This window comes from Pantoea sp. ICBG 985 (assembly GCF_002928365.1).
In the GTDB taxonomy this organism is placed as follows: Bacteria; Pseudomonadota; Gammaproteobacteria; order Enterobacterales; family Enterobacteriaceae; genus Pantoea; species Pantoea dispersa.
Genome location: NZ_POWM01000001.1, coordinates 1 through 55,927, shown reverse-complemented (window position 1 = coordinate 55,927; position 55,927 = coordinate 1). Strand labels below are relative to the sequence as shown.

The following is a 55,927-nucleotide window of genomic DNA, read 5'->3' as shown; positions in this document are numbered from 1 at the left end:
CGGCAACGCGGTGAGCAATGGCCGTCTGCTGCGCACCAGCGGCGGGCAGTATGTAATGGAAGTGGATAACGGCGGCGGTAACTACCAGTATTATAACGCCGCCGTCAGCGCGACCTCGGATGGCACCAGTAATGCCCTGAGCATCGTCGCGACCAGCGCCAGCAGCATTAATAGCTTCAGTGCGGTAAACAGCGTGACCGGCACCTCTTACATCACGCTCGATCCGGCCAATGTGGATGTGCGCTATACCGATGTCGATGGCAACAGCAGTAATGATGTGCTGAAACTCGACGCCGACGGCAATTACTACATGGATGTGCCGAACGGCAATCTGGATAAAACCGCCACCTTCGTGCGCAGTGACAGCAGCGGCAACCTGATGCTGAAAACCCTGCAGGGCGTGGGTGACGTGCAGATTTACTTCCAGGCGGCTTTGTCGTCAGTGACCGATGCCTCCACCAACTTTACGACGCTGCGCGTGGCCGAGACCGGTTCAGAGATCCGCCTGAAACATCCGGACGATCCGCTTGCCACGCTGGATCGCGCTATCGGGCAAATCGACAGTCAGCGCACCCGTCTGGGCGCCGTTGCTAACCGGCTGCTCTCGGCGCAAACGCTGCAGGGTAACGCCACCGCCGCGATTGCGGCATCGCGTTCCCGTATTGAGGATGCGGATTACGCCACAGAAGTCTCCAGCCTGTCGCGTCAGCAAATTCTGCAACAGGCCAGCAGCGCCCTGCTGGCGCAGGCTAATCAGCTGCCGCAGCAGGTGCTGAAGTTACTGAACGCCTGATAAAGGACGTCATCCGGCTTCAGATCAGGCAGAAGCATCACGCTGCTCACGCACAAATTCGGTGAGCGCCCGCAGCGCCGGCGGCACCAGCCGGTGTCCCGGATAGTAAAGGCAGAGCGCACCGAGAGGCACCTGCCAGCCGGGCAACAGGTGCACCAGTCGGCCCGCCTGCACATCCGCCGCAACCTGCTGTTCCGTCATGCAGGCAATGCCCAGCCCCGCCAGCGCCGCCTGGTGGATGGCGCTCATGTCGCTGGCCGCCATACGCGGCTCGCCCTGCAGCCGATAACGCTGCTGCTGCTGGCTCAGCTCCCAGCGGTAAACGCTGCCGTCCGCCATACGCATACACAGGGTTTGATGCTGATCGAGCGCCTCTGGCGTCTGCGGTGTGCCCGCGTGTGCGAGGTAGGCTGGCGCGGCCACCACAATCATGCGCATTTCCGGCGTCAGCCTGACGGCAATCATATCGCCCGGCACATCTTCTGCCAGCCGAATGCCGGCATCGAAGCCGTCGGCCACGATATCCACCCGCTCTTTCTGGCTGTAAATATCGACGCGAATGCGTGGATAGCGCTGCAGGAACGGCAGCAATATCGATGCGTACCATAGCGCGCTGCTCTCGGGCGGCACGTTGAGACGCAGCATGCCGGCCGGATCGCCCGGATCGCTGCCGGCTTCCTCAGCCGCGCTGCGGATCATCGCCAGCGCTGGCACAATTTTCTCGCTGAAACGCCGTCCGGCATCGGTCAGCGCGACGCTGCGCGTGGTGCGGTTGAAAAGCCGCACGCCCAGTCGTTTCTCCAGCGCGGCAACCGCATTGGTCACCGCCGAAGGCGACATCTCCAGCTCGCTGGCCGCCGCTTTAAAGGTGCCGCGCCGCGCGACCGCCAGCACAATTTCCAGTTCAGTCAGACCTGTCCGGTTCATCAATTATTCCGTTTCGCGCAATACCCTTTGCAGGCGGAGGCGGATTATCGCCGCCGATGGTGCGTGCTACTTTGCCGCCACGCAACATGCAAAGGAGCATAGCCATGCACATGATTGAACACATCTATATCAACGGCCAGTTTGTCACTCCTGACGGCGATGAATGGCTGGATATTATCAAACCTGCCGACGGCAGCGTAATCGGTAAAGCGCGTCTGGCCGATGCGCAGGATGCTGAACGCGCGATTGCGGCGGCAGCGGCGGCGTTTCCCGCCTTCGCCGCGACCACGGTGGAGCAGCGCATCACCCTGCTGGAACAGATGTACCATGCGGTTAACGGAGCCGAAAGCAAGCTGCGCGCGGCGATCCTTGAGGAGTACGGCGCGCCCACCGCACGCTCCGAGTGGATGAGCCGCTATCCGGCTGACGTGATTCTGCAGGTCATTGAAGAGCTGAAACGCTATCCGTTTGTACAACAGGCAGGCCGCGCGCAGGTGCAGATGCTGCCGCTCGGCGTTGCCGGCCTGATCACACCATGGAACAGCAACGCGGGCTTTATCTGCCATAAACTAGCCACCGCGATTGCCGCAGGCTGTACCGCCGTGATCAAACCCAGCGAGTTCAGCCTGTTGCAGACCCAGGTGATCACCAGGGCGCTGCACACCGCCGGTTTGCCTGCGGGGGTGTTTAATATCGTCACCGGACGTGGTGCCAGCGTCGGTGAAGCCCTGAGCCGCAGTCCGCAGGTGGCGAAAATCTCCTTCACCGGCTCGACCGCCACCGGCAAAGCAATTCTGCGCAGCGCCGCCGACACCTTTAAACGCGTCACGCTGGAGCTGGGCGGTAAATCACCGACGCTGATTTTGCCGGATGCCGATGCCGCGCAGGCAGCCGGGCTGGCGGTTCAGGCTGGCTTTATCAATAGCGGCCAGGCCTGTATTGCTGGCACGCGTATTCTGGTGCCGGAGCAGCGCAAGGCCGAGTTCGAACAGGCGCTGACGGCGGCAGTCGCTGCGGAGGTCTCCGGCGATCCTGCTGACGCGCGCACCACCATCGGGCCGATGGTCAACGAGAAACAGTGGCAGCGCGTGCAGCACTATATTGCGCTTGGCGAACAACAGGGCGCGCGCCTGCTGACCGGCGGCAGCGGCCGCCCGGACGGGCTGCACCACGGCTGGTATATCCGCCCGACGCTGTTCAGCGATGTCACCAATGAAATGCCGCTGGCGCGCGAAGAGATTTTTGGCCCGGTGCTGAGCATCCTGACCTACCGCGATGAAGCCGAAGCCATCGCCATGGCCAACGACAGCGATTACGGCCTGTCGGCACTGGTGATCGGTGCGGATGAACAGCATGCGCGCAACGTGGGAGAACAGCTGATCGCTGGCCGCGTGATGATCAACACGCTGGCTCACGAACCGCGCGCGCCGTTCGGCGGTTTCCGCCACTCCGGCATCGGCCGGGAAATGGGACAGGCGGGTATCAGCGCGTTTCTGGAACCGCGGGCGCTGATTGCTGGTTAAGGAAGATATGAACGCCGCAGTTGATCACACTGCGGCGCTCAATAAGAGATATCATTGAGCATCTGCCTGAATAAAAATCAGTTCATTCATCACATCCCCGTACCATGAGTTGTTCACTATGCGTGGGGATTTGAGATTTGCAGCCAGAGACGTCGCCCTTGCTGATCTTTGAACCCGGCCACCGCGCCGGTTTTTCGTGACTATCTACACTCATCGGCTTTCTAACAGCACTTACGTCTTAGCTCAATATTTATTGATACTGTACGCGCCCGCCCTTCGCCGGCGCTTATTTCGCCTCCTTTTGATAACGATCAATATATTACCTGAAGATGATCATTAGCATTCAACTCTTCACAAAACGGTACTGTCGCGCCTGTTGATTTAAATAAACACAAGCGTTACTCAATTATGCAACGCAGTCCTGGGCAATAAGCAACCTCTGCGAAACCTAAAAGACGATAGGACCTGGTTATGTCTGCAAGATGATTAACTAAAGGGATTATAATGAGGTTGAATTCTCTAACTTCACTAAGGTTTATTGCTGCCTTTGGCGTTTTTTTGCATCACTTTCATATGCTGAATGACTCAAAAAACCATATAATCAATTGGTTTAGTTCAATTCTTTTTGAAGGTTTTGTCGGAGTAACCTTTTTCTATGTCCTGTCTGGATTTATTATTTCCTATAGTCATAAACAGCATTGCAAAGCACGGGAATTTAAAGTCTCAGATTTCCTTTATAATCGTATAGCAAGATTATACCCGGTACATATCATAACCCTCTTTATTGCTATATATTTTTATATACCTTCATATAACTATGGTTTAATACATCTCGATCAGTTCGCCTACAACCTCTTTTTAGTACAAAGCTTGATTCCAGATCCACAGTATTTTTTTAGCTTTAACGGGGTATCGTGGAGCGTGTCAGCTGAGATGTTTTTCTATGTTGCCTTTATATTTCTGGTGACACTGAACAACAAGCAATTAATCATTTTTTTGGGATGATGTTAGCGCTGATTGTTTACCACATGATCGCTATCCCGGACACAGCTAAATACGTTGGATGGACTTATTACATCAACCCTGCATTTCGCGTAATTGATTTTATGGCCGGAATGCTACTATTTCGTTTATACGATACGGGTAAGTTAATTGTCAGAGATAAATTTGCCACCGCTATGGAGTTTGGATCGCTAATCATCCTGACAGCCGCGATGGCTTATGGCATGAAAAACGTTGGCATGAAGTACCGTTACGACCTGTTTTATCTCATACCGATGATGTTTATCGTCTACATTTTTTCTTATGGAAAGGGAGTAATTTCACGGGTCATAAGTTACAGGCCAGTAGTTTTTTTAGGTGAAGCCTCATTCTCGCTATATATGATACACCAGATTTGCATTTACGTGGCAAGCAATAATTATAAATATAATCTGGACAGCATGGCTTCGACATTTTTCTTCATGGCCTTCACGATGGGTATAACGATAGGAATAAGTTGCATACTTTATCGCTTCTATGAAAAACCCATTAATGACAGCCTTAGAAAATTAAGGTATAGAAATAGAAAATAAGAACATTTTAGCACGATGAGTTAAGGCTTAATTAACTATGTTAAACACATCCATATGATGATAAAATTACCCCTATAATGATGTATATTTTATGGGTGATATTTCATGAAATTGAAAAAAATTGCATTCCTTAAAACTTTAGGCGTGATGGGGTCTTTATGTGGGATTATTGCGACAGCATTCGCAATCTATGCTCACTACAACCCGACTGGCCCTTCCACTCAGAGACATGACAATATCATGGGAAGCTGGCTCTCTGACTATTCTTATACTGAAAAAGGAAATACCGTTAGGGTTAATGGCAAAACAACATTTTTTTCAAATGGAAAATATAACTTCCACGGTAATATATCCATTAACTCATCTGCTTCAGGAAAGGATATATTTATTGATTATCTTTCTGATGGTGCAGGATGCTGGGAACTATATGACAAGGAGTTAATTACATCTTTAAATAGTTTGAAAACAAGGCCTGTTAAGCTGGTATTTAATAACCTTGAAGTTGACCCAATTAAAATGTAAATGATTAACAATAAAAAATTACCAACTATTGAAGATGATATGGCCAATGGAAAAAACCAGGCTTATAAAATAACAAAGCATACAGAGGGTCAGCTGACGCTGGAAGTTATTAACGAAACTGGAAATAATTTTAAATTTACAATGAAAAAAGAAAATTCATTATGATGGTAATCTTAAGCCACCATCATCACCACCGAAATAAGCATCTGACTCAAATACTATTATAACGAGCTTATAAAATCCTAAATTTTTTGTTGATAGTCATAAATAGTGAATTCTCTTTCCCACTCAATACATCTATAATATTTGACACATTATTTTTAAATCTAACGCTTCGAGATATTTAAATAGAGATGAAGACATTACTCACATCGAGGTGTATTTATGATGTCACAGAGTGATAGAGCGGTTTAATTAAATAGTTAACGAGGGGGATTTATGGCCGGTATTGGCTATTCGGTAGGTAAGTCTATTGACGACTTTTTGATCGACGACTTGAACGGCGCAATGCTACACGCATGTATGGCCGTTGATGGTACTTCGAAAAAAACGCACCCGGAAATGTACCGACACCGCACGAGATTTATAACAACGTTGCGCGAAAACTACTCTATCCTCCGTCCAATGTCTTTTCCTGGTTTAGACATTGAGCAAATAAAGTGGCCTGTTAAGATCTCTGCGGACCAAAAGCCTGACGAATGGCCTGACACAGCTGAGGTAATTTATGGTGTCCACCGCTGTGCACATGGTCACGGTGACGATCTACCTGAGGGTTTCGAATTAATGCCTGATGTGCTCCACGGTGATACTAACAGCACAACTTTGATAGCCGCGCCAGGTAGTGTGCAAATTTCTGATAGGGTGATCTTTGGCTTGCTGGCAATTGCCGTACTTGCTCCAGTAAATCATGATTTGAGCACTAAGGACGGACACTGGTTATCGCTCAACCACACACAATTTATCATTAACGAATGGTGGGGTAAGCGGGATGAGTTTTTAGCCATAGCCGCACCGCATGATAAACAGCGCGTTAATTTGGATTTGGGTAACTGGTATTCACAGGTGAATTCAGAAACGCAGCTTTAAAAGGATTCTCTTATTATCTAACTGAGGAATGAACATGAAGAAGCTAACAACCGCCCTTCTATTGTGTCTGCTAGCGGCTAAGGCATCAGCCGTGCCAATTACATTGATACTGTCTGATGAATCAAATAACTCGTGATAAAACGTAGCTACATCAGACCTGACTGGTCGGATTGATGTTTTTAAGGTTTTGTTGTGTGGTGCCGGAAACAGGAGTCGAACCTGCGACCTTCGCATTACGAATGCGCTGCTCTACCAACTGAGCTATACCGGCATTGAGGCGGGAACTACGGGGAGTAAACATAGAAAAATCGGGGGGATGAGTCAAGATGGTGCCGGTTAAGTGCTGCGTTTTTCAGCATCACCCGGGCTGGTCTTACGATTTTGACGCGGAGAAACCGCCGCGAACAGCGCCCTCTCGCGCCAGGTACAAAAAAGGCGAGGCCGCAGCCTCGCCAAAAGGTGCTGGCCTCAATCGTAATAAGGAAGCTTACGATCGACACCGTTGATATTGACCAGCACAAAGCCCGTCGGCGTGGTTTTATTGGTCGGCGTACCTGCTGCCGTCGCGACGGTAAGCACGCCTTTCTCGTTAGCCCCAATACCCGCGACGCCATTGTGCAGGCCAAAGCGCGCCGCCGGTTTGAGGGTGCCCATTTTGGTGGTATCCGTCACCACCGAGAAGTCAGGCTGGAACAGCGAGCAGGAGCCAGCTTCAAAACGCGTCGGACCGGTAGTCTTCAGGTTAATCAGCGTGTCGCCGCTGTTGGCGCGCAGCTTCACCCACACCACGGCATACGTGGTGCCGACGCGGCTGTAGCGAATATCCAGCACCGCCGGCTGCCCCATATGGCAGGCGTCAGCCCATACCGTTTCCAGCCGCTGCAGGTTAATCCACGTTTTCCCTGTGCCCGCCAGATTGACCGGCGAAGCGGCCGTTCCGGTTGGCTGGGTGGCGTCGGCTTTACCAATCAGCTCCATCACCCACTGCTGATTCGCCGTCGGGAAGAACAGCTGGCCGAGGCGATACCAGTTATCAGTGTCGGTGTTGTTGGTGACTTTGTGGCCGCTGTAGTAGCCCGCGCGGAATGAGCCGGTGATCAGCGTGCCGTGATGCTCTTCACGGCGATAGCCGTAGTCAAAAGTCGACAGCCAGCGCGTGCCGGCCATATCGTTCGAGATTTTCGCCCCGGACTGCAGGCCAATCTGGCGCATGATGACGCGCGCATTATTGAGATTGAACGGCGTGCCGCAATCCTCAATGTTCAGCGTATCAATGCTCCAGGCACCGTCCGACAGATCGCCCGGATTACGCGTGTGCTCGATCCACACGTTGCGCATGATGCCCTGCGTCACGCGCGGCATGTACAGCGTGGCGTCGCCGTAGCCGGTCTGGAAGTTACAGTTGCAAACTTCGATAGCGGTTGAGTGGTCCCACTTGCCGTTTGGCGAGTTCGACCAGCCAATATCAAACACCCGGCCATAGGTCCACAGCGAGTAGATCTGGTCGAATTTACTGTCGAGCGTATCCAGCGCTTTAATCACCGTGCCGCCGCTGTTTTGCGCGCGGAAACAGTAAATATTTAACGTGGTGCCTTCGATGCAGGTGTTTTCGAAGAACGGCTGCACGTTGGTACACATCTCGGCGGTAATGGTACCTTTGTTGGTGGTGACGTCGGCCGATGCCTGACCGTGCCAGGTAATGCCTTTGATCGCGGTTCGCCGCGCCTTCACTTTGAACACCGTGTTGGCACTTTTGTCGGAGATGATGGTGGTGCGCGGCAGCGAACCCAGCTCCACGTCATCCCCCTGCAGGCCAAAAAAGGCGATCTCGGTGGCGCTGATGTCGATCGGGTTGATCAAAAATTTACCGCCTGGAAAACGCACCGGCAGGTCACGGATATTACCGCTGTAACCCTGCGTCCACGCCAGCATGCGGTTAAAGGCGTCGGTATCGTTGGCGTAACCGTCCCCTTTCGCGCCGAAGTGGTAGACGTTGACGTCGGCCGGATCGTTGATCACGCGTTTCCAGTAAAAGCCATTGCCGACCGCCAGCGTACCGCCGTCATCGGCGGCCGTGGTGGTGCCGATAAAGCCGGTGAAATCACCGCCGCCACGGAAGGTGGAGTCCGCGTTGTAGCGGCGCAGGAACGCCAGATCGCCGTTTTTGGCCGGCACAGTGGTACGCAGTTCAGCAAAAGAGTTAACTTCGATCATCTTAGCCTCCTCGGCATTTCAGGTTTGCAATACAAAGCGAGAGAACAGCGTCAGTGCGCCGCCGGGCGGCAGTGCTGGTCCCAGAGATCGTTGTGGTTGTTGATGGCGCGCACGGTGCGAATGTCCATGCGTTCGGCGTCATTGCCGTGGGTGTAAATCGGGGAAAATAACGAACAGGCGGAGTCGATAACGACGGGCGCCTCAGGGTTGGTGGTATTTCGACTGCTGCAGCTTGTCACGAGCAGCAGCGTCATCAAGATTACCGTTGCGGGTTTCCACACGTCTGGCCTCCTCACGCAGCTGTTGCTGCTGCTGATTAACTTCAACCGCCTGCGCGGCGGTCTTTTCGGCCTGCGCAACATCAGCTTTCGCCTGCTGCTGCACCTTGCCGATTTTTTTACCGCCGGCGTAGCTGGCAATCAGCGCGGCAATCACGCCGCCAATCGCCGCCAGCCAGTGCCAGCTGCCGGCAAGCTGAGAAAGAAGAAAGCTCATGGTTTGTCCTCCAGCGTTTTTCTCTGCTCCACCAGGTTCTTCTGACGCACGAACTGCGCCAGTACGCCCATCGCCACCATGAAGGCGCCGATCAGGCCGAGATAGTTGTGCGGCAGGATCTCTTTGATATCTGCCGGCAGCGCGTTCCATGCATCCAGCGCTGACGAGGGAAATGACTGCACCCAGGCGCTGAGCATTGAACCCAGCGATGCCAGCCACACCGACCAGGTTTTAAACAGCAGGCGCGCGTGTTTAACAAACTCCAGCGTGGTGAAGCGCTGCAGCAACAGCAGCAGGATGATGGCCGCCAGCACGGCGATAACGAACAACAGCCAGCGCATGTTCATAACAGCCCCCTGTAGATGTCATAGGTGCCCGTGCGCATCACTTCGGCATGACGCCGGGCGCGCCCCGCAGTTTGCCGCGCCCACAGGCTGTCGAGCATGGCGTTCGCCGCCGCGTCGAAATCGCGTTGCGTCACCGCGGTGAGCATGCCGCGAAACAGCGTCAGACCGTCGACGCCCATCTGGTAGGCCATGCTGATCAGCACATCGCTGCGCGCCTCATTGCATTGACTCAGTGCCTGCTGCACCAGCGCGCGCTGCTGCATCTCCTGCACCTTGCCCTCAACGATGCACTGCTTCCATACGTCGCCGACACGGCGCGGTACGCGGAAGATATAGTGGCTGAGCGACGCGCCTTTCGGCCCGATGCGAATACCGCCCGCAACGGTGGGAAACCCCTGCGTGTCGAGGTAAGGCGCTTCGCGGTATCCCTCTTCGAAATTCAAAATGGCAATGATTTGGCTCATAACGGTTCCTCTTTGACGGGCGCAACGGCATGAAAAGCTGCGCAAATAACCACAACACATAAACCCCGCTGATCGGTTTCGCCGGGCGGCAGGCAGCCGTTAAGCGCAACGCTCAAGCGCAACTAAACAGTGAGGAAAGGTGAAACGTTCCGTTCAGAACTGGAAAAACAGCAGAGAATTAACGCACGGCGTACAGATGAACGTGGGGCAAACAGCAGTTATCAAAGCTGGGGTTGTCGTTGCAGGGCCGCGTGGGTGCCAGTACTGCGCGGTCTACCCGGGAGCGGATTTCCCGCTGGCAGATGCGCTCGGCGGTGCGCAGAGTGATCTCATCACACTCCAGGCCCAGGGCACTGTCGATGCTGCGCTTCAGGCGGCTGAGCGGCTGACGCCGCCGGTGGCGACGGGTGCGCGCGTTTCCGCTAAAGACTGATTTGCCATATTGAATAATCGCCATAACTCCTCCTGTGAATGAGTCTTTGGCGATGGGGTGGTGAGCACGGCGATTCGGCACAGACCGGGACGTCCGTGGCCCCTCTGCAATCACCCGCAACTGGCTTGCCCGGCCGTAAAAAACGGCCAGGTATAAGCAGAGGAGAGTGAAAGCAGAGGACAACTGACGACGCTGCTAAGTGCGTATCCACCCCATCCCAAAATTCACTGACTTTGGGTGGGTTGTCTCGCGCTTGTGCAGCGCCTCAATTGTTTAAGAGCGGGCTCATCCGGGAGCAGAGATGTCGTCCATCTATGGTCAAATTATTAACAGGTTCTAATGCATTGGCAAACACTGACAGTTAATTTTTTATTTACCGACAGTTAAATTTTTGATTTCAGCCGGATTATTTTTTTGCCGGTTAACGCACTGCTGCTCAGCCCAGAATCTGATAGTCACGCGCCTGGCTCATGATGACGCGGGCAATCACCTGCAGCGACGCCGCTTCGTCCAGCGTCAGATACCAGGTCTCGTAGCGTTTATTGTCGGAGATCACCGCCACCTTCTTGTGCTGTAACTGCAGCCGCTTGAGGTAGAGCTGGTTGTCGAGATTGAACAGATAGATGCCGTCACCGTCGAAGCGGTGCACGCTGATATCGACGAACAGCTGATCGCGCGGAGCAAAAGTACCGGCCATGGAGTCACTGTTCAGGGCAATCAGCCGGATATTTTCGGCCGGACGACCGTTAAACAGCACGCGCGCCTCATCCAGACCGTATTCAATCGCCTGAATGGTCTCGACCAGTTCGTCGCGCGCGACAATACCCTGTGCGCTGCGTTGCCCGATGTCCAGGCTTTCGACGCGGAACATGTGCTGCGGATCGATCAGGCGCTGACGGGCAAGCGCCACATCCGGTTTTTCCATGCCGAACTGTAGCCACTCCACGCGCACGCCTAACAGCTGGCTGAGCGCCAGCAGATTACTGTCATCCGGAATGGATTGCGCGTTAAACCATTTCCAGACCCCTGGAGTTGAGATCCTGCATCCCCGTTGTTGCAGTGCCTGAGCGACCTGTTTGTTCCGTCCATGTCCGACAATTCCCGCGCTCTCGCATGCGGCAATCAGCCTGGCAGTAAAAGCTTGTCTCGTACTCTCTTTTTTAACCATCAGTTAATAGTCTGCCATCAGTAAAAGACTGAATGTTATTTTCATTTTTGCTACCAGTTCATTTTATATTACCGCTAGTTTACTACCCAACCGCTTTTATCAATAAAGCTGGACGATCATTATCCTCTTCGCCCTGGTGGAAACCAGTAATGAATCTCTGACAGCTTGTTCTGACAGGGGTTTTCAGGATTGTTCTGTAACGCTGAGACCAGCACCCACAGCAAAAAATGGGCGAAAAGCCGCAGGCGCGCCACAGATGACAGGAATAAAACGAAAAGCTCTGGAAATAACTGGATCGAAAGCGATCAAAAAGGGCACCGCGTCAGGTGCCCATTATGATGCCGGAGAGAAAACTAACGGCGCAGGGTATCGTCGCCCCAGCCAATCCATTTGTAGGTGGTGAGCGCTTCGAGGCCCATCGGACCGCGCGCATGCAGTTTCTGCGTACTGACCGCCACTTCAGCGCCGAGACCAAACTGGCCGCCGTCGGTAAAGCGGGTGCTGGCGTTGACGTACACTGCCGATGAGTCGACCTGATTCACGAAGCGATTGGCGTTGCCAATACTGCGCGTCAGAATGCCGTCGGAGTGCTGGGTGCCGTGCGCGCGGATGTGCGCGACCGCTTCATCGAGGTCCGCCACCAGCTTGACGTTCAGATCGTTCGACAGCCACTCATCGTCGTATTGGTGCATCTGCACCGCCACCACGCTGGCCGGCCCCTGCTGCAGCAGCGCCAGCGCGTTTTCGTCGGCGTGCAGCGCAATGTTCTCCTGCGCCATACGCTGCAGAAACGCCGGAATGAAACGCTCAGCCTGACCGCGATGAATCAGCAGGGTTTCCAGCGAGTTACAGGCGCTGGGACGCTGCTTCTTGGCGTTAACAATCACCTCCAGCGCGGCGTCCGTCTCCATGGTTTCGTCGAGATAGAGATGGCACACGCCGATACCGCCGGTGATCACCGGAATGGTGGAATTTTCGCGGCACAGCTTGTGCAGCCCGGCGCCGCCACGCGGGATCAGCATGTCAACGTAGCGATCCAGCTTCAGCAGCTGATTCACCAGTTCGCGATCCGGGTTCTCAATCGCCTGCACCGCTGCTGCCGGTAAACCATGCTCAATGAGCGCGTTCTGGATCACCCGCACTGTGGCGGCGTTGGTGCGCCAGGTCTCTTTGCCGCCGCGCAGAATCGCCGCGTTGCCGGTTTTCAGACACAGGGACGCCACATCGACCGTGACGTTCGGGCGCGCTTCGTAGATCACCCCGATCACGCCGAGCGGCACGCGACGTCGTTCAATGCGCAGGCCACTGTCAAGCAGCCCGCCGTCGATCAGCTGGCCAACCGGATCGGCCAGCCGGCACACCTGGCGCACGTCATCCGCGATGCCTTTCAGGCGCTGCGGGTTGAGCGTCAGACGATCGAGCAGCGCCGCACTCATGCCGTTAGTGCGCGCATCGGCCAGATCCTGCTGGTTAGCCGCCAGAATGTCGGCGCTTTCCGCTTCCAGCCGATCGGCGATGGTCAGCAGTACCTGATTTTTTTGTTCGGTGGAGAGCTCCGCCAGTTTGTACGACGCCTCACGCGCCGCTTTACCCATCTGTTCTAACATCATCCGCTCCTTAACTGACGATCATATCGTCGCGGTGCACCGCAACCGGGCCATATTCGTAACCGAGGATCTCACCAATCTCCTGACTGTGATGACCGGCGATCATGCGCATCGCATCGCTGTTGTAGCGCGTGACGCCGTGGGCGATATCGCGCCCCTGCAGGTTACGAATGCGGATCACTTCGCCGCGCGAGAAATTGCCCTGCACGTCACGGACGCCTTTCGGCAGCAGCGAACTGCCGCGCTCCAGCACCGCCGCCAGCGCGCCGTCGTCTATGGTGATCTCGCCCGCCGGTGGCGCGCCGAAGATCCAGCGCTTGCGGTTTTCCAGCGGTGACTGCTGCGCGTGGAAGCGCGTCCCCACTGGTTTGCCGTGCAGCACATCCCCGATCACATCCGCGCGGCTGCCGGCCGCAATGATGACGTCAATGCCGGCGCGACAGGCAACATCCGCCGCCTGCAGTTTGGTGGCCATGCCGCCGGTGCCGAGACCGGAGACGCTGCCGCCAGCCAGCGTGCGCAGCGCATCATCAATCTGATGCACATCGCTGATCAGTTCTGCTTCGGGATTGGTGCGCGGATCGGCGGTAAACAGACCAGGCTGATCGGTCAGCAGCAGCAGTTTATCGGCACCGCCAAGCATCGCCGCCAGCGCGGACAGGTTGTCATTGTCGCCAACCTTAATTTCCGCGGTTGCCACCGCGTCGTTCTCGTTAATCACCGGCACGATATGGTTGTCGAGCAGCGCACGCAGCATATCGCGCGCGTAGAGGAAGCGTTCACGGTCTTCCATGTCGGCGCGCGTCAGCAGCATCTGCCCGATATGGATACCGTAGATGGAGAACAGCTGCTCCCACAGCTGGATTAAACGGCTCTGCCCCACCGCAGCCAGCAGCTGCTTTGAGGCGATGGTCGGTGGCAGTTCCGGGTAACCAAGGTGTTCGCGACCAGCGGCAATTGCGCCAGAGGTGACGATGATAATGCGATGACCGGCGGCGTGCAGTTGTGCACACTGCCGAACCAGCTCCACCATATGCGCCCGGTTCAGCCGGCGCGATCCGCCGGTGAGGACGCTGGTACCCAATTTGACCACCAGGGTCTGACTGCCACTCATGTTTTTCCTGCCATGTAAGAAAAAAATCTGCGAAGGGACGTTTTAACAGGAGTCAGCAAGGAAGCCAACAGCGGCAAGGGGAAAAGCACAAAAAACGCCTGTCAAGCGGGTAGACCAAAAGTTCGCGATTAACAAGAAATCAGAAAAAATGTCATAAAACCTTCATTGCCAGTCGGTAAAACGTCCCGTGTTTTACAAACCTTTTCACGGGTACAACAAATTTTACTCATTGGGATTGATAGCAAAATGAAGAAAAGCACACTGGCACTCATCGTTTCCGCGCTGGCTCTGGCCTCAACCGCACAAGCCGCAGAAGTTTATAACAAAGACGGTAACAAACTGGATCTGTACGGTCGTGTGAAAGGCATGCACTACTTCAGCGACAACGCAGCCGCTGACGGCGACAAAACTTACATCCGTCTGGGCTTCAAAGGGCAGACGCAAATTAACGACCTGATGACCGGCTACGGTCAGTGGGAATATCAGTTCCAGGGTAACCGCGCTGAAACCAACACCGACGCTAACATCGGTAACAAAACCCGTCTGGGCTTTGCCGGTCTGAAGTTTGGTAACTACGGCTCTGTTGATTACGGTCGTAACTACGGCGTGGTTTACGATGTGCTGGCATGGACCGACGTGCTGCCAGAGTTCGGTGGCGACAGCGCCTACACCGACACCTACATGCTGGGCCGTACTTCTGGCGTCGCCACTTACCGCAACAGTAATTTCTTCGGTCTGGTTGATGGCCTGCGTTTCGCGGTGCAGTATCAGGGCAAGAACGATTCCACCAGCGCCAACGGCCGTTCAGAGATTCCTAAGCAGAACGGCGACGGTTACGGTGCGTCACTGGGTTACACCCTCGGCGATAGCGGTGTCAGCCTGATGAGTGCGATCTCCTCTGCTGACCGTACCAACTCGCAGGACGTGGCGACCCGTCTGGGCCGTGGTGACAAAGCGGAAGCCTGGGGCGCGGGCATCAAATATGACGCGAACAGCATCTACCTGGCGTCGACCTACTCTGAAACCCGTAACATGACGCCAATCACAGGCGGCGTGGCGAATAAAACGCAGAACTTTGAAGTGGTTGCGCAGTATCAGTTCGACTTCGGTCTGCGTCCATCGCTGGGCTACGTGCAGAGCAAAGGCAAAGACATTGAAGGCATTGGCGATGCGGACATCGTGAAATATGTCGACGTGGCGATGACGTACTACTTCAACAAAAACATGTCGGCCATGGTTGACTACAAAATCAACCAGCTGGATGACAACAACCCGCTGGGCATCAACAGCGATGACGTGGTGGCGGTCGGTCTGACCTACCAGTTCTAAGCTTCAGCATTACCCTGTCTGTGTCTGTAAAAAAAGAGCCGGCTCATCACCGGCTCTTTCTTATTCAGGTCTGACTCAGGTTCAGGCGCTGAGTTTAACCGGCTCTTCTTTGAACCCCGCCGCGGGCCTGAGATCAAGCTTAAACTCATGCAGCGTGGCTTTCAGGCGCTCGTGGAAATTACGCAGCGTGCTCTCCACTTTCTCATTGTTCTCTTTGCCCTTGATCGCGGCCACGCTCCAGTCGCCGTCTTTATCAAACAGGCCGAAGTGGTATTCGTAGGTGAAGTGATCTTCATAGGCGTTCAGCGTCATCCACCAGCCCCAGAACTCGCGGCTTTCCGGCGCCGGTTTGACGTTGACGCACGCTGCCAGGCAATCAAAGAAGAAACGCGTCTCTTCACACTGTCCTTCACGGATGTACGGCCCCAATTCGGTGAAGCGCTTAAGCAGGCGACTACGGGGGTGACCACTCGGTAACGTCATGCTAACTCTCTCCCTCAAATAAACCGTATAAAACGTAGCGCGGCGGCAAAACGCCACCGCACGTATTTTCCCGAAGATAAGTTGTAGCAGAGTCTGCGTATTTCGCCAGTTAGCGCTGCAACTGTTTTGCCAGCCAGTCGCAAATCTGATTGAGCGCCTTGTCAAAGCTGGCAAACACTGGCGTGGCGGGAATCGCCAGCGCCTTGCCCTGCGCCGAGGAGTTGACGATCAGCTGCGCCTCCTCTTCCGGGCTGAACAGATCGTTGGGCCAGTAAGCGGCCAGCATCGGCACCGGCGTCCGGCGACCCAGCAGGCCCTGCACTTTGAGCGAATAGCGGTTGAGCTCGATGCGCAGATTGCTGTCGGAGGTCGACGACATGCCCAGCCGGCTGGCCAGCATGTCCATATACATATCCGGCAGCTGCTGCTGGCGCTGCGCATCGACAAACACGTGATGCACCATCGGCCCGAGCGATGCCACCGCGCGCAGACGCGGCACCTCAAGGTAAGCCAGCCGCGTCGCCACGTTGGCGCCAAAGCGGTAACCGAACAGCGCCACGCGCGTGTGGTCAATCCACGGCACGTTGCTCAGCTCGCGCAGCACCTGCTGATGCAGCTGGCTGGTGTCCTGATTGAGCGTCCATTTGCTGCTGAAACCCACCGACGGCATATCCAGCGTCAGCATGGCGATGCCGCGCGGTGCCAGATAATCATGAAACAGCCGGTAATGGTCGCTCTGCAGCGAGTCGAGACCGCCGCACAGCAGCACGGTGGGATACGGCGCGCTGGCCTGCGCCGGCATATGCAGGAAACCGGTGACCGGACTGCCGCCGCTGATGGGAAAGGTCAGGGATTTCAGCTCGCCGGGCAGGCGCTGGGTGGCTTCTTCATAAGCGCGATTCGCCAGCACCTGCGCCTGATCCGCCAGCTCATCACCTTTAATGTAGGGATACGCGGCCAGGCTGTACAGACTGGCGGCATGCAGCCACTGCTGGCCGGCCTCATCGTGATCGGCGTTCTGCATTGCACGCTGCTGCCACAGCGCCGCCTGCTTCGACCACTCATAGTTCCAGTTGCCGCCGCGATAGCCAATCACCGTGTCCAGCAGCGTTTCGTCGGTGTGTTCAAATTTACTGACGGCAATGCGCGCCAGCACTTCGCTGATCTCCTGCGGCGCCAGGCCGCGCCACGTCCACAGCAGCTTATTCAGCATGCGATACCAGCCGCGCTGGGTATCGCCTTCCAGGGCATTGTGCACCTGCGCCGTCGGGTGGTGCTGGCGATGCACCAGCGAGGAGGTTTCCGGGTGTTTGAAGCGGGGTTTGAACAGTTCTTCGCTGAGATTTTTCTCGGCCATCTTAAGCTTCTCCTGCGGCAGTCGCATAGATGGCTAAGAGTGTACTGCACCCGCCGCACGGGCGCGAGGCGCAGAAAGCACAACGCCCGGCATAACCGGGCGTTGTTTGCGTTGCATCAATCAGCTTTTTACAATCGGCGGAATGTACACCACGCCCATGTCCCACGGCTGCTCGATCCAGGTGTTCTGCGGAATATCGACAATGTAGTCGTCCACCAGCGCGCGGCCAGCCGGCTTGGCGAAGATGGTGCAGAAACGCGCTTTTGGATACATATCACGAATCGCCTGCGCGGTACCGCCGGTATCCACCAGATCGTCGATGACCACAAAACCTTCACCGTCGCCTTCTGCGCGCTTCAGCACTTTCATTTCACGCTGGTGATCGTGATCGTAGCTGGAGATGCACACGGTATCGACGTAGCGAATCCCCAGTTCACGCGCCAGCAGCGATGCCGGAACCAGACCACCGCGGCTGACCGCGATGATGCCTTTCCACTGTTCCACAGGAAGCAGGCGCTGGGCCAGTTTACGGGCATGAATCTGCAGCATGTCCCAGGTAACGACGTATTTTTCGCTCATAAAAGGAATCCCGGCCAATGAGATTGGCTTAAAAATATGCAAGGGGGAAAAGGTTGCGCGAGATTATAAGGATCTGACGCGTTAAAAACCAGCACCCGTCACATCGGTTGCAGGTTTTTAGCGCGCCCGATGGCGCACCCGGCAGGAAACAGTGATATTCTCTGGCCCATCACGTCAGATGTGCTGACGGCGATCTTTCACTGGAAACCCGCGTGCGAGCGGTATGTCCGCCGCGCTGACACAGGAGACGCGTTGTGTCTGAATTGTCTCAACTTTCCCCGCAGCCGCTGTGGGACATCTTCGCAAAAATCTGCTCGATTCCGCACCCTTCTTACCATGAAGAAGCGCTGGCCGAATACGTTGTTGGCTGGGCTAAAGAGCAAGGTTTCTGGGTTGAACGCGATCAGGTCGGCAATATCCTGATTCGTAAACCTGCTACCGCAGGCATGGAAAACCGTACTCCGGTGGCGCTGCAGGCGCACCTCGATATGGTGCCGCAGAAGAACAATGACACGGTACACGACTTCACCAAAGACCCGATTCAGCCGTACGTTGATGGCGAGTGGGTGAAAGCGCGCGGCACCACGCTGGGTGCGGATAACGGTATCGGTATGGCCTCTGCGCTGGCGGTGCTGGCGGACAACAGCCTGACCCACGGCCCGCTGGAAGTGCTGCTGACCATGACCGAAGAGTCGGGCATGGACGGCGCCTTTGGTCTGCAGCCAAACTGGCTGCAGGCGGACATCCTGATCAACACCGACTCGGAAGAGGAAGGTGAGATCTACATGGGCTGCGCCGGGGGTATCGACTTTATCACTACCCTGCCGCTGAGCCGCGAGGCCGTGCCTGCCGGTTTCGAAACCCTGAAGCTGACGCTGAAAGGTTTGAAAGGTGGTCACTCCGGGGCGGACATTCATCTTGGTCTCGGCAACGCCAACAAGCTGCTGGCGCGCTTCCTTGCCGTGCACGCGGCTGAGCTGGATATCCGTCTGATTGAGTTCACCGGCGGTACGCTGCGCAATGCGATTCCGCGCGAGGCGTTCGCTACGCTGGCCATCGACAGCCATAAAGTGGATGCGCTGAAGTCTGCTGCCGCCCACTTCCAGGCTACGCTGCAGAATGAGCTGGGCAGTAAAGAGAAGAACGTCGCCGTGCTGAGCGAGCCGCTGGCGAATCAGGGCCAGGCGCTGACCGCAGACAGCCGCGATCGCTTCATCAACCTGCTGAACAGCACGCCAAACGGTGTGATTCGCAACTCGGACGTGGCGAAAGGCGTGGTGGAAACCTCGCTTAACGTCGGCGTGGTCACCATGGAGCAGGACAGCGCCGAGATCATCTGCCTGATTCGCTCGCTGATCGACACCGGTAAAGATTGGGTGGTCGAAACCCTGACCTCGCTGGGTGCGCTGGCCGGGGCGAAAACCGCGCCGAAAGGCGGTTACCCAGGCTGGCAGCCGGATGCCGACTCGCCCATCATGGCGCTGACGCGTAAAACCTATGAAGCGCTGTTTGGTAAGACGCCAAACATTCAGGTGATTCACGCCGGTCTGGAGTGCGGCCTGTTCAAAAAACCGTATCCGGACATGGACATGGTATCGATTGGGCCAACCATCACCGGTCCGCACTCGCCGGACGAGCAGGTGCACATCGACAGCGTCGGTCTGTACTGGAAACTGCTGACCGCGCTGCTGAACGTGGTACCGGAAAAAGCGTAACGCCGTTGCGATAAAAAAATCCTGCCCCCGGGCAGGATTTTTTATTTACGGTAACGGTGCCGCGTCAGGCGACCGCGCTGTAGCTCTCTTCCAGCGGCAGCTCAGCCATTACAACCCCAGCACCAGCTGGCGCTCCAGCTGCGGATTTACCAGCGTGACGTGCAGCCCCACCAGCCGCACACCGCGTCCGGCGCGGCGTTCATCCCAGGCCTGACGCGCCACGGCGATCATGTCGTCTTTATTCAGCACCGGCCAGACATGCTCCTGGGTGGTGAGCTGGAAATCGTTGAATTTCAGCTTTACGCCCTGGCGCGCAATCTGCTTATCCGGGCGGATCGCGCTGAGACGGCGATCGAGTTCGGCATAGAGAAAATCAATAATCTCCAGACACTGCTCCCAGTGATGGATGTCCTCACCCAGCGTACGCTCGACGCCCAGCGATTTGCGCTCGCGCTCCACCACCACGTCGCGATCGTCGATGCCGTTGCTGCGCTCCCACAGCACGCGGCCAAATTTTCCAAAGCGCTTCAGCAGCTGCGCCAGATCGGCCTGCTGTACGTCAGCGCAGGTGCGCAGCCCCATCTCTTCGAGCTTTTTGGTGGCCACTTTGCCAACGCCGGGAATCTTGCTCAGCGGCAGCGTCAGCAGAAAGTCCGGCATCGCCTGCGGCGTAATTACATACTGGCCATCTGGCTTGTTCATGTCTGAGGCGATTTTGGCGAGAAACTTGATCGGCGCAATGCCAGCCGACGCGGTCAGGCCGGTTTCGCGCAGGATATCGGCGCGAATCGCCTGCGCCATCAGCGTGGCCGATCCCTGGCAGTGTTCACTGTCGGTGACGTCCAGGTAGGCTTCATCCAGCGACAATGGCTCAATCAGTGGCGTATAGCGGGTAAAGATGGCGCGAATCTGCTGCGAAGCTTCTTTATAGGCGTCAAAGCGGCCGGGCAGCAGTTTCAGATGGGGACAGAGGCGCAGCGCCGTGGCGGTCGGCATCGCGCTGCGCACACCGTATTTCCGCGCCGGATAGTTGGCGGTGCTGATCACCCCACGCTGCACGCGGCTGCCGCCGATGGCAATCGGGATATCACGTAATGAAGGATCGTCGCGCATTTCCACTGCCGCGAAAAAGCAGTCCATATCGACATGAATGATTTTGCGCATACGCCCCTCCGGATACTGGATAAGTATACAGCAGAGAAAAACAACGGCAATATTTGTGGCGCGTGCGATTAAAGTTTACAAATTTGTGGTCGTATTCCCTTTAGGATTGCACCATTTTCTCGGACTCCGGCTTGATTAAACGCCAGACAATGATAATGTTGCGCTGCGGTAGCGGATATTTCCGATAATGCAATACAGTGACGCACTGCGTCAGCGTTCCTCTTCACTTCAAGGTACACACAGAATGGGCAGAATCGCATTATTGTTTGCGATGATTCTTATGCCGCTCCTGAGCTGGGCAATGACGCCTGAGCCAATGCAGCCGCTGGCTCCGGTGAGCAAAGAGTTAAAGAAACAATTACTGGGTACACCGGTATTTATTCAGATCTTCAAGGAAGAGCGTACGCTGGAACTGTACGGCAAAATCGGTAATGAATATCGTCTGCTGGACAGCTATCGCATCTGTAACTTCTCCGGCGGCCTCGGGCCGAAACGTCGTCAGGGCGATTTTAAAAGTCCGGAAGGCTTTTATAACGTGAAGATGAATCAGCTTAAGCCGGACAGCCGTTTTTATCGCGCCATCAATACCGGATTCCCGAATCAGTACGATCGCGCCAAAGGCTATAACGGTAACTACCTGATGATTCACGGCGATTGCGTGTCCGTGGGCTGCTATGCCATGACCAACGCGTCGATGGATGAGATCTTCACTTACGTGAACGCCGCGCTGCGTAACGGTCAGCAGGATGTGCAGGTCAACATCTTCCCGTTCCGCATGACCGACAGCAACATGCAGCGTCATCGTTACTCTACTTACATCAGCTTCTGGCGTGAACTGCAGCCGGGCTATGCTTACTTCGCCAAATACCACGTGCCGCCAACGGTCAACGTGACGGCAACCGGTCAGTATGCGGTGAACAACACGCCGGTCATGAGCACACCGGAAGCGGCGTCGAAATCATTCCTGGCGCTCACCCAGGTAAAATAATGCCCACTCACCTGGCACGATGCGGTGCCAGGTTTCATTACCGGTCAGCGGCTGCGTCGCAATCACCGTCACCACGTCTTTCGGCGTGGTCTGCTGCAGAAAATCAATCTCCACATCCTGATCGAGCAGCTTCGCTTTGCCAAACGGCGCGCGGCGCGTAATCCAGTACAGATTGGTTGAGCAGAAGGCCATCAGATAGCGTCCGTCAGACAGCAGCATATTGAACACGCCCTTCTGGCGCAGCTCCGTCGCCAGTTCCGCCACATAGCGAAACACCGCCGGCCAGTTGCCCGGCGTGCGCGGATAGCGCTCAGCCAGCTTATGCAGAATCCAGCAAAACGCCTTTTCGCTGTCGGTTTCGCCTACCGGACGGAAATGCCCGGTCTCCAGCTGGCGATAGCCCTTTAGCTGGCCGTTATGCGCGTAAGTCCAGTTGCGGCCCCACAGTTCGCGGGTAAACGGATGGGTATTTTCCAGTGACACCTGGCCGCGATTGGCCTGACGAATATGCGCCACCACCGAATGCGACTTGATCGGATACTCCTGCACCAGGCGGGCAATCGGCGAGTTGTAGCTCGGCAGCGGATCTTTAAAGGTGCGGCAGCCTTTATCTTCGTAAAAGGTGATGCCCCAGCCATCTTTGTGCGGCCCGGTTGCACCGCCACGCTGCACCAGACCGGTAAAACTGAAACAGATATCCGTGGGGACATTGGCGCTCATCCCGAGCAATTCGCACATAGCAACCGCCTTATCAGAGCCTCCCGCGGGCGCGGGAGGAACACGTCATCACTTAACCATCTCTTTTTCGATTAACAGCATCAGGATGTGGATCACTTTGATGTGAATCTCCTGAATGCGATCGGCATAATTAAAGTGCGGCACGCGAATTTCGATATCGGCCGTACCGGCCATTTTGCCACCGTCTTTGCCGGTCAGGGTAATCACTTTCATGCCTTTGGCGCGCGCGGCTTCTACGGCTTTGATGATGTTGGCCGAGTTACCCGAAGTGGACAGCCCCAGCAGCACATCGCCCTCGCGCCCGACCGCCTCGATGTAGCGGGAGAACACATAGTCGTAGCCAAAATCGTTGCTGACGCAGGAGAGATGGCTGACATCCGAAATGGCGATGGCCGGATAGCCAGGACGATTTTCGCGGTAGCGCCCGGTCAGCTCCTCAGCGAAGTGCATGGCATCGCAGTGCGAGCCGCCGTTGCCGCAGGAGAGCACTTTGCCACCGGCTTTGAAGCTGTCGGCCAGCAGCACGGCTGCGCGCTGAATGGCGTGAATGTTGGCTTCATCACTCAGGAACTTATTGAGCGTATCGGCGGCTTCATTGAGTTCTGAGCGAATAATGTCCTGATACATAGGGATGTCCTTTAGAGGAAAATTGACCCAGCAAGTTTAACGGAATGGGCCAGAGCCGCAAAGCGCCCGCAGCAGGGAAAAGCGCGACGCCGCGCTGACGTCCAATTGCCGGCGCGATTTTGTGAGTTCGGTTGTAATTGCGGTGTAAACAGATTGATAAATTTCGTGTGCTGCTCTAAACCTTATCACTAACAGGTCAGACCTCTTACAACTTACGGAGCGGTTCATTATGTTGCTTGCCTCGATCATCGCGACGCTGGTGTTAATTAGCGCCCTCTTCTACCATCAGGTTTCACTGCGGCTCAGCAGTGCGATTGTGCTGCTGTGGACCGCGGCACTGGCCGCCACCGGCCTGTGGACGCCGTGGCTGCTGCTGCCGCTGGCCATTATTCTGCTGCCTTTCAACCTGCCGGCGATGCGCCGCAGCATGTTCTCTAAGCCGGCTCTGCACAGCTTCCAGAAGGTGATGCCGCCGATGTCGCGCACCGAAAAAGAGGCGATCGACGCCGGTACCACCTGGTGGGAAGGCGATCTGTTTCGCGGCAAACCGGACTGGCAGAAACTGCACAACTACCCGCAGCCGCGCCTGACCGAAGAGGAACAGGCGTTTCTGGATGGCCCGGTAGAAGAAGCCTGCCGCATGGCTAACGACTTCGAAATCACCCATGAAATGGCCGATCTGCCGCCGGAGCTGTGGGCTTACCTCAAGCAGCACCGCTTCTTTGCCATGATCATCAAAAAAGAGTACGGCGGTCTGGAGTTTTCCGCTTACGCGCAGGCGCGTGTGCTGCAAAAACTGGCAGGCGTGTCCGGGATCCTGGCGATCACCGTCGGCGTGCCGAACTCGCTGGGTCCGGGTGAACTGCTGCAGCATTACGGTACCGATGAGCAGAAAGATCACTACCTGCCACGCCTAGCGCGCGGCGATGAAATCCCCTGCTTTGCGCTGACCAGCCCGGAAGCGGGCTCCGACGCCGGTGCCATTCCGGATACCGGCGTGGTGTGCATGGGCGACTGGCAGGGCCAGCAGGTGCTGGGCATGCGCCTGACCTGGAACAAGCGCTACATTACCCTGGCGCCGATTGCCACCGTGCTCGGCCTCGCCTTTAAGCTCTCCGATCCCGATCATCTGCTGGGCGAAACCGAAGAGCTGGGCATTACCTGTGCGCTGATCCCGACCCATACGCCAGGCGTTGAAATTGGCAGACGTCACTTCCCGCTGAACGTGCCGTTCCAGAACGGGCCGACGCGCGGCAAAGATATCTTTGTGCCGATCGATTACATCATCGGCGGTCCGGCGATGGCCGGTCAGGGCTGGCGCATGCTGGTTGAGTGCCTGTCGGTAGGACGCGGCATTACTCTGCCGTCTAACGCGACCGGCAGCCTGAAAAGCCTGGCGCTGGCGACCGGTGCCTACGCGCACATTCGCCGCCAGTTCAAAGTCTCTATCGGTAAAATGGAAGGGATTGAGGAGCCGCTGGCGCGCATCGCCGGTAACGCTTACGTGATGGACGCGGCGGCGACGCTGATCACCAGCGGCATTATGCTGGGCGAAAAACCGGCGGTGCTGTCAGCGATTGTTAAATACCACTGCACCCATCGCGGCCAGCGCGCCATCATTGATGCAATGGATATCGCCGGCGGTAAAGGCATCATGCTTGGCGAGAACAATTTCCTGGCGCGTGCCTATCAGGGCGCCCCGATCGCCATCACCGTTGAGGGCGCGAACATCCTGACGCGCAGCATGATTATCTTTGGCCAGGGCGCAATCCGCTGCCATCCGTGGGTGCTGGAAGAGATGAACGCCGCCGCGAAGAACGATCTCGTCGCCTTTGACCGTGCGCTGTTCAGCCATATCGGCCACGTCGGCAGCAATAAAGTGCGCAGCCTGTGGCTTGGCCTGACCGGCGGCCGCACCAGCGCTACGCCAACCCGTGACGCGACCCGCCGCTACTATCAGCAGCTGAACCGCCTGAGCGCCAACCTTGCGCTGCTGTCGGATGTGTCGATGGCGGTGCTGGGCGGTAGCCTGAAACGTCGCGAACGTATTTCGGCACGCCTCGGCGATGTGCTGAGCCAGATGTATCTGGCATCCGCCACGCTGAAACGCTATGACGATGAAGGCCGCAACGAGGCGGATCTGCCGCTGGTGCACTGGGGCGTGCAGGATGCGCTGCATCAGGCGGAAGTGGCGATGGACGATCTGCTGCGCAACTTCCCGAATCGCCTGGTTGCGGGTGCGCTGCGGCTGGTGATTTTCGCCGGCGGCAAACACTGCCCGGCACCGTCCGATAAACTGGATCATAAGCTGGCCAAAATGCTGCAGCTGCCGTCCGCAACCCGCACCCGTCTGGGCCGCGGCCAGTATCTGACGCCGAGTGAGCACAACCCGGCCGGTCAGCTGGAGCAGGCGCTGCAGGATGTGATGGCGGCGGAAGTGATTCACGATCGTCTGTGTCAGCAGCAGAAAAAACACTTCTCCTTCACCCGGCTGGATGCGCTGGCCCAGCGCGCGCTGAAAGAAGGCTGGATTGACGAGAGTGAAGCGAAGGTGCTGACGCGAGCCGAAGCCAGCCGGCTGAAGGCCATCAACGTGGATGATTTTGCGCCCGAGGCGCTGGCGGTGGCCAAACCGGACAGCAAACCCAAACCGAGCGCCCGCCCCAGCGAAGCGGCGTAACCGCACAAAGCCTCCAGCCGGAGGCTTTTTTTATGGCCTGCGGCAGCGGATAAGCGCACTCAGCGTCTGTGCCAGCCACGTTTAGACGTCTAAGCGTCTCGATTGCCAAGTGTTAACATCCTGTTTATAGTGGCTGCAGCACAAGGTTACTCCGCAACGACATTCGCGCTTAAGGCACCCGATGATGACGCAGCCCAACCTGATCCCCGAGAGCAAACTACCGGCGCTCGGCACCACCATTTTTACCCAAATGAGCGCCCTCGCCGCCCAGCACAACGCCATCAATCTGTCACAGGGCTTTCCCGATTTTGACGGCCCGCGCTATTTGCAGCAGCGCCTGGCACATCACGTCAGCGAAGGCGCTAACCAGTACGCGCCGATGATTGGCACCCTGCCGCTGCGCGAGGCGATCGCCGATAAAACCGCAGACATGTACGGTCATCGGCCGGATATCAACAGCGACATCACCGTGACGGCGGGCGCAACCGAAGCGCTGTATGCCGCGATCACCGCGCTGGTGCGGCCGGGCGACGAGGTGATCTGCTTCGATCCCAGCTACGACAGCTATGCGCCGGCGGTTCAGCTGGCTGGCGGCGTGCTGAAACGCATCGCGCTGCAGCCGCCCGCTTTTCAGGTCGACTGGCAGGCCTTCAGCAGCCTGCTCAGCGCGCGCACCCGGCTGGTGATCGTCAACACGCCGCATAATCCGTCCGCCACCGTGTGGCACGCCAGCGACTACGCCGCGCTGTGGCAGGCGATCGCCGGACAGGAAATTTATGTGCTCAGCGATGAAGTCTATGAGCACATCTGTTTTGATGAGCAGGGCCATGCCAGCGTGCTGGCACATGCCGACCTGCGTCAGCGCGCCATCGCAGTCTCATCCTTCGGCAAAACCTTTCATATGACCGGCTGGAAAGTGGGTTACTGCATCGCTCCGGCGGCGATCAGCGCCGAAATCCGCAAAGTGCATCAGTATCTCACTTTTTCAGTGAATACCCCGGCGCAGCTGGCGATTGCCGATATGCTGCGCCAGCAGCCGGAACATATTGATGAGCTGCCGGCATTCTATCGCGCCCGGCGTGACCGCCTGACGCAGGCGCTGGCCGCCAGCCGGTTTAAGGTGCTGCCCTGTGCCGGCACCTATTTCCTGCTGGTGGATTACAGCGCCATTTCCGATTTGGATGATGTCAGTTTCTGCCAGTGGTTAACCCGTGAAGTAGGCGTGGCGGCGATTCCGCTGTCGGTGTTCTGCGCGGACCCTTTCCCGCACAAGCTCATTCGCCTGTGCTTTGCTAAACAGGAAGCGACGCTCGACGCCGCTGCGGAGCGTTTATGTCAGCTTTAAAACTTACCGTATTGCAGGAAACCCTGAGCTGGATGGATGGCGCAGCCAATCTGCGTCATTTCGATGAGGTGCTGCAGGGCTTGACGGGCCGCGATGTCATCCTGCTGCCGGAGATGTTTACCACCGGCTTCGCCATGGAGGCGGCGGCCAGTTCGCTGCCGCAGGATCAGGTAGTGGCGTGGCTGCACGGTCATGCCAAAGCCCTGAATGCCCTGGTCGGCGGCAGCGCGGCGATTCAGAGCGACCAGGGCGCGGTAAACCGTTTCCTGCTGGTGGAGCCCGACGGCACGCTGCACCAGTACGACAAACGCCATCTGTTCCGCATGGCCAGTGAGCACCAGCACTATGTGCCCGGTGAAACGCGCAAGGTGTTCAACTGGCGCGGCTGGCGTATTCTGCCGCAGATTTGCTACGACCTGCGCTTCCCGGTGTTTTCGCGCAACCAGAATGATTATGATCTGGCGCTGTACGTCGCCAACTGGCCGGCACCGCGCGCGCTGCACTGGCAGGCGCTGCTGCTGGCGCGCGCCATTGAGAATCAGGCCTATGTAGCCGGGTGTAACCGCGTCGGCAGTGACGGCAATCAGCATCAATACAGCGGCGACAGCCGGATCATCTCGCCGCAGGGTGAGATCCTCGCGGCCGCTGAACCCTTCGCCCGCGCGCGCCTCGACGCCGAGTTATCACTGGAGGCGTTGCAGGACTATCGCGAACGCTTCCCGGCCTGGCGCGACGCCGATGAATATACGCTGAAGTAATCTTTTAGCCGCATCCCTGCGATGCGGCTTCCATATCTCCTCCTGCCCTGTTGTTTCCTGTGTGGAAACATTCTATGTTGTGCGTTACAATGTTTCCACCCTGGAACAGTTCGAGGGAATGATGCACATTATCTCAAGGAAAGTGTTTAACGAAGCGACACAGAGATTTCCTAATGATGCCGCAGCACTGGATGCCACTTACCGACTATTAAGCGGCCATGATTTTGCCGATCCGCAGGTGTTAAAAGCCTGGTTTCCCAGCCTGGATCGCATGAAGTATCGGGCAAAATGGTAGGTAATTAATGTCGGCGGCAACAATCTCCGGCTGATGTTCTTTGCGGATTTTGTGGCAAAAAGAGTCTTCGTAAAGCATATCGTGACGCATGCTGAGTATGACAAGCTGGTTAAGCATTACCGGGAGAACAAAGAATGATTAGCGAAGCGATTCAGGCCTCCAACAATCTGATTAAAGCCGTGCCGCTGCTGGGCGGAAGTCAGTCCAGAGCCGATTATGAACAGGCGCTTGAACTGGTGGAATACCTGGTTGAGCATCAGCCGGGGCATCCGCTGATCGAGATGCTGGCCGTTAAAGTCGCGAAGTATGAAGAAACCGCAGCGGAATTCGCCGCGTTTAATGCACGCACTCAGGCGCTGCCGGGTGGCGTGGCGCTGCTGCGGGTACTGATGGACCAGCACGGTCTGAATCAATCCTCTTTCGTGGCAGAAATCGGTCAGCGTTCGTATGTGAATCGCATTCTGAAAGGCGAGCGCAGATTAACGGATAAGCATAAGGCGGCGCTGGCGCGACGCTTTAATCTGCCGTTTGAGGCATTTCGTGAGGCATAAGCAGGAATGAGCCGCAGCGCATGACGCTGCGGCTCAGGGGATTACAGATCGAACCGGTCGAGGTTCATCACTTTGGTCCAGGCGGCCACGAAGTCGTTAACGAACTTCTGCTTCGAATCGCTGCTGGCGTAAACTTCCGCCAGCGCGCGTAGGATGGCGTTAGAACCAAACACCAGATCGGCGCGGGTGGCGCTGTACTTCACTTCTCCGCTCTGACGATCGCGGCCTTCGAACAGCTCAGCGCTCTCATCGGTGGCGCGCCATGCGGTGCGCATATCCAGCAGATTGATGAAGAAGTCGTTGCTCAGCACGCCCACGCGATCGGTAAACACGCCGTGCGCGCTGCCGTCGAAGTTGGTGCCCAGCACGCGCAGACCACCCAGCAGTACCGTCAGCTCTGGCGCGCTCAGCGTCAGCTGTTGCGCTTTGTCCAGCAGCAGGGTTTCGGTGGAAGAACCGCCCTGCACGCGGCGATAGTTACGGAAACCATCGGCCAGCGGCTGCAGTACGTTGAATGACTCGACATCCGTCTGGTCCTGACGCGCATCTACGCGGCCCGACGTGAACGGCACCTGCACTGCGACACCTGCCGCTGCTGCCGCCTGCTCAATCCCGACGCTGCCCGCCAGCACAATCACATCCGCCAGCGACGCTTTATCTGACTCCTGCTGAATCTTCTGCAGCACCGGCAGCACATCGCGGGTGACGCTGGCGTTGACCGCCCAGCCGTTCTGCGGTGCCAGCGCCAGACGGGCACCGTTCGCGCCGCCGCGTTTGTCGCCGCCACGGAAGGTGGAAGCGGACGCCCAGGCCGCAGAGACCAGCTGGCTGACGCTCAGACCCGAAGCGGCAATTTTCGCTTTCAGATCGGTGATGTCATCCGGCGTCGGCTGATGCGTGGCCTGCGGTAACGGATCCTGCCACAGCAGATCTTCCTTCGGCACTTCCGGACCGAGGTAACGCGCTTTTGGTCCCATATCGCGGTGCGTCAGTTTAAACCAGGCACGGGCGAAGGCTTCGTTGAACGCCTGCGGATCGTTGAGGAAACGACGCGAAATCTTCCCGAACTCCGGATCGAAGCGCAGCGTCAGGTCGGTGACCAGCATGGTCGGCTTGCGTTTTTTCTCTGGATCGAACGGATCCGGGATAATCGCTTCGGCATCAACCGCTTCGAACTGAATCGCGCCCGCCGGGCTGTGCGTTTGTACCCACTCATATTTGAACAGGTTCTCGAAGAAGTAGTTGCTCCACTGCGTTGGGGTTTGCGTCCATACCACTTCCAGACCGGAAGTGATGGCATCTGCACCGGCACCGCTGCCGTAGCTGCTATGCCAGCCCAGACCCTGCGCTTCCAGCGGCGAGGCTTCCGGATCGACGCCCACGTGGCTGGCCGCAGCGGCACCGTGCGTTTTACCCAGCGTGTGACCGCCGGCAATCAGCGCGACGATCTCTTCATCGTTCATGCCCATGTTGCCGAAGGTAGCGCGAATCGCCGGGGCCGCCGAGCGCGGATCGCCGCTGGCTTCCGGACCTTCCGGGTTCACGTAGATCAGGCCCATTTCCGTCGCACCGAGCGGCGCGTTTGCCAGGCTTTCCGGATGGCGGTGCGCCAGCCATTCGGTCTCATGTCCCCAGTCCACGTCCATGTCCGGTTCCCAGACATCTTCACGACCGGCACCAAAGCCAAAGGTACGGAAGCCGGCGTTTTCCAGCGACACGTTACCGGCAAGAATGTAGAGATCCGCCCAGGAGATTTTCTGGCCATACTTCTGTTTCACCGGCCACAGCAGACGACGCGCTTTGTCGAGGCTGACGTTATCCGGCCAGGAGTTGAGCGGCGCAAAGCGCTGCTGACCACGCCCGGAACCGCCGCGACCGTCGATGGTGCGGTAGGTGCCGGCGCTGTGCCATGCCATACGGATAAACAAGCCGATGTAGCTGCCCCAGTCGGCAGGCCACCAGGATTGCGAATCGGTCAGCAGCGCACGAATATCGGCTTTCAGCGCGGCGTAATCCAGTTTGCTGAACTCTTCACGGTAGTTGAAATTGTCACTGAGGGGGTTAGAACGGCTGGAATGCTGGTTTAACAGATCGACGCGCAGCATGTTTGGCCACCAGTCGCGGTTAGTGGTCCCGCTTCCGGCGCCACGCGCTAAAACGCTTTTCTCTTCCGATGCTCCATGATGAAAGGGGCATTTTCCTGAGGCGGCTGCATTATCATTATTTTCGGGCGTGCTCATTTCTCGGCTCCATTGGCTTCACGTTGTCCGGTTAAGATAACCGCACCGTGTTGCAGAATATATTTGGATGGACCGAAGGTTTTGATAGTTACTGGCTTTCAAGCGCGAGGTTTGTGATAGAGAGCACGAATTTCAGGGCGCATAGGTACACCTCATGATGGATCGGGTTATACCGGTGCGCATCAATGCGCACCCTACGGAACCGCATAACGATTTTACAGGGGCGCCATTTATGGCGACCTGGATTAACTTCCGCGGTAGGTCGACCACGACCACGGGGAAATGAGGAACGGCAGGTGATAATGGCTGCCGGCGGAGCCAATCACAAAATCAATCTGCGCGCTGACGTACAGCGCATCACGCCCGTCGGCGGCGAAATAGTCACCGATCTCCGCGGTTAAGCGATAGTGGCCCGGCGCCAGCGGTTCAGGCGTGAGATCTTTGATGCGCCCGTCGCTGTCGGTTTCGCCCTCGGCCACTGGCAGCCATCCCTCAGGGCTGTTCTGCTCCAGCGACATCGCGACGCCAATCGCCGGTTTGCCCAGCGCGGTGTCGAGAATATGGGTGGTGATGGTGCTCATGTAATGCTCTCCTTAAGCCGTAACAGGGTAATTTCCCGCAGCTGCGCCAGCGCTTCCTGCTGCTCGGTCTCTTCATCATTGTTGAGCCTGCGCTGCAATTCCGCCAGCATCTGTTCACCGCTGCGCCCTTTGGCGCGAATCAGAAACACCCGGCCGAAGCGCTGCTCATAGCGCTCATTACCGGCCAGCATCGCCAGCTGCAGCGCACCGTTAGCCTGCTGCATCGCTGCCTGTTCCTGCTGCGACAGCGCGGCCTCTTTACCCGCGCCCTGCGCTTTTTCGCCGATGCGCGGATGGGCGCTCAGCGCCTGCTGCAAGGCGTCGCCCTGCCACGCCAGCGCCAGCTGTTGCGCCGTGGTGTACAGCGCCGTCAGGCTGGCGAACGGCCGCGCCGCCACCAGCGCCTGCTGCCAGGCGGGAATCGCTACGCAGTGGGCAATCGCCGCTTGCGCCTGCGCGGTGCTTGCCTGATTAAAATCGTTCAGATCCATTTCGCGGCTCCTTTAGCTGCGCGCCAGATCGCACACCGCCTGCAGATAGGCCTGCACACCGAGCGCCACATCGGCCACCTGCACCGATTCCGCCGGATGATGGCTGATACCGCGATGGTTGCGCACAAACAGCATGCCCACCGGCCAGCGCTCAGCCATCGCGATCGCGTCGTGACCGGCTCCGCTCGGCAGCGCCAGACTGCGCCCCTGTACGGTTTCTACCGCATGGCTTAGCGCCTGCTGCAGCCGCGTATCACAGGCGGTGGCCGCGATGCGATAGTACTCGTTAGCGCTGAAGCTGAGCCCGCGCCGCAGCGCGATGGCTTCCGCCTGGGTCAGCAGGCTGGAGAGCAGACGTTCCAGCGGTTCATCCTGCGGTCCGCGCACGTCCAGCGACAGCTGCACTTCGCCGGGAATAACGTTAACGGCGCCCGGCAGACAGCTCAGCGTGCCCACCGTGGCCACCAGCTGCGCATCCTGATCCTGCGTGGCCTGTTCCACAAACACCATCCACTCTGCCGCTGCTGCCAGCGCGTCTTTGCGGTGCGTCATCGGCACCGTGCCGGCATGACCGGCCTCTCCGACAAAGCGGCAGTTAAGACGGCGCGCGCCGTTAATCGCCGTCACCACACCAAGCGCCAGATCGTCCTGTTCCAGGCACGGTCCCTGCTCAATGTGCAGTTCGAGATACGCCACAATGTCGCTCACCTCACGTGCCGCCTGCGGGATCAGCGCCGCGTCCAGGCCGAGGTCCTGCATCGCCTGCGCCACCGTAATACCGTTACCGTCCGGATGTGACACCCAGCTCTCCGGCCAGCTGCCGGTAAGGCCGCGGCTGCCAAGCAGGGTGATGCCAAAGCGCGTGCCCTCTTCATCGCCGAAGCCGACAATTTCAATCGCCAGCGGCAGGCGCTGCTGATGGTCGTGCAGCCACTGCACGATTTCGATGGCGCTGAGCACGCCCAGCATACCGTCGTAACGTCCGGCGTTGCGCACGGTATCGAGGTGCGAGCCGAGCAGCAGCGCCGGTGCGCCCGGCTCCGCCGCTTCATAGCGACCGCAGATATTGCCGACCGCATCCTGCCAGGTGTGCATACCTGCCGCCTGCATCCACTCAGCAACGCGCGCGTTGGCGCGCACCTGCTCCGGCGACAGATAGACACGGGTCAGTCCCTCTTCGCTTTCACTGATTGCTGCCAGCGCGTCACAGCGCGCCATCACCCGCGCCGCCGCTGACTGCGCCTCACCGGCGCTCATCAGGCTATGACTCATGCGTGGCTCCCGTAGTGGTCCCAGGCAGCCTGCAGCGCCGCGCCCTGAGTAGTGCGGAAACCGACGTAATTCAGCACGGACTCCAGCGCGCTCAGCGTCAGCATCACGCAATCTTTGCGCGCGTTGTAGCCCATGGTGCCGACGCGCCACACTTTGCCGTGCAGCGGACCGAACGAGGTGCCAATCTCAATGCCGAAATCGTCCAGCATCAATTTGCGTACCTGGTCGCCGTTGATGCCCTGCGGGATCACCACGCCAAGCACGTTATTCATCTTGTGTCTGAGATCGCCAAAGGTTTCCAGCCCCATGCCCTGAATACCTTTCAGCAGCGCATCACCGTGCAGTTTGTGGCGTGCGATGCCGTTATCCAGCCCTTCCTGCAGGATCAGACGGGCACATTCGCGTGCGCCAAACAGCGCCGAGGTGGCTTCGGTATGATGGTTGAGCCGCTCCGGTCCCCAGTAATCCATGATCATGCCGAGATCGAAGTAGTTGGAGTAGATCATCTCGTCGACGCCATCCTGATGTGCGTCGGTGCGGATGCCCTGCTCCACGCACTTACGCTGACGGATCACCGCTTCCATTTGCGGGCTCAGGGTGATCGGCGAGGTGCCGGACGGACCGCCGAGGCATTTCTGCATCCCGGCAGAGACCGCATCCAGCCCCCAGGCATCGGTTTCCAGCGGGTTGCCGCCCAGCGATGCGGTGGCATCGGTGTACAACAGCACGCCGTACTGGCGACAAATCGCACCGAGCTGCTCCAGCGGTTGCAGCATGGTGGTTGAGGTATCGCCCTGCACCGTCAGCAGCAGGCGCGGTTTGACTTTTTTGATCGCATCTTCGATCTGATCCGGGGTAAATACCTCGCCCCACGGCACCTCGATGGTATGGACTTCCGCGCGGCAGCGACGGGCGATTTCGCACAGCAGATGGCCGAAGCGGCCGAACACCGGTACCAGCACTTTATCGCCCGGACGAATCGCCGACAGCAGGATGGCTTCGATACCGGCGCGTGAGGTGCCATCAATCAGCAGGGTCCAGCGGTTTTCAGTGCGGAATACGCCACGGTACAACGCCATCACCTCGTTCATATAGTGCGTCATCGCCGGATCGTACTGCCCAAGCAGCTGGCTCGACATGGCGCGCAGCACGCGCGGGTCGGCGTTGATCGGGCCCGGTCCCATCAGCAGACGCTGTGGCGGATTGATTTGCGAGAACTGGCTGATATCCATGAGGGGTTCCTTATTGTTCGGTTACAGACGCACGGTCGAAATAAACTGCTTCAGCTCGGCGGTTTGTGGATTTGCAAACAGCGTTTTGCTGTCGCCCTGCTCCCACACGCGTCCCTGATGCATAAACACCACGCGGTCGCCCACGTCGCGGGCGAAGTTCATTTCATGGGTGACGAGAATCAGCGTCATGCCTTCGGCGGCCAGCTGCTCCAGCACTTTCAGTACTTCACCCACCAGCTCCGGATCGAGCGCCGAGGTGATTTCGTCACAGAGTAAAACTTTTGGCTGCATCGCCAGCGCGCGGGCAATCGCCACGCGCTGCTGCTGACCGCCCGACAGGTTGGCCGGGTAGTAATTGAGGCGTTCGCCGAGCCCGACTTTTTCCAGCATCTGCGTAGCCAGCGTGCGGCACTCCGCCTCGCTCTTTTTCAGCACGCGACGCGGTGCCAGCATCACGTTTTCCAGCGCCGTCATGTGCGGAAACAGGTTAAAGTTCTGAAACACCATGCCTACCGAGCGGCTGATTTCACGCGCCTGCGATTCACGATCGGTAATCGTCATGCCGCCCAGTTTAATGCTGCCTTCCTGATAACCTTCCAGCCCGTTCATGCAGCGCAGCAGGGTACTTTTGCCAGAGCCGCTGCGGCCAATGATGGAAATCACTTCGCCGTTGTCGATATCCAGATCGACCCCTTTCAGTACGTGGTTATCACCGTAGTACTTCTGGACCTGATTAATGGTGATGAGCGGCATTGAATTTTTTCTCCAGGTACTGGCTGTAACGCGACAGCGGATAACACATCAGGAAGTAACCGAGCGCCACCAGGCCAAACACCTTGAAGGGCTGATACGTCACATTGTTGAGAATGGTGCCGGCTTTGGTCAGCTCGACAAAGCCGATAATCGACGCCAGCGCGGTGCCCTTGATCACCTGCACGGCAAAGCCAACGGTCGGCGCGATGGCGATGCGGATCGCCTGCGGTACCACCACGCGATACAGCGTCTGGCCAAAGTTCAGGCCGAGGCAGCGCGACGCTTCCCACTGCCCTTTTGGCAGCGCGCGAATGCTGCCGTACCAGATATCCAGTAAAAACGCGCTGGTATACAGCGTCAGTGCCAGCGACGCCGCGGTCCAGGGCGCGACGTCGATGCCAAACAGGCCGACGCCGAAGAAGGCGAGAAACAGCTGCATCAGCAGTGGCGTGCCCTGAAACAGCTCGGTGTAGCAGCGGATCAGGCGGGTGAGCCAGCGACGCTGCAGCAGACGCAGAAACAGCAGCGGCAGTGTCACCAGCGTGCCGCCGAAAAAGGCCACCAGCGACAGCAAAATCGTCCAGCGCGCCGCCAGCAGCAGGTTGCGCAGGATGTCCCAGTCAGTAAACGTCGTCATGCCGGCTGCGCTCCAAACCATTTGCGACCCAGCGCCAGCAGCAGCTGACGCATGGCAATCGACAACGCCAGATAGATCAGCGTGGTCACCAGATAAACTTCAAAACTCAAAAAGGTGCGCGACTGAATCAGGTTGGCGGCAAACGTCAGCTCTTCATACGAGACCTGCGACACCACCGACGAGCCGAGCATCACAATGATGCACTGGCTGACCAGCGCCGGATAAATGCGCTGCAGCGAGGGCGGCAGCACCACGCGGATGAAGGTTTGCGTGCGGCTCAACCCGAGCACGCGCCCCGCTTCCCACTGCCCGCGCGGCGTGACCTGGATACCGGCACGGATGATTTCAGTGCTATAGGCGCCAAGGTTAATCAGCATCGCCAGCAGCGCCGCTTCACCGGCCGTCAGTTTCAGCCCGAGATTAGGCAGACCAAACACGATAAAAAACAGCTGTACCACAAACGGCGTGTTGCGAATCAGCTCGACGTAGATGCCCCACAGGCGGCTGGCCCAGCCCGGTTTGCCGCTGCGCAGCGCCGCGCCGAGAATACCCAGTCCGACACCGCCCACCGTCGCCAGCACCGTAAGCTGCACCGTGACCCACAGTCCGGCCAGCAGCTCTGGCCAGTGCGGCCAGAGATCTGCAAAGTTAAGTTGCCCAATCATTGGCCGTTCCTGTTATGCGCCGAGGTTGGCAGGCAGCGGCGCTTTCAGCCACTCTTCCGACAGCTTGTTCAGCGTGCCGTCTTTAATACCCTGCTCAATCAGTGCGTTCACTTTCTCTTTCAGCGCCGGCTCATTCTTTTTCAGGCCGATAAAGCACGGTGAATCTTTCAGCATAAACTGCGGCACCGGGGCTTTTTCCGCGTTCTGGCGCGCAATCGCTGCGACCACCAGGTTTCCGGTGGCGACATACTGCACCTGACCGGAGAGATAGGCGGACAGCGTAGTATTGTTATCTTCGTAGCGCTTCACCTGAGCATCTTTCGGGGCAACATCGCTCAGCACCATGTCTTCTACCGCACCGCGCGTCACGCCAATCGATTTCCCGCTCAGCGCTGCCGCATCTTTCAGCGTCTCGCCTTTCGGGCCGAACACGCCGAGGAAGAACGGCGCATAGGCGCGGCTGAAGTCGATCACTTTTTCGCGCTCGGCGTTTTTGCCCATGCTGGAGATCACCAGATCGACTTTATCGGTCTGCAGATACGGTACGCGGTTAGCGCTGGTCACCGGCACCAGCTGCAACTTCAGTTTCATCTGCTTCGCGAGGTATTTCGCCATGTCGATGTCATAGCCCTGCGGCTGCAGATCGGTACCGACCGAGCCAAACGGCGGGAAGTCCTGCGGCACCGCCACGCGAATCACGCCACGCTTCTGGATATCCTGCAGCTGATCGGCCATGGCGCTGCCTGCCTGCGCCAGCAGCAATGCTGCCCCTGCTACTGCCAGTAATACTTTGTTCATTATGCACCCCGGTGAGTTAATGGTGAAACAAAAGATTCTTGATAAATTGATTTGCAACTAATGTGCCAACCACAACGGGCAGCAAACGCAGCGGCTAAGCGGAGGATTTAAGGCGGTTAAGGGCGCATCATAACGGGGATCACCCCGTTAGCAGACGCGATCAAAAAAGGTGCAAAGCACCAAAACGGTGCCCTTTAGCGGTGTTCCAGCTCGTCGAGCTGCTGGTAAAGATCGGCAATCTGATGGATGCGCTGACGCCCCTGCGACAGCATTTCGTGCAGCAGCGCGTTGGCCAGCAGGTTGATCAGGCTCATTGCCGAGGCGTAGCTGTCAAAGGCGGAAACGCTGTCGAGCGGTGCGCACAGCTGCCAGCGCGCCAGGGTGAGAATGCCCTGCGCCTGCGGTTCGCACAGCACCAGCACCGGGATGCCGCTCTGCTGTAGCTGCTGCATCAGTGGACGAATGATGCGTGGCCGGCGGCGAAACGCCATCACCACCACCACATCTTCCGGCGTCATGTCCACCAGCTCTTCGCCCAGCGTCTGGCCTGGCTGCGGTAACACCTGCACCTGAGCGCGCGCCTGCAGCAGCTGCTGGCGCAGGTGCAGCGCCACCGGATACGCGTTGCGCATACCAATGATAAATACCCGCCGTGCGGCGCCCAGCGCAGCAATCACCTCGCTAAACTGCCGGGCGTCAATGCTGTTGACCCACTGCGTCAGGTTCGCCATCTCCTGCTTGTAATGACGCGACAGCAGCGTGTTGCCCTGCACCGCGTCGCGGTTATCGGTCAGCGGCATTCCGCTCTGGCGCAGGGTGCGCAGCTCATCACGCATGTCTTTGTATTTTTCATAGCCGAGGCGTTTGAACAGCCGGCTTACCGTGGCCTTTGATACGCCGCTGAGCCGCGCCAGCTCAGCGCTGTTATAGCTAATCAGATCATCAAAATGGTCAAACACAAAGTCAGCAATGCGCTGCTCCTGCGGCGACAGTTGCGGATAGTGACTGCGAAGGCGTTCATCGAGCTGTTTCATCATCGGTCCTGTAACTTTCGTTTCATCACAAGCTAGCATAAATCGATCCAGGCTGGCGTAACACCAAAACTGGAACGGCTCTTGCTTTACCATTGCTACAGACTGGTAGCGGCGCAATTTGTTGCGCTTGTTTTCCCTATCCAGCGCGCCAAATCGCGCCGCTACAAAAGAATAATCCGGGAACAGTTCATTATGATTCAAAGCAATATGGCCCCGATGGGCATGGCGGTGACGCCGCATCACCTTGCCAGTGAAAGCGCACTGGCGGTACTGCGTGAAGGCGGCAACGCGCTGGAAGCGATGGTGGCGGCCGCGGCGACCATCGCGGTGGTCTATCCGCACATGAATGGCCTTGGCGGCGACGGCTTCTGGCTGGTGGTGCCACCCAGCGGTGATCCGGTTGCCATCGATGCCAGCGGTGCTGCCGGCTCGCTGGCGCACCCCGACTTCTACCACGGCGAAAGCCATATTCCGCATCGCGGCCCTAAAGCGGCACTGACGGTCGCCGGCACCGTCAGCGGCTGGCAGGAAGCGCTGACGCTGGCGCACGAACTGGGCGCGACGCCGCTGCCGCTGAGCCGTTTGCTGCGCGATGCGATTCGCTATGCGGCCGATGGCATTCCGGTCACCGCCTCGCAGGCGGCAGCGACGGCGGCAAAACAGCATGAACTGCAACATCAGCCCGGTTTTGCTGCCACCTTTCTGCCTGATGGCGCACCGCCCGCCGCCGGCAGTCGTTTTACCCAGCCAGCGCTGGCGCAGACGCTGAGCGTGCTGAGCGAGCAAGGGCTGGAGAGCTTTTATCGCGGTGAGCTGGCGCACCATCTGGCGCGCGAAATGGGCGCGCTCGGCATGCCGATTACGCTGGACGATTTACACCGGCAGCGCGCCCGGCGCTGCACGCCGCTGCACCTCACGCACAGCGAAGGCGATATCTGGAACATGACGCCGCCAACGCAGGGGCTGGTATCGCTGGCGATCCTCGGGATCACCGATCGTCTGGCGATGGCCGACGCCAGTGAAGCGCAGACGGTGCACCGCATCGTTGAAGCCACCAAACAGGCCTTTGCCTTGCGCGATCAACACATCACCGATCCGCGTCACATGGCGATTGATGTGCAGTCGCTGCTGAATGCCGATCATCTCGGCACGTTGGCGGCGCAGGTGCAGGACGATCGCGCCGCGCCCTGGGGCACCGGACGCGGACCGGGCGATACCGTGTGGATGGGCGTGATGGACAGCAGCGGCCTGGCGGTCTCCTTTATCCAGAGCATTTACCACGAATTTGGCAGCGGCGTCGTGCTGCCCGGCACCGGTATTACCTGGCAAAACCGTGGCGCGGCGTTCAGCCTGCAGCCGGATCACCTGCTGACGCTGGCACCGGGCAAACAGCCGTTCCATACGCTCAATCCAGCGGCTGCACGCCTGAAAGATGGCCGCACGCTGGTGTACGGCTCAATGGGCGGTGATGGCCAGCCGCAAACCCAGGCGGCGATCTTTACCCGCTATGTCATTCAGGGCCAGCCGCTGCAGCAGGCGGTCAGCGCACCGCGCTGGCTGCTTGGCCGCACCTGGGGACAATCCTCAGACTCCCTCAAGCTGGAGGCGCGCATCGCGCCTGAAACCGTGCAGCAGCTGCGCGCGCTCGGTCATGAGGTCGAACTGCTGGCTGAATACAGTGAAGTGGTGGGCCACGCCGGCGCCATCGTCAGACACAACAATGGCATGCTGGAAGGCGCGTTTGATCCGCGCAGCAACGGCAGCGCTGCCGGCTTTTAACGGAGACAATCATGAATGCACAACCGGACTGGGCGGCCTATATCGCCCAAATGGAACAGATTCTGGCGCTGGAGCTGGACGACACGCGCCGCGCCGAGCTGCTGACGCAGTTTAACCGTATCGCCGCAATGGCGCAGCCGCTGATGGCGCTGCCGCTGGACGATCGCCTGGAAGTGGCGGGAGTATTTCATCCATGACGCTGGCAGCCTTATCGATTAGCCAGCTGCAGCAGGCACTGGCGCAGGGCGATCTCAGCGCGCGCGACATCGCACAGCAGACGCTGGCCGCCATTGAACAGCATAACCCGGCCATCAACGCCTGGACCGCCGTCACCGCGCAGCGCATGCTGCGGGAAGCCGATCGGCTGGATCAACAGCGTCAGCGCGGCGAGCCGCTGCCGGCGCTGGCTGGCATTCCCTATGCGGTAAAAAACCTGTTTGACGTCGCCGGTCACAGCACGCTTGCCGGCGCCAGCCTGTTCAGCGAGCGGCCGGTGGCACAGCAGGATGCGTGGGCGGTCTCTAAGCTGCAGCAGAGCGGCGCACTGCTCTCCGGCATGCTGAATATGGATGCCTACGCTTACGGCTTTACCACCGAGAACACCCATTATGGTGCCACCCGCAACCCGCGCGATCTGTCGCGCGTGGCCGGCGGCTCATCTGGCGGTTCCGCGGCAGCCGTCGCTGCCGGGCTGGTGCACTTTTCACTCGGCACCGACACCAACGGCTCGATTCGCGTGCCTGCTTCGCTGTGCGGCATTTTCGGCCTGAAACCCACCTTTGGTCGTCTGTCGCGCAGCGGCAGCCATCCGTTTGTCGCCAGCCTCGATCACATCGGTCCGTTTGCCCGCTCGGTGGAAGATTTGAGTCTGGTCTACGATGCGCTGCAGGGCGGCGACGCCAGCGATGCGTTTCAGGCGGCGCGGCCTGCGGAACCGGTCAGTGACAGGCTCTCTGCTGGCAGCGAAAAGCTGCGCAGCGCGGTGCTGGGCGGCTTTTTTGCTGACTGGTGCAGCGATGAGGCGCGCGCGGCGGTGGCGGTAGCGGCCCGCGCGCTCGGCGCGACAGAAGAAGTGACGCTGCCCCAGGCCGAACTGGCGCGCTCGGCCGCGTTTATCATGACCGCCGCGGAAGGCGGCAATCACTATCTGCCGGCGCTGCGCACCCAGCCAGAACGCTTTGAGCCGAATTCACGCGAACGCCTGCTGGCTGGCGCGATGCTGCCCGCCGCGTGGTATGTGCAGGCCCAGCGTTTCCGCCGTCACTTCCAGCAGCAGGTGCTGCCGCTGTTCGACCATTATGACGTGCTGATCGCCCCGGCCACGCCCTGTACCGCCACCACCATCGGCCAGGAAACCATTCACATCAACGGTCAGGATTTGCCGACACGCGCCAGCATGGGCATGCTGACGCAGCCGATTTCGTTCCTCGGCCTGCCGGTGTGTAGCGTACCGCTGCTCACCGCCAGCGGCTTACCGATTGGCCTGCAACTGATTGCTGCGCCGTTTAACGAACAGCTGGCGCTGCGCGCCGCCTGGGCACTGCAGCAGCAGGGTGTGACGCTGCCACAAACCTCTTTTATGGATGCCTGAAGATGACACCTGAACATATCGATCGTCCGGCGATACTGGCTGAAGTCACCGCCGCGTTTTACCGCTACGAGCAGGCGCTGGTGAGCAATGATGTCGCCGTGCTGGACGAGTTGTTCTGGCACGATGCGCGTACGGTGCGACTCGGTGCCGGAGAGAATCTGTACGGGATTGACGAGATTCGCGCCTTTCGCGCGGCGCGTCCGTCAAAGGGGCTCGATCGCACGCTGCGCAATACGGTCATCACCACTTTTGGCGATGACTATGCGGTGTGCAGCACCGAGTTCACCCGCGAGGGCGTAGAGAAGATCGGCCGTCAGCAGCAGACCTGGGTACGGCTGCCGTGCGGCTGGCGCATCGTGGCAGCGCAGGTGAGTTTGATGAGCTGACGCAGGCGCGAGTGTTGCCCTCTCCTGGCAAGAGAGGGCAAAAACGACCTGATATCCGTGAAAGGTAAGGCTGCTTACGCAGCCGGATGCGTCTTCATCCAGTGATCGGCAATCTGCTGACGCGTGCACACCCACACCTTGTCGTGCTGCTGAATATGGTCGAGGAAACGCTGCAGCGCGCGGAATTTCCCCGGACGCCCCAGCAGACGGCAGTGCATGCCAATCGACATCATCTTCGGCGCCGTCGCGCCCTCTTCATACAGTACATCAAAGGTATCGCGCAGATAGGTATAGAACTGCTCGGCGGTGTTGAATCCCTGCGGCGTGGCGAAGCGCATGTCGTTGCACTCCAGCGTATAGGGAATGATCAGATGCGGCTTCACCGTGCCGTCCTGACAGGTGACCTGCGTCCAGAAGGGCAGATCGTCACCGTAGTAATCGCTGTCGTAGCTGAAGCCGCCCTGCTCGACCACCAGCCGCCGCGTATTGGGGCTGTCGCGCCCGGTATACCAGCCGGTGGGCGCTTTACCGAATAACTCGGTGAGCACGTCCACTGCCTGCTGCATGTGCTGACGCTCGGTTTTGGCATCCATCCCCTGATAGTGAATCCAGCGCCAGCCGTGGCTGACCACATCGTAATCGGCGGCTTTGATGGCCTCGACAATCTGCGGATGCCGCGCCAGCGCCATCGCGACGCCAAAGATGGTCAGCGGCAGGCCGCGCTGCTGAAACTCCTGATGGATGCGCCAGAAACCGGCACGCGAACCGTACTCATACAGGGAATCCATCGACATGTGGCGATCGGCATAGCTGGCGGCTCCGATGATGTCGGAGAGAAACTGCTCAGAGCCCGCGTCACCGTGCAGCACATTGTTTTCAGCGCCCTCTTCATAATTGAGCACGAACTGCACCGCCACCCGCGCCTCACCCGGCCACTGCGCGTGCGGCGGCTGGCCCGCATAACCAATCAGATCGCGCGGATAGTTTTTGTTGAAGCTGTACTCTTTCTTTTCAGATACATCACTCATTCTGCAAGTTCCTGTCATCAGTCCTCAACCAGCCCTTAGTTTAGGTGCTGAAATGCCGCGCTGAGCGGTTTTTTAATCGGGTAAGCCAGATCGCCGTGTTTGCTGGTACCAAAGCCCAGCGCCAGTAATGACTCGACCATTTTCACCGCCGCACTGACGCCATCAATCACCGGCAGGCCCAGCTCTTTGGTCAGATCCTGCGCCAGCGACGCCATGCCGCCGCAGCCCAGCACAATCGCGCCGCTGCCATCTTCACGTTTCGCCTGCAGGCAGCGCTCGCGCACTTTCTCCTGCGCGACGCCGCTGCCGTCTTCAAGCGCCAGCACCGGCAGATCAATAGCGTGCAGCGCGGCACAGTGATGGCTGAATCCGTACTGCTGCAGCAGATGGCGGGCGATCACCAGCGTGCGCGGCAGCGTGGTGACAATCGAAAAGCGCGTCGCCACCAGCGTCGCGGTGTGCATCGCCGCTTCGGCAATGCCAATCACCGGGCCGCTCGCCAGTTCGCGCGCCGCCAGCAGTCCCGGATCGCCAAAGCAGGCGATGATATGGCCGCTGACGCCCTGCTCTTTGCCGCGTTTTACCTGTTCCAGCACGCCCACCGCGGCAATCGCTTCATCAAAGTGCCCTTCAATGGAGGGCACGCCCTCGCTCGGGCACACCGCCACAATCTCCGTGCCAGGTGCGGCCACGGCGCGCGCCGCTGCACCGATGGTCGCCGTCATGGCGGCGCTGGTATTCGGGTTGATCACCTGGATCAGGCTCATGATGCCGCTCCTTTATGACCGGCAAATAACCGGGTGAAATCAGGCAGGGTTTCGCCGCTGCGTTCAAAGTGCAGGCTGGCGACGATATGTTCGAAGTGATGCTGCAGCGCCGTAGTTAACGCCGGCAGATCTTTTTGCCGCAGCAGATCCACCAGCCGATCGTGATGATCGCAACGACAGCCGCGCTGCCACGGTGCACCGTAAGCGGCGATCACCAGCGAGGAGCGCTGCGTCAGGCGCGTCACCATGTCAGTCAGCACCTGGTTGCCGGAAATCGCCTGCAGCTGGATATGAAAAGCCGCAGACAGACGGATGGCAGCGGCTCCGTCGTGCTGCTGGTGCGCCTGCTGCTCGTCGGCAATTAAGCCACTCAGCGCGGCGAGATGCGGCGGCTGCAGATGCGCCAGCACCGCCGGCAGATTGGCACACTCCAGCAGGCTGCGCGTGGCGAAGATGTCGCGCGCTTCCTCCACGCCCGGCGTCGCCACCTGTGCACCACGTCTGGGCGACAGGGTGATCATTTGCACCGCCGCGAGGCGCTGCAGCACCTTACGAATGCCGGTGCGGCTGACGCCAAACACCTCCGACAGCGCCTCTTCCGGCAATTTGCTGCCCGGCGGCAGCTGGTGCTCCACGATGGCGTTCAGCAATGCCTGATAGATAGGTTCGTCTCTGTCATTCAGATCGGCAGCCGTTTTCTGGCCTGTTTCACTCTTCATTACCCGCTCCGGCAAGTGACTGTATGCAGACATCGTATACGTGAAATTCATTTTTTGTATACAAGAAATCAATTCTGGCCTGGATCCTGCAATACCGTTTCACGCTGTCATTATTTTTCCATGAAGTTAAGAGGAGCAGGTTTCATGCCAAATCATTCTGAAGTGACCTCTGCGGTGGCCTCTGAAGCCAACGCCCATTACAGCCCGCGTCTGTGTAACGACGACCTGGCGCCGACCCGCAACCAGAACTGGTCGTGGTACAACATTTTTTCGTTCTGGATGTCGGACGTGCACAGCATGGGGGGCTATGTGGTGGCGGCCAGCTTCTTCACCCTCGGTCTGGCCAGCTGGCAGGTGCTGCTGTGTCTGCTGGTGGGAATTTGCATCGTGCAGCTGTGCGCTAACCTGGTGGCAAAGCCGAGCCAGATGGCCGGCGTGCCTTATGCGGTGATTTCGCGTCAGGCATTTGGCGTGTTCGGGGCCAACATCCCGGCGGTGATTCGCGGGCTGATCGCCTTCGCCTGGTACGGCATTCAGACCTATCTGGCGGCGAATGCGCTGATGCTGGTGCTGCTGAAGTTCTACCCGTCGTTAAGCAGCATGACGCAGAGCAGCTGGCTCGGCCTGTCGCAGCTTGGCTGGTGCTGTTTCGGCGTCATGTGGCTGCTGCAGGCGATGGTGTTCTGGCACGGCATGAGCGCGATTAAACGCTTTATCGATATCGCCGGTCCGGCGGTATACGTGGTGATGGTGGCGCTGGCGGGCTGGATTGTATACAAAACCGGTTTTGACGGTATCTCCTTCACCCTCGCCAGTAAATCACTGAGCGCGGGCGAGCAAACCTGGCAGATGATTACCGCGACCGCGCTGGTGGTCTCTTATTTCTCCGGCCCGCTGCTCAACTTTGGTGACTTCTCGCGCTACGGCAAAAGCATGGGTGAGATTCGCCGCGGCAACCGCTGGGGCCTGCCGTTCAACTTCCTGCTGTTTTCGATTGTGACCGTGGTCATTGTCTCGGGTACTCAGTCGCTGTTTGGCAAAATGATCACCGATCCGATTGAAACCGTGAGCATGGTAGGCAACGATGTAGCGGTCGCTATCGGGCTGCTGACCATGATTACCGCCACCATCGGCATCAATATCGTGGCGAACTTCGTTTCGCCAGCGTTTGATTTCTCTAACTGCTCACCGCAGAAGATCAGCTTCCGCGCCGGTGGCATGATTGCCGCCGTGGGTTCAGTGCTGCTGACGCCGTGGAATCTGTTCCAGTCACCGGAGCTGATTCACTACACGCTGGATGTGCTGGGATCGTTTATCGGGCCGCTGTTTGGCATTCTGATCGCCGATTTCTACCTGATTAAACGCAGCAAGGTGTACGTTGATGACCTGTTCAACGATACGCCAAAAGGCCGCTACTGGTATCGCGGCGGTTTCAATCCGAAAGCGATTGCTGCACTGCTGCCTTCCGTCGGCATTTGTCTGGTGATTAGCTTTATTCCGTCCCTGCACGCGGTGGCAAACTTCAGCTGGTTCATCGGCGTGGCGCTGGGCGCTGGCTGCTACCGCTGGCTGGCGCGCGCCGAACGTGAGGTGCCGCAAGCCACCTATCGTGCGGAAGTGGCGGTACAGAAGGATTAATGCGCTGGCGGTCGCCATGAATGGCGACCGTACGCCAGATGGGTATGATTTAGAAAAGCAAAAAGCCGATGCATTGCTGCATCGGCTTCTTTAAAGAGATTGGCGGAACGGACGGGGCTCGAACCCGCGACCCCCTGCGTGACAGGCAGGTATTCTAACCAACTGAACTACCGCTCCGCGCTTTGTTCCCCGTCGGGAACGAGGCGCATATTAATGGCAGCCTCATCCCTCGTCAACGCTTTTTGCAGGGGAATCTCTCGTTTGCCGTTTTTTTCAGCTTAACGACGCTTTTCCACGCAAAATCAGCGGCTTCAGGCGCGCCACAGGCAGCTGCCGCCCTTCTTTTGCACCAGATCGAGCCGGCTCTCATGCGCCATTATCTCTTCATCGCTGGCGCTAACCACGCGCAGGCCGGCGCCCGGACGAACGATGCGCTGTATATGCTCGCCTGCCACCTGATTGCTCTGCTCGCCTTCCATTGAAAACGCCAGCGAGGTCTGGCCGCCGGTCATGGTGAGGAACACTTCGGCCAGAATCTCGGCATCAAGCAAAGCGCCGTGCAGCGTACGTTTGCTGTTGTCGATCTCGAAACGGTTACACAGCGCATCCAGGCTGTTGCGCTTGCCCGGGAACATTTTACGCGCCATCGCCAGGCTATCGGTGATCTGACAGAAGGTTTCTGTCTTACCGATGTCGCGCTGCAGCATGGCAAATTCGTAATCCATAAAGCCGATGTCGAACGAAGCGTTATGGATCACCAGCTCCGCGCCGCGAATGTAATCGAGGAATTCGTCGGCGATTTGCGCAAAGGTCGGTTTATCGGCGAGGAATTCATCGGCAATACCGTGTACGCCGAACGCTTCCGGATCCACCAGCCGATCGGGCTTGAGATACATATGGAAGTTGTTGCCGGTCAGGCGACGGTTGATCACCTCAACCGCACCGATTTCAATGATGCGATGTCCTTCGTAATGCACCCCGATCATGTTCATGCCGGTGGTTTCGGTATCGAGGACGATCTGGCGGTTATTTGCAGTGCTCATAGGACTCGTTTTATGTCAGACTTGGCGTTTTGTCAGAAGGAAGTCTACCAGAGATGCGCAAACAGGTAGAAATATTCACCGATGGATCCTGCCTGGGCAATCCCGGTCCCGGCGGCTACGGCGCCATTCTTCGCTACCGCCAGCACGAGAAATTATTCAGCGCCGGCTATCGCCTTACTACCAATAATCGCATGGAGCTGATGGCGGCCATTGTGGCACTGGAAGCGCTGACCCAGCCGTGTGACGTGGTGCTCAGCACCGACAGCCAGTACGTGCGCCAGGGCATCACCAGCTGGATTCACAACTGGAAAAAGCGCGGCTGGAAAACCGCAGAAAAGAAGCCGGTGAAGAACGTTGATCTGTGGCAGCGACTCGACGCGGCGCTCAGCACCCATCAGATTCAGTGGGAATGGGTAAAAGGCCATGCCGGTCATCCGGAGAACGAACGCTGCGATGAACTGGCACGTAGCGCTGCCGGCAATCCTTCCCTCGACGATATTGGCTATCAGGTTGAATCCTGATCGCTGGCTTCACGAAACTGCCGCGTGGCATTGACCGCTGGCCGTAACTGGGTTTTGCCGGGCATCATCTTCACTTTGCCCGGCGTCAGCGGGAAGGTGCGCTTACGCGCAACCACGATATTCAGACAGCCCAGCGCCGGCAGGTGCGTGCTGATCATCTTGCCGCCCTGGCGGTGCCACGGCACCACCTGAAAACGCGTACGATACACCACTTCATAGTTGAGTAAGCTCAGCCAGTCGAGCAGGCGCACCTGGCTGAACATCCGTCCGCTCCACGGTGCGCGGCGCTGTAATCCGGGCAGGCCTTTACTGATGCCCAGCAGGCTGAACGGATTGAAGCCGCTAATAATCATCCAGCCGTCATCAATCAGTACGCGATCCACTTCGCGCAGGACGCGGTGCGGATCCTGGCTCCAGGCCAACGTGTGCGCCAGCAGACAGGCATCAATCGATTTGGCTTCAAACGGCAACTGCGTTGCGCTGGCGATGACGTGCAGCCCATCGCCCTCATCGCCCACATTAACCTGATGCGATATGGCACACTGGCGGGTATTGATTTCTGCGCTGAGGCTGCCAATTTTAAGCATATGAAAGCCGTACAGCTTGCCGAGATACGGTTGCAGTTGCTGGGTTAACGCGTCGCGGAAATAGTCGCCCCAGGGCATATCCTGCCAGGAGCGCGGCGCAGTCAGGATTTGGCGTGTTTTCGCTGGCTTCATGCTCTACCATTTTCCTTTTTCTACGACCTGAGAGGTGTTTATGAATCTTACCAGTATTCCCGCGTTGCAGGATAACTACATCTGGACACTGAACGATGAACAGGGACGCTGTCTGATTGTCGATCCGGGTGAAGCCCGGCCGGTGCTGGAAAAAATTCACGCCAATCACTGGCAGCCGCAGGCCATTCTGCTGACCCATCATCATCACGATCACGTGGGCGGCGTTAGCGAACTGCTGGAGCACTATCCACAACTTGAGGTTTATGGTCCGCAGGAGACCGCCGATAAAGGCGCGCGCACTATTCTCAGTGACGGTGATGAATTTACGCTGCTCGGGCTAAATTTCCGCGTCATCGCAACGCCTGGACACACTTTAGGACATATCTCATATTTCAGCTCACCTTATCTTTTCTGTGGCGATACGATGTTTTCGGGTGGCTGCGGACGACTATTCGAAGGCACTGCGCAGCAAATGTTTGAGTCGTTTCAGGCGCTTAATCAACTCCCTGCCGATACGCTTATCTGCTGTGCGCATGAATACACTTTATCCAATATGAAGTTTGCTGCGGCTATTCTGCCTCAGGACCCGAAAATTTTGGCAAGGTATCAGCAAATTAAGGACTTACGCGCAGAAAATCGCATTACTTTGCCAACAAAACTGGCGCTGGAGCGTGAAATAAATTTATTCCTGCGTACGCAAGATCCTGATTTGCAAAAGGCTTTAGGCATTAATGTGTCGTCGGCTCCGTTATGGCAGACTTTTGCCGATCTACGCGAGAAGAAAGACCGTTTTTGATATTTCTGGTTGTGTTGTGCCGGTCGCTAACGTATAGTTGCTCGTCTTTTAAGCGAACTATTGACACACACATGAAGGCTAAAGCGATATTACTCGCCTCGGTCTTGCTGGTTGGATGTCAGGCATCAAGGAATGACGCCAGTATCCCGGTACAGCATGCACAGAGTCTGTCTTCAGCTGGTCAAGGTGAAAATGGAAAGTACGGAGATCGCTTGTTGTCGCCGCGCTGGCAAGATGATGGAACCAGCCTCGCAGAAGACACTGATCTCTGGAATCACATTAGTGACGAGTTGAAGATGGGGATTCCGGAAAACCCGCGAATCCGCGAACAAAAAACAAAGTACTTAAAAAATAAGAGCTATCTCCACGATGTAACATTACGGGCAGAGCCGTACATGTACTGGATTGTCGAGCAGATACAGAAACGTAAAATGCCGATGGAACTGGTACTGCTACCCATAGTGGAGAGCGCTTTTGACCCACACGCAACCTCTTCTGCGAATGCCGCTGGCATCTGGCAGATCGTTGCGCAGACGGGCAAAAACTATGGTTTGAAACAGAACCAATGGTATGACGGACGCCGCGATGTGGTGGCCTCAACCAAAGTTGCGCTGGATATGATGCAGCGTCTGAACGGCATGTTTGACGGTGACTGGTTACTGACCATCGCCGCCTATAACAGCGGTGAAGGGCGTGTGCTGAAGGCGATGAAACAGAACAAGGCGCGCGGTAAGCCGACCGACTTCTGGCATTTATCGCTGCCACGCGAGACCACGGTTTACGTACCTAAAATGCTGGCCCTGAGTGATATTCTCAAGAACAGCAAGCGTTACGGTATTAAGCTGCCAACCGCGAATGAGAGCCGTGCACTGGCTCGCGTTGAAGTGGGACAGCAGATTGAACTGACGCAGGCCGCAGATATGGCCGGTATGTCGCTCAGCAAGCTGAAGACATTCAATGCCGGGTATAAAAACGGCACCACCGCGCCAAACGGACCGCACTATATTATGGTGCCTAAGTCCAACGTGGCTCAGCTGCGCAATTCACTGGCTTCCGGTGATATTGCTGCGGTACAGCCCGGCGAGCTGGCGAAAGTCAGCGCTGCAGGCAATAGCTATAAGGTTCGCAAAGGCGACACCTTATCGGGCATTGCCAGTAAGCTTGGTGTGAGCGTTAGTGCACTGAAGCAGCAGAATAACCTGCGCAGTGCGTCAGTACGCATCGGTCAGACACTGACCGTTGGCAGCAAAGCTGGCGCGTCGCAGCTGGCGGATAACGGCAACAGCATCACCTACCGTGTACGTAAGGGTGATTCTTTTGCCAGTATCGCCAAACGTCACGGTGTTAACACCAAAGACGTGATGCGCTGGAACAGTGACGCTAAAGACATTCAGCCCGGCGACAAGCTGACGCTGTTTGTGAAGAATAGCGCAACACCCGATACCTGATGCACCGAAAAGGCTGACTTTTGTCAGCCTTTTTCATTATTTACCTTTTCCCTTTCCCGCAGTCAGACACACTCACGCGTAAACCTCGTTATTTTCGCCGTTGCGCCATGCCTGTAGCGGTCTGAAGTGGTTTATTGAGCAGGATGCGCTTCAGCGCTGTGAATCATTCGCCTTTGGCGCGCCGCGCCTGGCTTAACGTTTAGCCGCGCCGGGACTGAATTCAACCAGCAGAGGATTATGGTCAGAGGCACGCGTCACCAGCACCGACGCCTCGCTGACTTTCATGTCGCGGTAAAAGACAAAGTCCAGCGGGCGGCCGAAGGCTTTGCGTCGATGATCATCAGTAAAGTTTACTTCGCGCAGCGCCATCTCACGGGCAAAGCGGTAGAGCGCATTCATACGCTGACGGCTCCAGGCATTGAAGTCGCCGGCCATGATCACCGGCCCGCGATGATGCTGGATTTGCTCGCCAATCGGCCCCAGCTGTTTGCTGTACACATCAACGCCGAGGCTGAAATTGACCGCATGAATGTTGACCACCATCAGCATTTCGCCGGTGGGAAGCGGATAGGCAGTGACCAGAGCGGATTTAGACAGCCTCAGTAGCGGCTCACGCTCACGCAGCGGACAGCAGTAGACCGGATGGGCAGAAGCCAGCGTCATGACGCCAGAGGGGTGTTGCGGCAGCACAAAGGCCGGTACCTGATCGGCCGCCAGATAATTACTGGTGGCGAACTGCACCAGTTCCGGTGTGGTCTGCGCCTCCTGTAGCAGCACCAGATGGGCATCTTTACCGAAGCCCTGCAGTACTGACATCCAGTCTGCCCGCTGCTGTTTGAAGATATTCCACACCAGCACGCGCAGGGTTGGGTCGGCTGGCAGCGGTGCACCGGGCGGTAACGCCTGCCCAAGATGCAGCATCGCCCCTGGCGGAAAAATCCGCTCAGCAGGCTGACCTGCTACATACCGCATTGCATAAGTTTTTTTTCGCACTGTCCCGCCTGGCTGATTTACGACTACAACTTCACCTGACTGTTATAGGGATTTTAGCGCGGGGTTTCAATTGCTGTTATTGATTGTCGGAATTCGCCTCACAGCCAGCAACGGCAACAGCCCACCATACGGCAGGCTGTTGTGCGGCTTATTCAATGATGGCTGCCGCACGCGGCTTATCCAGCTGGCCACTGAGGCGGACCAGCAGCAGAGCCGCAAACACGATGACGGCACCCACCCATGGCGTGTGCGCCAGACCGTAATGTTCCACGATGTGACCGCCGACGGTTGAACCCAGTGCGATGCCAATATTAAAGGCCGCGATATTCAGCCCTGACGCGACATCAACTGCGCCTGGCGCATAGTGTTCAGCCTTTTGCACCACGTAAACCTGCAGGCCAGGTACGTTAGCAAAGGCAAAGACGCCCATCACCAGCACCGTGAGCAGCGCGAGGTAATGCATGCTGGCGGTGAACTGGAATACCACTAACAGAATGGCCAGCGCGATAAAAATCAGCGTCAGCGCCGGTACCGCCCCGCGGCGATCGGCGAGCCTGCCGCCCCAGATATTCCCGATCGCCACTGCAATACCGTACCCCAGCAGCACGCCGCTGACGGCGGTCGGCGAGAAACCGGCCAGTGACTGCATCATCGGTGCCAGGAAGGTAAAGGTGGTAAAGATGCCACCGTAGCCCAGCGCCGTAATCGCGTAAATCAGCAACAGCCGCGGATTGATCATCACCGCGGCCTGCTGTGCCAGGGAGGTGGCAGGCGGCTGTGCGATGTTACGCGGTACCAGTATCATACTGCTGACCAGTGCAATCACGCCCAGCAGAGAAACCGCCAGAAAACTTTCACGCCAGCCAAAATGCTGACCAATCAGTGTGCCAAGCGGTACGCCGGTGACCAGCGCCACGGTTAAGCCGCCAAACATGATGGCTATCGCACTGGCGGCCTTCTCTTTGCTTACCAGGCTGGTCGCAATGGTTGAGCCGACGGAGAAGAAAACGCCGTGCGCCAGTCCGGTCAGCAGACGTGCCATCACCAGCGTTTCATAGTTGGGTGCCAGCCAGGCCACCAGATTACCGACGGTAAACAGCGCCATCAGACCCATCAGCAACTGCTTGCGCGGCAGCTTGCCGGTTAAGGCGGTGAGCACTGGCGCGCCGACGGCTACGCCAAGCGCGTAGATGGATACCAGCATCCCGGCAGAAGGTAACGTAATGCTGAGCTGTTCAGCGATGGTCGGAATCAGCCCGACGATAACAAACTCGGTGGTTCCGATAGCGAAGGCGCTGATGGTCAGCGCCCAGAGTGCAAGTGGCATGGTTGACTCCCAATAATGTTTTGATGGGCGTCATTATCGACTCGTGCTTTAATAACAAAAAGAAGCAAAGTAACAATAAACTTTTGCCTGAGGAGGCATAATGAAGGCATCTTCAGAGGAGTTAAAAGTCTTTATCGCTGTGGTGGAAAGCGGCAGTTTTAGCCGTGCAGCGGAGCAGTTACAGATGGCCAATTCAGCGGTGAGCCGCACGGTGAAGAAGCTGGAGAACAAGCTTGGCGTGTCGCTGCTGACGCGTACCACCCGTCAGCTGGCGCTGACTTATGAAGGCGAACTCTATTTCCGGCGCGTACAGAGGCTGATCCTTGAGATGGCGACAGCAGAGAATGAGCTGATTGAGCGCCAGCAGGCGCCACAGGGTGTGCTGCGCATCGACGCGGCAACACCGGTGATCCTTAACCTGCTGATGCCGATGATTAAACCCTTTCGCGAGCGCTATCCGGCGGTCACGCTATCGCTAATCTCCTCTGAAAGCTTTATCAACCTGATCGATCGTAAAGTGGATGTCGCTATTCGTGCCGGAGATTTAACCGACTCCACGCTGCGTGCCCGGCTGCTGTTCACCAGCTATCGTAAAATGGTCGCTACGCCAGCTTATCTGGCGAAATATGGTACGCCGGCGTCGGTGGAGGCGCTGGCACAGCATCAATGCCTCGGCTTTGTCGAGACGCCTCGTCTCAATCGCTGGCCCGTGTCGGCTAATGGCAGCGATCTGTATGAAATTGACGCGGCGATGTCATCAAACAGCGGAGAGACGATCAAGCAGCTGTGCCTTAACGATCAGGGTATCGCCTGCCTGTCGGACTTTATGGTGAATGCGGAAATTGCGGCGGGCACTTTTGCTGAGGTGCTGGCGCACCAGTCGGTACCGGTTGAGATGCCTTTTAATGCGGTGTATTACAGCGATTTAGGGGTGAGCCAGCGCGTGCGGGCCTTTATTGATTTTCTCAGCGAGTGGGTCAGAGATCAGCCCTGGCGCGTGCAGGGCTGATGCATGGGAGAATTAATCCCAGTCTGGTGCCAGGCCTTCCGGGCTGACCAGACGCTGCTGGCGATCCAGCGCGGCGATCTGCGCCATGTCGTCCGCATCCAGCGTCAGCTCCTGCGCCGCCATATTGCTGGCCAGGTTCTCACGCTTGGTTGAGGAGGGGATCACGGCATAACCCAGTGCCAGTGCCCACGCCAGGACGACCTGCGCGGGTGTGGCCTGATGTTTCTGCGCAATCTGCTTTATCACCTGTTCTTTTAACGCTTCGCCATACGCCAGCGTCATGTATGAAGTGATATGAATGCCCTGCTGTTTCGCGAAGTCCACGACCTGGCGATTTTGCAGGAACGGGTGCAGCTCAATCTGGTTGGTCGCAATGTTCTCTGCGCCCACAGCGGCAATGGCCTCTTTCATCAGGGCAATCGGGAAGTTAGAGATACCAATCTGACGCGTCAAACCCGCCTCTTTCGCTGCCATCAATGCCTGCATGCTCTCTTTGACCGATACCGCTGCACCCGGCGATGGCCAGTGAATCAGCGTCAAATTGACATAGTCGGTACGCAGTTTCGCCAGGCTCTGCTGCAGGCTGGGGATCAGTTTGTCGGCGGCGAGATTCTCAATCCAGATTTTGGTGGTGATAAACAGCTCATCACGTGCCACGCCGCTTTCGGCAATAGCCTGACCTACGGCAGCTTCGTTTTCATAAATTTGTGCGGTATCGATGGTGCGGTAACCAAGTTCCAGTGCGGTTTTCACTGAATGAATAACGACATCGTCCTGCAGACGAAATGTTCCTAAACCAAAAGCGGGGATTGTCATGTTTTCCTCATCATTACGTTGAATGTTGCGATGAGGCGTATTGTGGCAGGATTATTGTTGCTGAAAAATCCGCTTATGAGCAGAGGAATTTTGCGTTTTACTCAACAATGGCGGGTTTTTAGCGGACATGAAAAAGCCCTGACTTCACAGTCAGGGCTTCTCAATTTAAGTGGCGGAACGGACGGGGCTCGAACCCGCGACCCCCTGCGTGACAGGCAGGTATTCTAACCAACTGAACTACCGCTCCACCGATTCTGTACTGATATCAGACCGTCGCTGATTTCAGGTATTTCGCCCTTTCCGCGTCACCGGGAAGGTCACGACCCGATTAGGGGTCTTAAATTGATGCCTGGCAGTTCCCTACTCTCGCATGGGGAGGCCCCACACTACCATCGGCGCTACGGCGTTTCACTTCTGAGTTCGGCATGGGGTCAGGTGGGACCACCGCGCTGTTGCCGCCAGGCAAATTCTGTTTTCGTCCGCGTCTTTCGCGCTCTGACTGCGTTGCCCCGCTCGCGCCGCTCAGTCACATACTCGTGTATGCTCTTTCACGTCGTCTCGCGTGCCGCCCTGTCACAGCACAAAATCCACTGGACGTAATCCGGTGAACAATGCTGAAAATTCTTCTTCGGTCTCTCAGACCAAAACGCCTCTGGCGTTGTAAGGTTAAGCCTCACGGGTCATTAGTACCGGTTAGCTCAACGCATCGCTGCGCTTACACACCCGGCCTATCAACGTCGTCGTCTTCAACGTCCCTTCAGGACCCTT

General features: G+C 57.7%; 53 protein-coding genes, 3 tRNA genes, 2 rRNA genes and 3 pseudogenes (1 of these 61 cut by a window edge). 23 read left to right on the top strand and 38 right to left on the bottom strand.

Annotation, left to right across the window (positions count from 1 at the left end):
- Positions 1–793, top strand: partial view of a flagellin gene (locus C1Y42_RS00305; RefSeq protein ID WP_158251389.1) — the end only. The gene continues 1,106 nt to the left of window position 1, outside the view; only the last 793 of its 1,899 coding nucleotides appear in the window; its start codon lies beyond the left edge, outside the window; the stop codon is at positions 791–793.
- 24 nt (positions 794–817) lie between these two features.
- On the opposite strand, the gene C1Y42_RS00300 is transcribed toward C1Y42_RS00305, so the two are convergent.
- Positions 818–1,720, bottom strand: a complete 903-nt coding sequence (locus C1Y42_RS00300) for a LysR family transcriptional regulator (protein WP_104092620.1) — start codon at positions 1,718–1,720, stop codon at positions 818–820.
- Between the two features lie 104 nt (positions 1,721–1,824).
- Between C1Y42_RS00300 and C1Y42_RS00295 the strand changes: the two genes are divergently transcribed.
- The 5 genes and pseudogenes from C1Y42_RS00295 to C1Y42_RS00275 all read left to right on the top strand — a co-directional run bounded on the left by C1Y42_RS00295 (position 1,825) and on the right by C1Y42_RS00275 (position 6,425).
- Positions 1,825–3,243, top strand: coding sequence for an aldehyde dehydrogenase family protein (locus C1Y42_RS00295; RefSeq protein ID WP_104092619.1), 1,419 nt, complete (start codon positions 1,825–1,827; stop codon positions 3,241–3,243).
- 504 nt (positions 3,244–3,747) lie between these two features.
- Positions 3,748–4,817, top strand: a pseudogene (locus C1Y42_RS23800) (acyltransferase family protein).
- A 105-nt stretch (positions 4,818–4,922) separates the two neighbouring features.
- Entirely contained in the window at positions 4,923–5,339 is a 417-nt protein-coding gene (locus tag C1Y42_RS00280) for a hypothetical protein (protein ID WP_233210675.1), read from the top strand.
- Entirely contained in the window at positions 5,340–5,504 is a 165-nt protein-coding gene (locus C1Y42_RS23795; RefSeq protein WP_233210674.1) for a hypothetical protein, read from the top strand.
- 273 nt (positions 5,505–5,777) lie between these two features.
- Positions 5,778–6,425 carry a hypothetical protein gene (locus C1Y42_RS00275; RefSeq protein ID WP_104092616.1) on the top strand — a complete coding sequence of 216 codons (648 nt, stop codon included), beginning with the start codon at positions 5,778–5,780 and terminating at the stop codon, positions 6,423–6,425.
- Positions 6,426–6,620: 195 nt separating this feature from the next.
- Here the strand turns inward: C1Y42_RS00275 and C1Y42_RS00270 are convergent.
- From C1Y42_RS00270 to proB, 9 genes are all read right to left on the bottom strand, one after another.
- A tRNA-Thr gene (locus C1Y42_RS00270) sits at positions 6,621–6,696 on the bottom strand.
- Between the two features lie 197 nt (positions 6,697–6,893).
- A complete protein-coding gene (locus tag C1Y42_RS00265) occupies positions 6,894–8,639 on the bottom strand; it encodes an amylovoran biosynthesis protein AmsF (RefSeq protein WP_104092615.1) in 1,746 nt (581 codons plus the stop codon).
- Positions 8,640–8,840: 201 nt separating this feature from the next.
- Positions 8,841–9,134 carry a hypothetical protein gene (locus tag C1Y42_RS00260; RefSeq protein ID WP_058769339.1) on the bottom strand — a complete coding sequence of 98 codons (294 nt, stop codon included), beginning with the start codon at positions 9,132–9,134 and terminating at the stop codon, positions 8,841–8,843.
- Positions 9,131–9,475 carry a hypothetical protein gene (locus tag C1Y42_RS00255; protein WP_031279668.1) on the bottom strand — a complete coding sequence of 115 codons (345 nt, stop codon included), beginning with the start codon at positions 9,473–9,475 and terminating at the stop codon, positions 9,131–9,133. The genes C1Y42_RS00260 and C1Y42_RS00255 overlap by 4 nt, the downstream gene beginning before the upstream one ends.
- A gap of 2 nt (positions 9,476–9,477) precedes the next feature.
- Entirely contained in the window at positions 9,478–9,945 is a 468-nt protein-coding gene (locus C1Y42_RS00250) for a glycoside hydrolase family protein (RefSeq protein WP_104092614.1), read from the bottom strand.
- 178 nt (positions 9,946–10,123) lie between these two features.
- Positions 10,124–10,402: a hypothetical protein gene (locus C1Y42_RS00245; protein ID WP_021507273.1), complete on the bottom strand. Its 279-nt coding sequence runs from the start codon at positions 10,400–10,402 to the stop codon at positions 10,124–10,126.
- A gap of 412 nt (positions 10,403–10,814) precedes the next feature.
- The gene (locus C1Y42_RS00240; RefSeq protein ID WP_031279669.1) at positions 10,815–11,546 is read right to left on the bottom strand and encodes a S24 family peptidase; all 732 of its coding nucleotides are present in this window, start codon (positions 11,544–11,546) and stop codon (positions 10,815–10,817) included.
- A 353-nt stretch (positions 11,547–11,899) separates the two neighbouring features.
- Positions 11,900–13,153 (bottom strand): glutamate-5-semialdehyde dehydrogenase, encoded by a 1,254-nt coding sequence (proA, locus tag C1Y42_RS00235; RefSeq protein ID WP_104092613.1) that lies wholly within the window; start codon positions 13,151–13,153, stop codon positions 11,900–11,902.
- A gap of 10 nt (positions 13,154–13,163) precedes the next feature.
- The gene (gene proB / locus C1Y42_RS00230; protein ID WP_088517013.1) at positions 13,164–14,267 is read right to left on the bottom strand and encodes a glutamate 5-kinase; all 1,104 of its coding nucleotides are present in this window, start codon (positions 14,265–14,267) and stop codon (positions 13,164–13,166) included.
- Between the two features lie 246 nt (positions 14,268–14,513).
- On the opposite strand from proB, the gene ompC reads away from it, so the two are divergent.
- Positions 14,514–15,596, top strand: a complete 1,083-nt coding sequence (ompC, locus tag C1Y42_RS00225; protein ID WP_021507277.1) for a porin OmpC — start codon at positions 14,514–14,516, stop codon at positions 15,594–15,596.
- 81 nt (positions 15,597–15,677) lie between these two features.
- Here the strand turns inward: ompC and crl are convergent, their stop codons facing one another.
- The 3 genes from crl to gpt form a co-directional block, all read right to left on the bottom strand.
- Positions 15,678–16,079, bottom strand: a complete 402-nt coding sequence (gene crl / locus C1Y42_RS00220; protein ID WP_021313042.1) for a sigma factor-binding protein Crl — start codon at positions 16,077–16,079, stop codon at positions 15,678–15,680.
- Between the two features lie 109 nt (positions 16,080–16,188).
- On the bottom strand, positions 16,189–17,436 hold the full coding sequence (frsA, locus tag C1Y42_RS00215) for an esterase FrsA (RefSeq protein WP_058769336.1): 1,248 nt from the start codon (positions 17,434–17,436) through the stop codon (positions 16,189–16,191).
- 120 nt (positions 17,437–17,556) lie between these two features.
- Complete coding sequence (gene gpt / locus C1Y42_RS00210; RefSeq protein ID WP_021507279.1) at positions 17,557–18,015, bottom strand: xanthine phosphoribosyltransferase; 459 nt, start codon at positions 18,013–18,015, stop codon at positions 17,557–17,559.
- Positions 18,016–18,269: 254 nt separating this feature from the next.
- On the opposite strand from gpt, the gene pepD reads away from it, so the two are divergent.
- The gene (gene pepD / locus C1Y42_RS00205) at positions 18,270–19,730 is read left to right on the top strand and encodes a beta-Ala-His dipeptidase (RefSeq protein ID WP_104092612.1); all 1,461 of its coding nucleotides are present in this window, start codon (positions 18,270–18,272) and stop codon (positions 19,728–19,730) included.
- A gap of 108 nt (positions 19,731–19,838) precedes the next feature.
- Here pepD and dinB read toward each other — a convergent pair whose 3' ends face one another.
- Positions 19,839–20,894 carry a DNA polymerase IV gene (gene dinB / locus C1Y42_RS00200; protein WP_058758014.1) on the bottom strand — a complete coding sequence of 352 codons (1,056 nt, stop codon included), beginning with the start codon at positions 20,892–20,894 and terminating at the stop codon, positions 19,839–19,841.
- A gap of 244 nt (positions 20,895–21,138) precedes the next feature.
- On the opposite strand from dinB, the gene dpaA reads away from it, so the two are divergent.
- A complete protein-coding gene (gene dpaA / locus C1Y42_RS00195) occupies positions 21,139–21,882 on the top strand; it encodes a peptidoglycan meso-diaminopimelic acid protein amidase (protein WP_058758015.1) in 744 nt (247 codons plus the stop codon).
- Here dpaA and C1Y42_RS00190 read toward each other — a convergent pair.
- Together C1Y42_RS00190 and lpcA are read right to left on the bottom strand one after the other, a co-directional pair.
- On the bottom strand, positions 21,853–22,620 hold the full coding sequence (locus tag C1Y42_RS00190; protein WP_021507283.1) for a class II glutamine amidotransferase: 768 nt from the start codon (positions 22,618–22,620) through the stop codon (positions 21,853–21,855). The two genes, dpaA and C1Y42_RS00190, sit on opposite strands and share 30 nt — an antisense overlap.
- A gap of 48 nt (positions 22,621–22,668) precedes the next feature.
- Positions 22,669–23,247: a D-sedoheptulose 7-phosphate isomerase gene (lpcA, locus tag C1Y42_RS00185; protein WP_104092611.1), complete on the bottom strand. Its 579-nt coding sequence runs from the start codon at positions 23,245–23,247 to the stop codon at positions 22,669–22,671.
- Between the two features lie 229 nt (positions 23,248–23,476).
- Between lpcA and fadE the strand changes: the two genes are divergently transcribed.
- The 5 genes and pseudogenes from fadE to C1Y42_RS00160 all read left to right on the top strand — a co-directional run bounded on the left by fadE (position 23,477) and on the right by C1Y42_RS00160 (position 28,876).
- Positions 23,477–25,927: an acyl-CoA dehydrogenase FadE gene (fadE, locus tag C1Y42_RS00180; RefSeq protein WP_058776018.1), complete on the top strand. Its 2,451-nt coding sequence runs from the start codon at positions 23,477–23,479 to the stop codon at positions 25,925–25,927.
- 184 nt (positions 25,928–26,111) lie between these two features.
- Positions 26,112–27,272, top strand: a complete 1,161-nt coding sequence (locus C1Y42_RS00175; RefSeq protein ID WP_058776028.1) for a pyridoxal phosphate-dependent aminotransferase — start codon at positions 26,112–26,114, stop codon at positions 27,270–27,272.
- A complete protein-coding gene (locus tag C1Y42_RS00170) occupies positions 27,260–28,030 on the top strand; it encodes an amidohydrolase (protein ID WP_104092610.1) in 771 nt (256 codons plus the stop codon). Before C1Y42_RS00175 ends, C1Y42_RS00170 begins: the two co-directional genes overlap by 13 nt.
- Positions 28,031–28,151: 121 nt before the next feature.
- Positions 28,152–28,463, top strand: a pseudogene (locus tag C1Y42_RS00165) (type II toxin-antitoxin system HigB family toxin).
- Positions 28,460–28,876 carry a type II toxin-antitoxin system HigA family antitoxin gene (locus C1Y42_RS00160; protein WP_021313564.1) on the top strand — a complete coding sequence of 139 codons (417 nt, stop codon included), beginning with the start codon at positions 28,460–28,462 and terminating at the stop codon, positions 28,874–28,876. Before C1Y42_RS00165 ends, C1Y42_RS00160 begins: the two are co-directional and overlap by 4 nt.
- Before the next feature lie 41 nt (positions 28,877–28,917).
- Here C1Y42_RS00160 and katG read toward each other — a convergent pair whose 3' ends face one another.
- From katG to hpxU, 10 genes are all read right to left on the bottom strand, one after another.
- Positions 28,918–31,116, bottom strand: a complete 2,199-nt coding sequence (gene katG, locus C1Y42_RS00155) for a catalase/peroxidase HPI (protein ID WP_104092609.1) — start codon at positions 31,114–31,116, stop codon at positions 28,918–28,920.
- A 245-nt stretch (positions 31,117–31,361) separates the two neighbouring features.
- Positions 31,362–31,697, bottom strand: a complete 336-nt coding sequence (gene uraH, locus C1Y42_RS00150; RefSeq protein ID WP_021507290.1) for a hydroxyisourate hydrolase — start codon at positions 31,695–31,697, stop codon at positions 31,362–31,364.
- On the bottom strand, positions 31,694–32,188 hold the full coding sequence (gene uraD, locus C1Y42_RS00145; protein WP_104092608.1) for a 2-oxo-4-hydroxy-4-carboxy-5-ureidoimidazoline decarboxylase: 495 nt from the start codon (positions 32,186–32,188) through the stop codon (positions 31,694–31,696). Before uraD ends, uraH begins: the two co-directional genes overlap by 4 nt.
- Before the next feature lie 12 nt (positions 32,189–32,200).
- On the bottom strand, positions 32,201–33,460 hold the full coding sequence (hpxK, locus tag C1Y42_RS00140) for an allantoate amidohydrolase (protein WP_104092607.1): 1,260 nt from the start codon (positions 33,458–33,460) through the stop codon (positions 32,201–32,203).
- A complete protein-coding gene (locus C1Y42_RS00135; protein ID WP_104092606.1) occupies positions 33,457–34,692 on the bottom strand; it encodes an alanine--glyoxylate aminotransferase family protein in 1,236 nt (411 codons plus the stop codon). The genes hpxK and C1Y42_RS00135 overlap by 4 nt, the downstream gene beginning before the upstream one ends.
- A gap of 21 nt (positions 34,693–34,713) precedes the next feature.
- Complete coding sequence (locus C1Y42_RS00130) at positions 34,714–35,445, bottom strand: amino acid ABC transporter ATP-binding protein (RefSeq protein ID WP_021507294.1); 732 nt, start codon at positions 35,443–35,445, stop codon at positions 34,714–34,716.
- Positions 35,426–36,082, bottom strand: a complete 657-nt coding sequence (locus tag C1Y42_RS00125) for an amino acid ABC transporter permease (RefSeq protein WP_104092605.1) — start codon at positions 36,080–36,082, stop codon at positions 35,426–35,428. Before C1Y42_RS00125 ends, C1Y42_RS00130 begins: the two co-directional genes overlap by 20 nt.
- On the bottom strand, positions 36,079–36,747 hold the full coding sequence (locus C1Y42_RS00120; RefSeq protein ID WP_021507296.1) for an amino acid ABC transporter permease: 669 nt from the start codon (positions 36,745–36,747) through the stop codon (positions 36,079–36,081). Before C1Y42_RS00120 ends, C1Y42_RS00125 begins: the two co-directional genes overlap by 4 nt.
- 12 nt (positions 36,748–36,759) lie before the next feature.
- The gene (locus C1Y42_RS00115) at positions 36,760–37,545 is read right to left on the bottom strand and encodes a transporter substrate-binding domain-containing protein (protein WP_031279673.1); all 786 of its coding nucleotides are present in this window, start codon (positions 37,543–37,545) and stop codon (positions 36,760–36,762) included.
- A 194-nt stretch (positions 37,546–37,739) separates the two neighbouring features.
- Entirely contained in the window at positions 37,740–38,579 is an 840-nt protein-coding gene (hpxU, locus tag C1Y42_RS00110) for a MurR/RpiR family transcriptional regulator HpxU (protein WP_021507298.1), read from the bottom strand.
- A gap of 192 nt (positions 38,580–38,771) precedes the next feature.
- Here hpxU and C1Y42_RS00105 point away from each other — a divergent pair, with 192 nt between their 5' ends.
- From C1Y42_RS00105 to hpxZ, 4 genes are read left to right on the top strand one after another with little or no spacing between them, the layout of a single operon-like run.
- On the top strand, positions 38,772–40,358 hold the full coding sequence (locus C1Y42_RS00105) for a gamma-glutamyltransferase family protein (RefSeq protein ID WP_104092604.1): 1,587 nt from the start codon (positions 38,772–38,774) through the stop codon (positions 40,356–40,358).
- A gap of 11 nt (positions 40,359–40,369) precedes the next feature.
- Positions 40,370–40,555: an oxalurate catabolism protein HpxX gene (gene hpxX, locus C1Y42_RS00100; protein ID WP_104092603.1), complete on the top strand. Its 186-nt coding sequence runs from the start codon at positions 40,370–40,372 to the stop codon at positions 40,553–40,555.
- The gene (locus C1Y42_RS00095; RefSeq protein WP_058769326.1) at positions 40,552–41,949 is read left to right on the top strand and encodes an AtzE family amidohydrolase; all 1,398 of its coding nucleotides are present in this window, start codon (positions 40,552–40,554) and stop codon (positions 41,947–41,949) included. Before hpxX ends, C1Y42_RS00095 begins: the two co-directional genes overlap by 4 nt.
- A gap of 2 nt (positions 41,950–41,951) precedes the next feature.
- The gene (gene hpxZ / locus C1Y42_RS00090) at positions 41,952–42,335 is read left to right on the top strand and encodes an oxalurate catabolism protein HpxZ (protein WP_058769325.1); all 384 of its coding nucleotides are present in this window, start codon (positions 41,952–41,954) and stop codon (positions 42,333–42,335) included.
- Between the two features lie 74 nt (positions 42,336–42,409).
- Here hpxZ and puuE read toward each other — a convergent pair whose 3' ends face one another.
- Genes puuE through C1Y42_RS00075 form a run of 3 tightly spaced genes read right to left on the bottom strand, consistent with a single transcriptional unit; the run spans position 42,410 to position 44,849 of the window.
- A complete protein-coding gene (gene puuE / locus C1Y42_RS00085; protein ID WP_021507302.1) occupies positions 42,410–43,363 on the bottom strand; it encodes an allantoinase PuuE in 954 nt (317 codons plus the stop codon).
- A 35-nt stretch (positions 43,364–43,398) separates the two neighbouring features.
- On the bottom strand, positions 43,399–44,130 hold the full coding sequence (hpxA, locus tag C1Y42_RS00080) for an allantoin racemase (protein WP_021507303.1): 732 nt from the start codon (positions 44,128–44,130) through the stop codon (positions 43,399–43,401).
- On the bottom strand, positions 44,127–44,849 hold the full coding sequence (locus C1Y42_RS00075; RefSeq protein WP_104092602.1) for a GntR family transcriptional regulator: 723 nt from the start codon (positions 44,847–44,849) through the stop codon (positions 44,127–44,129). The genes hpxA and C1Y42_RS00075 overlap by 4 nt, the downstream gene beginning before the upstream one ends.
- 144 nt (positions 44,850–44,993) lie before the next feature.
- Here C1Y42_RS00075 and C1Y42_RS00070 point away from each other — a divergent pair, with 144 nt between their 5' ends.
- Entirely contained in the window at positions 44,994–46,487 is a 1,494-nt protein-coding gene (locus tag C1Y42_RS00070; RefSeq protein ID WP_104092601.1) for an NCS1 family nucleobase:cation symporter-1, read from the top strand.
- A 100-nt stretch (positions 46,488–46,587) separates the two neighbouring features.
- Here the strand turns inward: C1Y42_RS00070 and C1Y42_RS00065 are convergent.
- Positions 46,588–46,664: transfer RNA gene (locus tag C1Y42_RS00065), tRNA-Asp, on the bottom strand.
- A gap of 134 nt (positions 46,665–46,798) precedes the next feature.
- Positions 46,799–47,530, bottom strand: a complete 732-nt coding sequence (dnaQ, locus tag C1Y42_RS00060) for a DNA polymerase III subunit epsilon (protein ID WP_058776026.1) — start codon at positions 47,528–47,530, stop codon at positions 46,799–46,801.
- Here dnaQ and rnhA point away from each other — a divergent pair.
- Positions 47,484–48,051: pseudogene (gene rnhA / locus C1Y42_RS00055) on the top strand (ribonuclease HI). The gene dnaQ and the pseudogene rnhA overlap by 47 nt on opposite strands.
- Here the strand turns inward: rnhA and C1Y42_RS00050 are convergent.
- Positions 48,036–48,770 (bottom strand): class I SAM-dependent methyltransferase, encoded by a 735-nt coding sequence (locus C1Y42_RS00050; RefSeq protein WP_021507307.1) that lies wholly within the window; start codon positions 48,768–48,770, stop codon positions 48,036–48,038. The pseudogene rnhA and the gene C1Y42_RS00050 sit on opposite strands and share 16 nt — an antisense overlap.
- 40 nt (positions 48,771–48,810) lie before the next feature.
- On the opposite strand from C1Y42_RS00050, the gene gloB reads away from it, so the two are divergent.
- A complete protein-coding gene (gloB, locus tag C1Y42_RS00045) occupies positions 48,811–49,566 on the top strand; it encodes a hydroxyacylglutathione hydrolase (protein WP_021507308.1) in 756 nt (251 codons plus the stop codon).
- Between the two features lie 71 nt (positions 49,567–49,637).
- On the top strand, positions 49,638–51,014 hold the full coding sequence (gene mltD / locus C1Y42_RS00040; RefSeq protein ID WP_031279674.1) for a murein transglycosylase D: 1,377 nt from the start codon (positions 49,638–49,640) through the stop codon (positions 51,012–51,014).
- Positions 51,015–51,206: 192 nt separating this feature from the next.
- Here the strand turns inward: mltD and C1Y42_RS00035 are convergent, their stop codons facing one another.
- Positions 51,207–52,007 carry an endonuclease/exonuclease/phosphatase family protein gene (locus tag C1Y42_RS00035; RefSeq protein ID WP_031279675.1) on the bottom strand — a complete coding sequence of 267 codons (801 nt, stop codon included), beginning with the start codon at positions 52,005–52,007 and terminating at the stop codon, positions 51,207–51,209.
- Between the two features lie 148 nt (positions 52,008–52,155).
- Positions 52,156–53,334: an MFS transporter gene (locus C1Y42_RS00030; RefSeq protein ID WP_058769322.1), complete on the bottom strand. Its 1,179-nt coding sequence runs from the start codon at positions 53,332–53,334 to the stop codon at positions 52,156–52,158.
- A 100-nt stretch (positions 53,335–53,434) separates the two neighbouring features.
- Here C1Y42_RS00030 and yafC point away from each other — a divergent pair, with 100 nt between their 5' ends.
- A complete protein-coding gene (gene yafC, locus C1Y42_RS00025) occupies positions 53,435–54,343 on the top strand; it encodes a DNA-binding transcriptional regulator YafC (RefSeq protein WP_104092600.1) in 909 nt (302 codons plus the stop codon).
- A 12-nt stretch (positions 54,344–54,355) separates the two neighbouring features.
- On the opposite strand, the gene dkgB is transcribed toward yafC, so the two are convergent.
- The 4 genes from dkgB to C1Y42_RS00005 all read right to left on the bottom strand — a co-directional run.
- Complete coding sequence (gene dkgB, locus C1Y42_RS00020) at positions 54,356–55,159, bottom strand: 2,5-didehydrogluconate reductase DkgB (RefSeq protein WP_059010976.1); 804 nt, start codon at positions 55,157–55,159, stop codon at positions 54,356–54,358.
- A gap of 170 nt (positions 55,160–55,329) precedes the next feature.
- Positions 55,330–55,406: transfer RNA gene (locus C1Y42_RS00015), tRNA-Asp, on the bottom strand.
- Between the two features lie 100 nt (positions 55,407–55,506).
- Positions 55,507–55,622: ribosomal RNA gene (rrf, locus tag C1Y42_RS00010) — 5S ribosomal RNA — on the bottom strand.
- Between the two features lie 199 nt (positions 55,623–55,821).
- Positions 55,822–55,927: ribosomal RNA gene (locus C1Y42_RS00005) — 23S ribosomal RNA — on the bottom strand; the annotation flags it as partial.

Bases quoted from the DNA above. Each gene is read 5' to 3' on its own strand.
- C1Y42_RS00170 (WP_104092610.1), top strand. From the start codon at position 27,260: ATGTCAGCTTTAAAACTTACCGTATTGCAGGAAACCCTGAGCTGGATG.
- mltD (WP_031279674.1), top strand. From the start codon at position 49,638: ATGAAGGCTAAAGCGATATTACTCGCCTCGGTCTTGCTGGTTGGATGT.
- C1Y42_RS00125 (WP_104092605.1), bottom strand. From the start codon at position 36,082: ATGACGACGTTTACTGACTGGGACATCCTGCGCAACCTGCTGCTGGCG.
- crl (WP_021313042.1), bottom strand. From the start codon at position 16,079: ATGACGTTACCGAGTGGTCACCCCCGTAGTCGCCTGCTTAAGCGCTTC.
- gpt (WP_021507279.1), bottom strand. From the start codon at position 18,015: ATGAGCGAAAAATACGTCGTTACCTGGGACATGCTGCAGATTCATGCC.
- lpcA (WP_104092611.1), bottom strand. From the start codon at position 23,247: ATGTATCAGGACATTATTCGCTCAGAACTCAATGAAGCCGCCGATACG.
- C1Y42_RS00120 (WP_021507296.1), bottom strand. From the start codon at position 36,747: ATGATTGGGCAACTTAACTTTGCAGATCTCTGGCCGCACTGGCCAGAG.
- C1Y42_RS00265 (WP_104092615.1), bottom strand. From the start codon at position 8,639: ATGATCGAAGTTAACTCTTTTGCTGAACTGCGTACCACTGTGCCGGCC.
- C1Y42_RS00255 (WP_031279668.1), bottom strand. From the start codon at position 9,475: ATGCGCTGGCTGTTGTTCGTTATCGCCGTGCTGGCGGCCATCATCCTG.
- frsA (WP_058769336.1), bottom strand. From the start codon at position 17,436: ATGGCCGAGAAAAATCTCAGCGAAGAACTGTTCAAACCCCGCTTCAAA.
- C1Y42_RS00135 (WP_104092606.1), bottom strand. From the start codon at position 34,692: ATGGATATCAGCCAGTTCTCGCAAATCAATCCGCCACAGCGTCTGCTG.
- C1Y42_RS00275 (WP_104092616.1), top strand. From the start codon at position 5,778: ATGGCCGGTATTGGCTATTCGGTAGGTAAGTCTATTGACGACTTTTTG.
- katG (WP_104092609.1), bottom strand. From the start codon at position 31,116: ATGAGCACGCCCGAAAATAATGATAATGCAGCCGCCTCAGGAAAATGC.
- ompC (WP_021507277.1), top strand. From the start codon at position 14,514: ATGAAGAAAAGCACACTGGCACTCATCGTTTCCGCGCTGGCTCTGGCC.
- hpxU (WP_021507298.1), bottom strand. From the start codon at position 38,579: ATGAAACAGCTCGATGAACGCCTTCGCAGTCACTATCCGCAACTGTCG.
- yafC (WP_104092600.1), top strand. From the start codon at position 53,435: ATGAAGGCATCTTCAGAGGAGTTAAAAGTCTTTATCGCTGTGGTGGAA.
- C1Y42_RS23795 (WP_233210674.1), top strand. From the start codon at position 5,340: ATGATTAACAATAAAAAATTACCAACTATTGAAGATGATATGGCCAAT.
- C1Y42_RS00245 (WP_021507273.1), bottom strand. From the start codon at position 10,402: ATGGCGATTATTCAATATGGCAAATCAGTCTTTAGCGGAAACGCGCGC.
- C1Y42_RS00115 (WP_031279673.1), bottom strand. From the start codon at position 37,545: ATGAACAAAGTATTACTGGCAGTAGCAGGGGCAGCATTGCTGCTGGCG.
- proB (WP_088517013.1), bottom strand. From the start codon at position 14,267: ATGAGTGGCAGTCAGACCCTGGTGGTCAAATTGGGTACCAGCGTCCTC.
- dnaQ (WP_058776026.1), bottom strand. From the start codon at position 47,530: ATGAGCACTGCAAATAACCGCCAGATCGTCCTCGATACCGAAACCACC.
- dkgB (WP_059010976.1), bottom strand. From the start codon at position 55,159: ATGACAATCCCCGCTTTTGGTTTAGGAACATTTCGTCTGCAGGACGAT.
- C1Y42_RS00130 (WP_021507294.1), bottom strand. From the start codon at position 35,445: ATGCCGCTCATCACCATTAATCAGGTCCAGAAGTACTACGGTGATAAC.
- hpxA (WP_021507303.1), bottom strand. From the start codon at position 44,130: ATGAGCCTGATCCAGGTGATCAACCCGAATACCAGCGCCGCCATGACG.
- C1Y42_RS00260 (WP_058769339.1), bottom strand. From the start codon at position 9,134: ATGAGCTTTCTTCTTTCTCAGCTTGCCGGCAGCTGGCACTGGCTGGCG.
- hpxX (WP_104092603.1), top strand. From the start codon at position 40,370: ATGAATGCACAACCGGACTGGGCGGCCTATATCGCCCAAATGGAACAG.
- dinB (WP_058758014.1), bottom strand. From the start codon at position 20,894: ATGCGCAAAATCATTCATGTCGATATGGACTGCTTTTTCGCGGCAGTG.
- C1Y42_RS00280 (WP_233210675.1), top strand. From the start codon at position 4,923: ATGAAATTGAAAAAAATTGCATTCCTTAAAACTTTAGGCGTGATGGGG.
- C1Y42_RS00030 (WP_058769322.1), bottom strand. From the start codon at position 53,334: ATGCCACTTGCACTCTGGGCGCTGACCATCAGCGCCTTCGCTATCGGA.
- C1Y42_RS00295 (WP_104092619.1), top strand. From the start codon at position 1,825: ATGCACATGATTGAACACATCTATATCAACGGCCAGTTTGTCACTCCT.
- proA (WP_104092613.1), bottom strand. From the start codon at position 13,153: ATGTTAGAACAGATGGGTAAAGCGGCGCGTGAGGCGTCGTACAAACTG.
- C1Y42_RS00240 (WP_031279669.1), bottom strand. From the start codon at position 11,546: ATGGTTAAAAAAGAGAGTACGAGACAAGCTTTTACTGCCAGGCTGATT.
- puuE (WP_021507302.1), bottom strand. From the start codon at position 43,363: ATGAGTGATGTATCTGAAAAGAAAGAGTACAGCTTCAACAAAAACTAT.
- uraD (WP_104092608.1), bottom strand. From the start codon at position 32,188: ATGGATCTGAACGATTTTAATCAGGCAAGCACCGCGCAGGCGCAAGCG.
- C1Y42_RS00075 (WP_104092602.1), bottom strand. From the start codon at position 44,849: ATGAAGAGTGAAACAGGCCAGAAAACGGCTGCCGATCTGAATGACAGA.
- fadE (WP_058776018.1), top strand. From the start codon at position 23,477: ATGTTGCTTGCCTCGATCATCGCGACGCTGGTGTTAATTAGCGCCCTC.
- C1Y42_RS00095 (WP_058769326.1), top strand. From the start codon at position 40,552: ATGACGCTGGCAGCCTTATCGATTAGCCAGCTGCAGCAGGCACTGGCG.
- dpaA (WP_058758015.1), top strand. From the start codon at position 21,139: ATGGGCAGAATCGCATTATTGTTTGCGATGATTCTTATGCCGCTCCTG.
- hpxK (WP_104092607.1), bottom strand. From the start codon at position 33,460: ATGAGTCATAGCCTGATGAGCGCCGGTGAGGCGCAGTCAGCGGCGGCG.
- C1Y42_RS00050 (WP_021507307.1), bottom strand. From the start codon at position 48,770: ATGAAGCCAGCGAAAACACGCCAAATCCTGACTGCGCCGCGCTCCTGG.
- gloB (WP_021507308.1), top strand. From the start codon at position 48,811: ATGAATCTTACCAGTATTCCCGCGTTGCAGGATAACTACATCTGGACA.
- C1Y42_RS00300 (WP_104092620.1), bottom strand. From the start codon at position 1,720: ATGAACCGGACAGGTCTGACTGAACTGGAAATTGTGCTGGCGGTCGCG.
- C1Y42_RS00175 (WP_058776028.1), top strand. From the start codon at position 26,112: ATGACGCAGCCCAACCTGATCCCCGAGAGCAAACTACCGGCGCTCGGC.
- C1Y42_RS00250 (WP_104092614.1), bottom strand. From the start codon at position 9,945: ATGAGCCAAATCATTGCCATTTTGAATTTCGAAGAGGGATACCGCGAA.
- C1Y42_RS00070 (WP_104092601.1), top strand. From the start codon at position 44,994: ATGCCAAATCATTCTGAAGTGACCTCTGCGGTGGCCTCTGAAGCCAAC.
- C1Y42_RS00190 (WP_021507283.1), bottom strand. From the start codon at position 22,620: ATGTGCGAATTGCTCGGGATGAGCGCCAATGTCCCCACGGATATCTGT.
- hpxZ (WP_058769325.1), top strand. From the start codon at position 41,952: ATGACACCTGAACATATCGATCGTCCGGCGATACTGGCTGAAGTCACC.
- C1Y42_RS00160 (WP_021313564.1), top strand. From the start codon at position 28,460: ATGATTAGCGAAGCGATTCAGGCCTCCAACAATCTGATTAAAGCCGTG.
- C1Y42_RS00105 (WP_104092604.1), top strand. From the start codon at position 38,772: ATGATTCAAAGCAATATGGCCCCGATGGGCATGGCGGTGACGCCGCAT.
- uraH (WP_021507290.1), bottom strand. From the start codon at position 31,697: ATGAGCACCATCACCACCCATATTCTCGACACCGCGCTGGGCAAACCG.